The following is a 56,647-nucleotide window of genomic DNA, read 5'->3' as shown; positions in this document are numbered from 1 at the left end:
GTGATCGGTGGCCAGCTGCTGGCTGCCGGCGCCAACGCCAAGCTGGGCGGTGGCCAGTGGCTGGTGGCCGAGGCCGACGAAAGCGATGGCAGCTTCCTGCGCCTGAACCCGCTGATGTCGATCATCACCAACATCGATGCCGATCATCTGGAGAACTACGGCAACGACTTCGCCCGCGTGCAGGCGGCGTTCGCCGAGTTCCTGCAGCGCCTGCCGTTCTACGGCCTGGCGGTGCTGTGCATCGACGACCCGGAAGTGGCTGCACTGGCCGCCAAGACCCCGCGCCACGTGATGAGCTACGGCATGAGCCCGCAGGCCGACGTGCGCGCCGAGAACGTGGTGCAGGAAGGCTCGCGCATGCGCTTCACCCTGCGCCTGCCGCAGGGCACCAGCCAGGAAGTGGTGCTGGCGCTGCCCGGCAAGCACAACGTACTGAACGCGCTGGCCGCCGCTGCAGTGGGCTGGCAGCTGGGCGTGGCCCCGGATGCCATCGCACGCGCGCTGGAAGCCTTTGCCGGTGTCGGCCGTCGCTTCAACGACCTGGGCGAGGTGATCACCGCCAGCGGTGCCAAGGTCCGCATCATCGACGACTACGGTCATCACCCGAGCGAGCTGGAAGCCGTGTTCGCCGCCGCCCGCGGTGGCTGGGCCGACAAGCGCCTGGTGGTGGCCTTCCAGCCGCACCGCTACAGCCGTACCCGCGACCAGTTCGACAAGTTCGCCGCGGTGCTGTCCAGCGTCGACGCGCTGGTGCTGAGCGAGGTCTACCCGGCCGGTGAAGAGCCGATTGCCGGTGCCGATTCGCACGCGCTGGCCCGTGCCATCCGTGCGCGCGGCCGCAGCGAGCCGGTGGTGGTGGGCAAGGCCGCCGAACTGGCCAGCGTGCTGCCGGACGTGCTGCAGGACGGTGACCTGCTGCTGATGATGGGGGCGGGCGACATCGGCGCCGTGGCCACCCACATCGCGGTGGAAGGCTTCAAGGGGGAGGGCGAGGCGTGAGCACGCTGACCTTCCCGCCGCTGCACGTGACCGACCCGGCTCGCTTCGGCCGCGTCGCCGTGCTGCTCGGTGGCACCTCCAGCGAACGCGAGGTATCGCTGGATTCCGGCCGCAACGTGCTCGAAGCCCTGCAGTCACGCGGCGTCGATGCGTTTGCCGTGGACGGCATCCCTGCGCTGGCCAAGGCGCTGGCCGCCGGTGGCATCGATCGCGTGTTCAACATCCTGCATGGCCACAACGGTGGTGGTGAGGACGGCATCGTGCAGGGCTTGATGGACGCCTTCGGCGTGCCGTACACCGGCTCGGACGTGTTGGGTTCGGCGCTGAGCATGGACAAGATCCGCACCAAGCAGGTGTGGCTGTCGCTGGGCCTGCCGACCCCGCAGTACAGGAAGGTCGACGCGTCGAACGTACATGCGCTGGCGGCCGAACTGGGCCTGCCGGTGGTGGTGAAGCCGGCCAACGAAGGTTCCAGCGTGGGCATCAGCCGGGTGACCGATGATGCGGGCCTGGATGAGGCCGTGGCGCTGGCCGCGCGCTACGACGGCCAGCTGCTGATGGAGCAGATGGTGGTGGGCGACGAACTGACCGTGGCCATCCTGGGGGATGTCGCGCTGCCGTCGATCCGCATCGTGCCCAAGGGCCAGTGGTACGACTACAACGCCAAGTACATCGCCGAAGACACCCAGTATCTGTGCCCGGGCCTGGACGGTGACGACGAAGAAGAAATCCGGCGCATCGCGCTGGCCGCATTCCGTGCCGCCGGTTGCCGTGGCTGGGGCCGCGTGGATGTCATGCGTGATCGCAGCAGCGGCCGCTTCTTCCTGCTGGAAGTGAACACCGCGCCGGGCATGACCAGCCATTCGCTGGTGCCCAAGGCCGCAGGCCAGGCCGGCATCAGCTTCGAAGAGCTGGTGTGGCGCGTGCTGGAACAGACCCTGGAGGCCTCGCACGCATGAACGCGGTGCTGCGCATCTTCGTCTGGCTGTTGGCGCTGTCGGTGGTTGCACTGCCGGTGGTGGCCGTGGTCAATGGCTGGGTCGGCGCCGAGCGCTGGCCGCTGGCGAAGCTGCGCGTGCATGGTGAGTTCAAGCGGGTGCCGGCCGAACAGCTGCAGCAGGTGCTGCTGCCGTACGCGCGCGCCGGCTTCTTCGCGGTCAAGCTGCAGGACGCGCAGGACGCGCTGGAACAGCTGCCGTGGGTGGAAAGCGCGCAGGTGCGCAAGCAGTGGCCGGACGTGCTGGAAGTGACCCTGGTCGAGCACAAGCCGTTCGCGCGCTGGGGCAGCGACCGCCTGGTTTCCGAGCAGGGCAAGTTGTTCCCCACGCCGAAGAAGCTGGCCGACCTGGCGCTGCCCGAACTGGATGGCCCCGACAGCCAGACAGAAGAAGTGATGAAGCTGTACAGCGACTCGCGTGCATTGTTCGCACCGGCCGGCGTCGACGTGCGCCGGGTGACGATGGATGCACGCGGCAGTTGGTCGCTGGTGCTGAGCAACGGCACCGAAGTGGTGGTGGGCCGCGACGACGCGCGCTCGCGCATGCAGCGCTTCGTCAAGGTGCTGCCGCAGCTGAACCGTCAGGACGCGCCGATCGAGCGCGCCGACCTCCGTTACACCAATGGTTTCACGCTGAGCTGGGGTACCCCGGCCACGCCGGCGAAAACGCCGGCGACCCCAGCCAGCAGGACGCAGGAAAGGACATGAATCGCAAGGGTGACAAATCGCTGATCGTTGGCCTGGACATCGGCACCTCCAAGGTGGTGGCGCTGGTGGGCGAGTATTCGCCGGGCAACCCGATCGAAGTGATCGGCATTGGCTCGCACGAGTCGCGCGGTTTGAAGCGCGGCGTGGTGGTGGACATCGAATCGACCGTGCAGTCGATCCAGCGCGCGGTGGAAGAAGCCGAGCTGATGGCCGGCTGCGAGATCCGCTCGGTGTACGCCTCGATCTCCGGCAACCACGTGCAGTGCAAGAATTCGCCGGGCATCGTGCCGATCCGTGACGGGGAAGTGACCTGGGGCGACCTGGATCGCGTGCTCGACGCGGCCAAGGCGGTGGCGATTCCGGCCGACCAGAAGATCCTGCACGCGATCCCGCGCGAGTACGTGCTGGACGACTCGCAGGAAGGCATCCGCAACCCGGTCGGCATGACCGGCGTGCGCCTGGAGGTGCACGCGCACCTGGTGGTGTGCGCGCAGTCGGCCGCGGCCAACATCAGCAAGTGCGTGCAGCGCTGCGGCCTGCAGGTGGATGACCTGGTGCTGTCCTCGCTGGCCTCCAGCGTGGCGGTGCTGACTGCTGACGAGCGCGAGCTGGGCGTGGTGCTGGTCGACATGGGCGCCGGCACCACCGACATCGCGGTGTTCGTGCAGGGCGCGATCTGCCACACCGCCTCGCTGCCGATCGCTGGCGACCACGTCACCAACGACATCGCGCACATGCTGCGCACGCCGACCCCGGAAGCCGAGCAGATCAAGGTGCGCTACGCCTGCGCCCTGGCCCAGCTGGCCACCGCCGAGGAAAGCATCCAGGTGCCATCGGTGGGTGATCGTCCGCCCCGTCGCATGCCGCGCCATTCGCTGGCGCAGGCGGTGCAGGGTCGCTACGAGGAAATCTTCGAGATGGTGCAGGCCGAACTGCGCCGCTCCGGCTTCGAGGAACTGGTACGCGCCGGCATGGTGCTGACCGGTGGTGCGTCGAAGATGGAAGGCGTGGTCGAGCTGGCCGAGGAAATGCTGCAGATGCCGGTGCGCGTGGGCATCCCGCAGCACGTCACCGGGCTGGGCGAAGTGGTGGGCAACCCGGTGCACGCCACCGGCGTGGGCCTGCTGCTGATGGGCAGCCAGATCGAGCATCCGCGCCGGCCTTCGCTGCCGACCGGGCGCGCTGGAAGCATGTTCAAGAAACTCAAGACCTGGTTCCGCGGCGAGTTCTGACGCGGAATCCGCAAACCTGGGCATCGCCCAGGCGCAACACCCGCAGTACCCGCATCACAAGGCAACACCGGCAACACACAACCCACACAGCCGCAACGTCGGCATGCAGCAGGACGGCAGGACGCCCGAATGCCCATGCCAGCCAAAGCGGATACAACGAGGACACGGACATGGCGCATTTTGAACTGATCGAAAAGATGGCACCCAATGCGGTGATCAAGGTGGTTGGCGTGGGCGGCGGCGGCGGCAATGCCGTGGCGCACATGGTCAACTCGGCGGTGGATGGCGTGGAATTCATCACCGCCAACACCGACTCGCAGGCCATCAAGAATTGTGGTGCCAAGCTGCAGCTGCAGCTGGGTACCAACGTGACCAAGGGCCTGGGCGCAGGCGCGAATCCGGAAGTCGGCCGCCAGGCCGCGCTGGAAGACCGTGAGCGCATCATGGACGCGCTGCAGGGTGCGGACATGGTCTTCATCACCGCCGGCATGGGCGGTGGCACCGGCACCGGCGCGGCACCGGTGGTGGCGCAGCTGGCCAAGGAAATGGGCATCCTGACCGTGGCCGTGGTCACCAAGCCGTTCCCGTTCGAAGGCCGTCGCCGCATGCAGGTGGCACTGAAGGGCATCGAGGAACTGAGCCAGCACTGCGACTCGCTGATCACCATCCCGAACGAGAAGCTGATCACCGTGCTGGGCCGCAACGCGACCATGATCCAGGCCTTCCGTGCCGCCAACGACGTGCTGCAGGGCGCCGTGCAGGGCATCGCCGACCTGATCGTGCGTCCGGGCCTGATCAACGTCGACTTCGCCGACGTGCGCACCGTCATGTCCGAAATGGGCCTGGCGATGATGGGTACCGGCACCGCCCGTGGTGATGACCGCGCTCAGGCCGCTGCCGAAGCCGCGATCCAGAACCCGCTGCTGGACGATGTGAACCTGGCCGGTGCCAACGGCATCCTGGTCAACATCACCGCCGGTGCGGACTTCACCATGGCCGAGTTCGACGAGATCGGCCGCACCATCGATGGCTTCGCTTCCGAAGACGCCACCGTGGTGGTCGGTACCGTGCTGGATCCGGACATGCAGGACGAAGTGCGCGTGACCGTGGTCGCTACCGGCCTGAACCGCGTGTCGGCCAGCAAGACCCAGCGTCCGGGCGAGCGTGCGCCGATCAAGCTGGTCCGCAATGCCACCACCGGCCAGCCGGAATTCGGTGACTTCGACAACGGCGGCGACGCTGTGTCCAAGGCCGTCGGTGGCATGGGCCTGGGCCTGCGTCGTGCCAGCAGCGATACCGCAGCGGCTTCGGCCCCGTCGGCCCCGGCGGCTTCGGCACCGGCTGCGGCGGAACTGCCGAACGACTACCTGGACATCCCGGCGTTCCTGCGCCGCCAGGCGGACTAAGCGGGGCGGCCCGGGGTTGTCCTCCCCGGGTTGCGCCACCATGTCCTGAAAATGCGGGCGCCGGGCCAGGATGGGCCCGGCCGCCCTGCTTCATGTGCGTCCCATTGGCGCGCCGGTGCGTCCTGCCTGCTTTCAGCCGGGGTAGGGGACCTTGCGTGTTAATCTAATGTGTCACTTCCGGTCCATCCCCCATGATCCAGCAACGCACCCTCAAGAACACGATCCGCGCCACCGGCGTTGGCCTGCACAGCGGTGACAAGGTCTACATGACCCTGCGCCCGGCACCGGTCAACCATGGCATCGTGTTCCGCCGCGTGGACCTGGACCCGGTGGTGGAAGTGCCGGCCAAGGCCGAGCTGGTCACCGAAGTGACCCTGTGCACCGGCCTGACCTGCAACGACGCCAAGATCCAGACCGTCGAACACCTGATGTCGGCGCTGGCCGGCCTGGGTGTGGACAACATCATCGTCGAACTGTCCTCGGCCGAGCTGCCGATCATGGACGGTTCGGCCGGCCCCTTCGTGTTCCTGCTGCAGTCGGCGGGCATCGTGGAACAGGATGCGCCCAAGCGCTTCATCCGCGTGCTGAAGACCGTGGAAGTGACCGAGGGCGACAAGGTGGCCCGCTTCAGCCCGTACGAGGGCTACAAGCTGGGCTTCACCATCCAGTTCGACCACCCGATGATCCCGGCCAAGCAGTCGCGCCAGGAAATCGAGTTCTCGACGCTGGCCTACACCAAGGAAATCTCCCGCGCGCGCACCTTCGGCTTCATGCGCGACCTGGAATACATGCGCGAGCGCAACCTGGGCCTGGGCGGTTCGATGGACAACGCCATCGTGCTGGACGAGTTCCGCGTGCTCAACGAAGACGGCCTGCGCTACGCCGACGAATTCGTGCGCCACAAGATCCTCGACGCGATCGGCGACCTTTATCTGGCCGGTGGCCAGGTGCTGGGTGCCTACGAGGGCTTCAAGTCGGGTCACGCGCTCAACAACAAGCTGGTGCGCGCGCTGATGGCCGATGCCACCGCCTGGGAATGGGTCAGCTTCGACTCGCCGGCCACGCCGGATCCGGTCGAATATGCCACTCCGGCCTACGCCTGATTTCTGCAGGTTGTTGAATTGAAAGACAAAAACGCCGCCTTCCAGGGCGGCGTTGTCGTTTCAGGTATCTTCGTCGCATTCAGCATGCTTGACGCGCATCAAGGCCGGTTCGAGGTCACGGTTTTGTGAACCTGTTGGATCGGAAGCCTGAATTTAACGTAGTTTTAACAACAATCTAACGACAGGCCCCCGGATGGCAGCTAGGATGCGACCCGGCCCCCGAAATGTTTCACGCCGTGGTGACACGTGCGACGGGGAGCGGAGCCGGATGCTCCGTTGTCGTCAGGACCGCTTCTTCGGCTTCGAAGGAACGTCCTGCAGGCAAGCCAAGGCGTCGCGTAGCCCTTTGTGCGTGGCGGCTGAAACTGCGTGGGGTCCATTCCGGTTGTCGAGCGCTGGGGAGCGCGTGGGAGTGGGAGACGCAGTCTTGATGGTCACCTTGGTGGCCTTCAGCCCGATGGAACGGGCCGCGTCGAGCAACTGGGCTTCGGCAAGCCGCAACTTGGCATGCCAGACCGGGGACTCGACGAGAAAAACGAGGTGTTCCCCGTCCACATTGGCCAGCCGGCAACGGCTGCGCAGAGGTGGCGGCAACTGGGGGCGCAACTGACGGTCCAGCGCGTCGAGCCACAAGGCACGCCGCAGCGGGTTCCCGCTTTTGTCCGCCATCACCGCATCCAGCGCCGGCTTCGGCACTGACGCGGGGCGAACGCTGGATTTCGGCTCAGACATGAAAACTCACTGATGGCATTCAAAAAGATCGTAATCAAAACGCGTGAAGGACAGGCCAAATCGTCGCCCATCGCGCGTTTGCGGTTCTATTTCGAGGACCGCCCCCGCGCCCTGCTGGGCAGCGTGCTCGGGGTAGGCTGCATTATCGGCCTTGCCGGTGGCATTGGCGCCAGCGCGCTGAATGACTCCCGCCTGCAGGCCAAGGTCGAGCGCCAGGATGCGGAGCTGGCCAAGGTCAAGCGCGATGCGCAGACCCAGGTCAACGCGCTGGCGGCCCGCCTCGGCGAGCTGCAGGCCCAGGCCACACGCCTCAACGCCCTCGGCGAACGGCTGACCCAGATGGGCAAGCTGGAAGACGGCGAGTTCGACTTCAACGAGACCCCCGGCCTCGGTGACGGTGACGCCGGCGGCCCGACCAGCGACATCCCGGTCAAGGACGTCAACGCCGACTTACAGGTGCTGGAGCAGCGCTTCGCTGCTTCAGGCCGCCAGTTGTCGGTGATGGAATCGCTGATGTTCGACCACCAGCTGCAGCAGAACGCCGTGCCCTCGCGCATGCCGATCCGCAACAGCTATGTGACCTCCGGTTTCGGCACCCGTGCCGACCCGTTCGGCCGCGGTGCCGCCACCCACAAGGGCATGGACTTCCACGCCAAGGTCGGTGACCCGGTGATGGCCGTGGCCGAAGGCGTGGTCAGCTTCGCCGGCGTCAAGGGCGGCTACGGCAACGTGGTCGACGTCGACCACGGTAACGGCTACGTCACCCGCTACGCGCACAATTCGCGCCTGGTGGTGAAGGTCGGCGACCTGGTCCGTGCCGGGCAGGAAGTGGCCAAGGCCGGTTCCACCGGTCGTTCGACCGGCGCCCACGTGCACTTCGAGGTGTGGGAGAACGGCAACGTGGTCAACCCGCGCAAGTTCCTTGGCGACGGCGGCAATACGCCGGTTGGCCGCATCAGCCGCGGTTGAACCCAACGCCGGGCATGGCCCGGCGCTACCGGCACGCCGTCGGATCCCGGCGGTAGCGCGGGGCCATGCCCCGCGAGCGCGAAGCGCGGCCGCCAGGACCCTGGTCCCGGCCGCCTGGACGACCGCAAAGGGTTGAAACCCCTCACGGCCGTCCCAAGCTACAATGGGTGTTGCCATCGACAGGGCGCCAGGCGCCCTGTTTCGTTTGCGGCGGACGGATCCCAAGGGGGAGGCCGGGCGTCGTGTCCATCCAACCCGGTTCCTTCAATGATCAACAGCCTGCTTACCCGCGTATTTGGCAGTCGTAACGAACGACAGCTGCGCCAGCTCAACCGCATCGTCGCCAAGATCAATGCGCTGGAACCGGAGATCGAGAAGCTTTCCGACGAGCAGCTTCAGGCCAAGACGCCGGAGTTCAAGCAGCGCATTGCCAATGGTGAAGCCCTGGACAAGGTGCTGCCGGAAGCGTTCGCGGTCTGCCGCGAGGCCGGTCGCCGCGTGCTGGGCATGCGCCACTACGACGTGCAGCTGATCGGCGGCATGGTGCTTCACCTGGGCAAGATCGCAGAAATGCGCACCGGTGAAGGCAAGACCCTGGTGGCGACCCTGCCGGTGTACCTCAACGCGCTGGAAGGCAAGGGCGTGCACGTGGTCACCGTGAACGACTACCTGGCGCGCCGTGACGCCGCGCAGATGGGCAAGCTGTACAACTGGCTGGGCCTGAGCGTGGGCGTGGTCTACCCGGGCATGCCGCACAGCGACAAGCGCGAAGCCTACGCCTCGGACATCACCTACGGCACCAACAACGAATTCGGTTTCGACTACCTGCGCGACAACATGGCGCTGTCCAAGGCCGACCGCTACCAGCGCGGCCTGCACTACGCCATCGTCGACGAAGTCGACTCCATCCTGATCGACGAAGCGCGTACCCCGCTGATCATCTCCGGCCCGGCCGATGATTCCCCGGAGCTGTACATCCGCGTCAACCGCGTCGTGCCGAACCTGGTCAAGCAGGAAGTGGAAGACGGCGAAGGCGACTTCTGGGTCGACGAGAAGGGCAAGCAGGTGCACCTGTCAGAAGCGGGCATGGAGCACGCCGAGCAGCTGCTGGTCGAGGCCGGCATCCTCGACGGCGAGACCGAAGGCCTGTACGCGCCGCAGAACCTGACCGTGGTCCACCACCTCAACGCCGCACTGCGCGCGCACGCGATCTACCAGCGTGACGTGGACTACATCGTGCGCGATGGCGAAGTGGTCATCGTCGATGAGTTCACCGGCCGCACCCTGTCCGGCCGTCGCTGGTCCGATGGCCTGCACCAGGCGGTGGAAGCGAAGGAAGGCGTGCCGGTCCAGCGCGAGAACCAGACGCTGGCGAGCATCACCTTCCAGAACCTGTTCCGCATGTACAAGAAGCTGTCCGGCATGACCGGTACGGCCGATACCGAAGCCTTCGAGTTCCAGAGCATTTACGGCCTGGAAGTGGTGGTGATTCCGACCAACCGCCCGACCATCCGCAAGGACAGCCCGGACCAGGTGTTCCTCAACCGCAAGGGCAAGTTCAATGCGGTGCTGGCCGACATCGAAGAGTGCGCCAAGCGCGGCCAGCCGGTGCTGGTGGGTACCACCTCGATCGAAACCTCGGAAATGCTGTCCGAGCACCTGCGCAAGGCGGGCGTGAAGCACGAAGTGCTAAACGCCAAGCAGCATGACCGCGAAGCGACCATCGTCGCCAATGCCGGCCGTCCGGCGGCCGTGACCATTGCCACCAACATGGCCGGCCGTGGTACCGACATCGTGCTGGGCGGTTCGCTGGAAGCGGAAATCCACGAGCTGGGCGAAGGTGCCACCGACGAGCAGAAGGCCGCGGTCAAGGCCGAATGGCAGAAGCGCCACGAGGCCGTCAAGGCTGCCGGCGGCCTGCACATCGTCGGTACCGAACGCCATGAATCGCGCCGTATCGACAACCAGCTGCGTGGCCGTTCGGGCCGCCAGGGTGACCCGGGTTCGTCCCGCTTCTACCTGTCGCTGGAAGACAACCTGATGCGCATCTTCGCCTCCGACTGGGTGCAGAAGGCCATGCGCATGATGGGCATGAAGGAAGATGACGTCATCGAGGACCGCCTGGTCAGCCGCCAGATCGAGAAGGCGCAGCGCAAGGTCGAGGCCCACAACTTCGACATCCGCAAGAACCTGCTGGACTTCGACGACGTCAACAACGACCAGCGCAAGGTGATCTACGCCCAGCGCGACGAGCTGCTGGACGCCGAGTCGGTGAAGGACAACGTCGACGGCATCCGCGACGACGTGATCTTCGACGTGGTGGCCCGCTTCGTGCCGCCGAACTCGATCGACGAGCAGTGGGACCTGCGTGGCCTGGAAGCGACCCTGGAGTCGGACTTCGGCCTGCAGATGTCGCTGACCGACCTGGTCAAGTCGCACGAAGAGCTGGACGCCGAAGCCATCGCCGCCAAGGTGCAGGAGCGCGTCAACCAGCACTTCGCCGAGAAGGAAGCTGGCGTGGGCGAAGAGACCATGCGCGCGCTGGAGAAGCACGTGATGCTGACCGTGCTGGACCAGAGCTGGAAGGAGCACCTGGCCCGCATGGATTACCTGCGCCAGGGCATCTACCTGCGTGGTTACGCGCAGAAGCAGCCGAAGCAGGAGTACAAGAAGGAAGCCTTCGAACTGTTCTCGGACATGCTGGAGAACGTCAAGCGCGAAGTGGTGACCCTGCTGTCGCGCGTGCGCATCCGCAGCGACGAGGAAGTGCAGGCGCTGGAAGCGGCCGAACGCCAGCAGGCCGAAGCCCGCCTGAGCCAGTCGCAGTTCCAGCACCAGGACGTGGGCGGCTACAGCGCCGACGAGGAAGCCGCGCAGGTGCAGGCTGCCCAGCAGGGCAACGCACAGGTGCAGCGCGACGAGCCGAAGATCGGCCGCAACGATCCTTGCCCGTGCGGCAGTGGCAAGAAGTACAAGCACTGCCACGGCCAGCTGAGCTGACCCCGAAGAGCCCCGCGAAAGCGGGGTTCTTCTTTTATGGCGGCTGTTTCGCAGGGCTGATCCGGCCGGATCCGAGATTGCACGGGCCGCCCTGTTCTGGGCATGCTTCCTCCATGCCTTCCCCCACCCGATCGATCCACGTTGTGGCCGCCGTCATCACCGACGCCCGTGGCCGCGTGCTGCTCAACCGCCGTACCGAGAACCGCGACATGGCTGGCCTGTGGGAATTCCCCGGCGGCAAGCGCGAATCCGGCGAGACCTCCGAGCAGGCCCTGGTGCGCGAGCTGCGCGAGGAACTGGGCATCGAGGCCGATGTCGGCGAGTGGCTGATGGACGTGCCGCAGCGCTATCCGGACAAGCACCTGACCCTGGAAGTGCGCCACGTGCGCAGCTGGAAGGGAACCCCCCGCGGCCGTGAAGGGCAGGCGATCACCTGGGTGGCGCCGGACAAGCTGGGCCGCTATTCAATGCCGCCGGCCGACCTGCCGGTGGTGGCCGCCCTGCGCCAGCCCGACAGCTACCTGATCACCCCGGCGCCGGCCGATGATGAGGGCGGCATGCAGCATTGGCACGAACAGCTGCAGCGCGCGGTGGCCGCGGGCCAGCAGCGCATCCAGCTGCGCTTGCCGACGGCGCATCCGCAGCGCCAGGCGATGGTCGAGCAGGCCCTGCGCGCGCATCGTCGCAGCGGCGTGCAGTGGCTGCTCAACCGCGATATCGAGCTGGCACGCGCACTGGGCGTGGGCGTGCATCTGGGCAGCGAACAGCTGCTGGAGCTGTCGCAGCGTCCGCTGCCCGAAGGCCAGCTGGTGGCCGCGTCCTGCCATGACCTGCAGCAGCTGCAGGCCGCACAGCAGTTGGGCTGCGACTTCGCCGTGCTGGGTCCGGTGCAGGCCACGGCCAGCCATCCCGATGCCGTGCCGCTGGGCTGGGATGCCTTCGCCGAGCTGCGTGCGCAGGTGTCACTGCCGATCTACGCGCTGGGTGGCATGGGCAGTGGCCACATCAGTGAGGCGCGTCGCCATGGTGGGCAGGGCATCGCCGCCATTCGCGCGCTGTGGCCGGCGTGATGTCAGGGTCGGATCATCGCAACGCGGGGCTCTGACCCTCCCGATCACAACGTAATCCAGAAACACCCGTACTGCCGTCGCAACCCCAGCACCGTCGAAGCGCGCGACACGCTGCCGGGCAAGGTCTGTTCCAGGCGCAGGCCGATCGGATGCCGCGCCACAGAGGCCACAGAGTCGGATCCCTGCGCAGCCGGGCTCTGGCCCTCATCCTGCGATTGCGGCAGCGCCTGCGAGGGATACACCGGCACCACGTCCACCAATGGCCGCCGCGCCAACGATTCCAGTTGGCCGAGGATGCGCTGCGCACCCGCATCAGAGACCGCGCCCCACAGGTACAGCGAGGACAGCCGGTTCACATCGTTGCTGAGGATGCCAGTACGCAGCGCATCCACCAGTTCGCTCAGTCGCCGCGGGCAGCGTGCCCCCAGGGTGTCGCGCTGCAGGGTGTTGCCGGCGGGCGCAGGCGGCGGCAGCCGCGACTGCGCACCCAGGCTGTCGCAGGGACGGTCGGTATACACGCTCTGGCCCTGGGCATCGGTACAGCGGTTCAGGCGCGTGGACTGCGCCTGGGCGACGCTCGACAGCACGCACAGCGGCAGCAGCAACAGCAGGAAGGAAAGCCGGATCATTCCTGCAGGGTAGCGCCGATCACGCTTGCGCGTCGTGCTCTCAGCCCTGCAGCAGCTTCAGCACCGAGGTGGTCGGCTTGGCCAGGTTCAGGGTGTAGAAGTGCAGGCCGGGTGCGCCGCCCTCGATCAGGCGCTGGCACAGCCGGGCCACCACTTCAGTGCCGAATGCACGCACTGACTCCGCGTCATCGCCATAGGCCTGCATCTTGCGGCTGATCCAACGCGGAATCTCCGCACCACATTGTTCGGAGAAGCGACGCAGCTGGCTGAAGTTGGCAATCGGCATGATGCCGGGGGTGATCGGTATCTGCACGCCCAGCCGCCGTACTTCGTCGACGAAATGGAAGTACGCGTCCGGGTTGAAGAAGTACTGGGTGATCGCCGCATCGGCACCGGCATCGATCTTGGCCTTGAAGTGCTTCAGGTCGGCCAGTGCGTCGGAGGCCTGCGGATGCGTTTCTGGGTACGCGCCTACTTCGATATGGAACGCATTGCCGTGCTCGGCGCGGATGAAGTCGATCAGTTCGGCGGCATAGCGCATGTCGCCGGGAAAGCCCATGCCCGACGGCAGGTCGCCGCGCAGCGCGACCAGGCGGCGGCAGCCGATGGCGCGGTACAGCTTGAGCAGCTCGCGGATTTCCTGGCGGGTGCCGCCCACGCACGACAGGTGCGGCGCGGCATCGAAACCGTGGTGCTGGTTGAGATGGCGCACGGTTTCGGAGGTATAGCTCAGGGTCGAGCCACCGGCGCCGAAGGTACACGACACGTACTCGGGACCGTAGTCCTTCAGCTTGGCCGCGGCGCGGTCCAGCTGGCTGCGCTGTTCGTCGGTCTTGGGCGGATAGAACTCGAAGCTGATGGCAGTCATGACACGGGCGGTGGCGGCGGGTGCGGGTCAGTATATCGCTTCATCAAGATAGATGTTTGACGGCTGCGTGAGGGCAGGCCATCCGTGGCACGTGACCGTTCGCCCAGGTGTCCGGCCGTTGCTCCGAAATCGTAACCGGGGGCACTGGCCCGGCGGCACGCTGTTCCCATCCGGCACCACCCACCCGACGAAGGAGCAGACGATGAAGATCTTCCTGGCACTGTGGTACGCAATGAAGGCCTTGGCCCGGCTGGCGATGATCGGCATGGCGATGGCCGTGCTTGGCTCCGGTCCGGCCCATGCGGCGGCCGCCACAGGCACCGGCAAGGTGCAGGTCGAGGTGGTCGGCAAGGGCCGTCCGCTGCTGATGATCCCCGGTCTCAACAGCAGCGCCGAGGTCTGGCGCGAGACCTGCCTGGCGCTGAAGGACGTGCAGTGCCATCTGGTGCAGCTGCCCGGCTTTGCCGGCGCCGCAGCCGCTGATCCGCGCCCGGCCGACTTCCTGCCGGCCATGCGCGGGCAGCTGCTGGCCTACCTGCATGACCGGCACCTGGGCCCGGTGGTGGTGATCGGACACAGCCTGGGTGGCCTGCTGGGCCTGCAGATGGCGCAGGCCGAGCAGGCGGCGGTCAGCGCCCTGGTGGTGGTCGATGCACTGCCGTTCCTGCCAGCCGCGCGTGACCCGAAGGCCACCGCAGACAGCGTGCGGCCGATGGCCGACCAGCTGCGCAAGGGCATGCTCGCTGCCGACGCCGCGCAATGGCAGGCGCAGTTGAAGGCGGGCCTTCCGGGCATGACCCGTGATCCGCAGCGCCAGGCCGAGCTGGGCCGCTGGGGCGAAGGCAGTGACCGCCAGACCACCGCCGATGCCATGCATGCGGTGATGACCACCGACCTGCGCGACAGCATCGCCTCGATCAGCGCACCGACGCTGGTGCTGGGCAGCTGGGCCGGTTACCAGCCGATGGGCGGCACCGAGGCCAGCACGCGCGCGGTGTTCCAGGCCCAGTACGCGAAGCTTCAGGGCGTGCAGATCGCGATGAGCGCGCAGGGGTTCCACTTCCTGATGTGGGATGATCCGCGCTGGCTGCAGGAGCAGGTGCAGCGTTTCCTCGCCGCGCACCCCTGACCCTTGTCCTCGCCGAGAGCCCGCATGGACGCCACTACCTCATCCCGCCGCTTCTGGACGCTCAATGCACTGGCATGGGCGGGTTATGCGATGTACGGGCTATGGGCGGGGATGCGGATCGGCGGCGGCGTGGTGTTCAGTGGCATCGTGTTGATCACCGTCAGCGTGGCCGCCTGCCTGTGGCTGTGCAGTGGCATGCTGCGCGCGGTGGCGCTGCGCCAGCGCTGGTGGGAGGGGAGCCTGGGCAGCCTGGTGTTGAAACTGGCCGCCGGTGTGGTGGCCGGTGCCAGCGTCGCACAGGCGATGACGGCGGCGCTGCTGCTGCCGGCGCTGGCACTGGGCTGGGTGCAGCTGCCCGGTGGCCACGCGGATTACCGATGGTCTTCGCTGCTGGTGTACTGGATGAACACCGCGCTGTTCCTGCTGATGTGGACCGGCCTGTGGGCCGGCCTGCACGGTCTGCGCCGGGCGCGCCACAGTGAACTGGCCCGGCTGCGAGCCGAAGCCGAACGCAGCGCACTGGAGCGCGATGCACTGCGCGCACGGCTCAACCCGCACTTCATGTTCAATGCGCTGAACAACCTGCGCGCGCTGATCCTGGAAGATCCCGAGCGTGCGCGTGACATGGTCACCCGCCTGTCGCGCACACTGCGCCAGGCGCTGGCGCACAACCGCAGTGAGCAGGTCACGCTGGCCGAAGAACTGGCGGTGGTGGACGACTATCTGGCGATCGAGGCCATCCACTTCGAGCAGCGCCTGCAGGTAGCTCGGCGCATCGATGCTGACGCCCTGCAGGCGCAGTTGCCGGCGATGGCGCTGCAGCTGCTGGTGGAGAATGCGATCAAGCACGGTATTGCCAGCCGCCCCGGTGGTGGCGAGGTACAGATCCAGGCCACGCTGGACGGCGATGTATTGCGACTGCAGGTGGACAACCCGCTGGGCAGCGCCAGCGAGTCTGCCGACGGGCATGGCGTCGGCCTGGCCTACCTGCGTGCGCAGCTCGGTTCGCGCGGCCGTTTCACCCTGCAACCGGTCGGCGACCGCATGCAGGCCCTGCTGGAGATTCCACAATGAGTGCCACGCTGCGTGTGTTGATCGTTGATGATGCGCGGCTGGCGCGGCAGGAGCTGCGCACGCTGTTGTCGGCGCTGCCCTGGGTGCAGTGCGTGGGTGAGGCCGACGATGTGCCTGCCGCGCGCGAGGCGATCGCCACGCTGGCGCCGGACCTGGTGCTGCTAGACGTGCAGATGCCTTCCGGCAGTGGGTTCGATGTGCTGGACGGCCTGGAGACGGTGCCGGCGGTGGTCTTCGTTACTGCCTACGACACCTACGCGGTGCGCGCATTCCAGGCCAACGCGCTGGACTATCTGATGAAGCCGGTGGAAGCGCCCCGGTTGCTGGAGGCGCTGGAGCGGGCACGCCAGCGCGAAGTGGCTTCAGCCGAAGCGCCAGAGATGCGTGGCACGCTGGGCGCGCAGGACCAGGTGTTCGTGCGCGAGGGCGAACGCTGCTGGTTCGTGGCGGTCTCCGAGATCCGCCGGCTGGTGGTGGATGGCAACTACACCCGGTTGTGGTTCCGCGACCAGAACGCCTTGCTGACCCGCAGCCTGAGCGCACTGGAAACACGCCTGCCGCCGGATCTGTTCTTCCGTGCCAACCGCAATACCCTGGTCAACCTGCGCCGCATCCGCGGCGTGACGCCCAGCATCGGCGATGGTTACGACCTGACGCTGGATGACGGCAGCGAGGTGGAGGTGTCGCGCCGGCAGGCGCGTGAACTGCGTGAACGGATGGCGTTGTAGGGGCGGCTACAGATCGGCACTGACCGGGCTGGTGATGAAGCCCCACAGCAGGCGTGCCATTACGGCGGGTGAGCGTGCCTGCCCGCGCGCATAGGCCAGCAGCGCATCCAGCCGCGGGCGGTCATAGAGGTGGCCGGCCAGCAGTACCGCATGCACGCGACGGGTATTGGCGGTGTCGTGCAGCGGGTTGCCATCAAGCAGCACCAGGTCTGCGGCTTTGCCGACTTCGACGCTGCCATGCGATGCCTGCAACTGCAGATGACGCGCGGCCTGCAGCGTGGCTGCACGCAGCACGTCGGCCTGGCTCAGGCCGGCGTGCCGCAGCCACTGCAGTTCATCGTGGTAGCGGAAGCCGCCCAATCCGGTATCGGTGCCGACCAGCACGGTGACGCCGGCACGATGCGCCGCACCGGTCAGTGCCAACCCATGCTCGAAGTAGGTCTTCAGTGCGTCTTCGCCGCGTCGGCCGGGATAGCGCGCCACGGTGGCCTGCAGGTCATCACGCCACGCCCAGCGTGAGAGCGGGTCCAGATAGGCCAAGCGCGGATCGTTGACGAAGGCGGGGTCGCGTGCACGTGCATCTTCTTCGCGGGTGACATGCGTTGGCACGAATGCTGCAGCACTGGCCTGCATCAAACCGAACGCTTTGCTGCAGAGCGCGGGCTGATAGCTGGCCACCATGCGTTCGGCCAGTCCGGTCGGGTCTTCGCCGTCAAGCGCGCCACCGCGCCATGCCACCGCGTTGTCGAAGCAGTGGCGCACGAACAGATGGGCGTGTTCGAAGCTTCGCTGGCCTGCCTGCACCGCGTCTTCCAGAGGCACAGCCCTGGGCAGGTGGCCGACCAGTGGACGGTGCAGCTGCCGTGCCTCGGTGGCCAGCCGCTGGTAGGTATCCGCACGCAGCTTGTTGTAGACCTTCAACGCGTCGACGCCACGGGCGCTGTACGCGTGCGCCCGCAATGCGGCTGCCTCTGGCGAGAGTGATGGATCCTCGAAATAGAAGCTGGCGATCTGCACGAAGCGGGGTGTGACCTGTTGCCCTGTGATGGCCTGTGCAGTCCAGCGGCGCTTGTCAGCCACGCAGGCGATCAGCGGGTCGGTAGCCTGTGGGCAGTCCATCATGTCGCGGGTGCCGGTGATGCCGTTGGCCAGCATCAACGGGAACTGCAGCTGCGGTGACAGCTGCAGTGCATGGGTGTGCATGTCCCAGAAACCGGGCAGCAGCCACCGGCCATCGGCATCCAGCACAGGAAGCCGCGTGTCCTGCGGATCTTCACCAATGGCGGTGATGGTGCCGTTGCGCACCGTTACCGTGGTGGGTTCGCTGACCTGGCCGCGCGCCACGTCCACCACCCGCGCATTGACGATCACGCGGCTGTTGCCCGGCTCGGGCAACGGCGGTGCCGACAGTGGCCAGAGCAGAGCGGCGGCGAACAGCAATGGCGGCGCCAGCAGGAGGGTGGCCAGGACGATCGGCCATCGCCGACGGCGGGCGGAACGGGGCAACGCGCGTGCTGCATCCATGAGCCGGCAATCCTTGTAATAGGGCGCCCGCAGGGTGCTGCAATCCGGACACGGGCGCCAGTGACCATCGGCATCCGGCCCGGCCTGCCTCCGGGGCGGTTACCCTGTGCGGTGTAACCCCTGATCACGCCCTGCCATGTCCATCGTCCTCACCGATTTCGCCCGTCCCCGTCTGTTTCCGCGCGTGCCGCGCGGCAACACCATCCAGGACTGCACTGCCGAGCAGTTCGAGGCACACCTCAACGCGCATGCGCCGCTGAAGGTGCTCGACGGCTACGCCCCGTTCTGCAAGTTGTTCGTCTATGAGAACTGGACCAGCACGCGCTGCCTGACGGTGCCGGTCACCGAGGCCAACCGCCATCTGCTGCGCAGCGGCTACGAAGCGCGCAACCGTGAGGAACTGCCGGTACTGGTGCGCTGGTTCGAGGGTGTGGAGTCCCCGCGCGCGAACTACCTGGTGGTGATCCTGTACAGCGCCGGGCAGCTGGCGAAGGAAGGTTCACCGATCGAGGCCGACTGGGGCATCGTCGGCTGCATCTACACCGCCGAACCGGAAGAGGTGCCGATGGCGCCGATCACGATGATGCGCAATGCGCTGGGCGTGGAGGAGGGCGGTTCCGGTGTACCGCTGGACCGGGAGGCCTACCGGCGCTCGGTGGAGTTCTGGGAGAACAACGCCAACTGGCGGCCCTGAGCCCACGCTGTGGCCGGACAGCCGGCATGTGAACAGGGTGACGGCAGTGGAGCGCTACCATGGCGGTGAATCAACGCAGGGAGCACAGGGATGAATGTTCGCAGCTGGATGCCGTTTGCATGGGTCGCCGCAGGCCTGCTGGCCGCAAGTGAAAGCCCGGCAGCAAAGTACGATGCAGGCGCTGCCTGTGGGGCCCTGTCCGACGTGACGCTGATCCGCGACGCGGGCGTGGGGTCACTGCACGCGCAGGCAACCTCGGGGCGTTGCACGTTCCATGTGGAAGCGGATGACGCAGCAGCGCTTTCGCGTCAGCAGTCGTTGCTCCAGAGCGTGTCGGCGATTGCCTGTGGTGGGCCAGCCACCACCCGGCCTTCGCAAGGGGCTGCGGGCTTCGACCTGCAGATGCCTGCCCGTTGCCCGCTCTCTTCCAGCACGCCGTTGATTGCCCGGGAAGGAGGCTGGCACCAGCGGCGGCTCTCGTCGGTCCCGGCGTATCCCGCGGCCGCCATGCGCGAAGCCCAGCAGGGCGGTGTCGAGCTGATGCTGCTGCTGGATGCACAAGGCAAGACCCAGGCGATCATCCTGTCCCGGTCCAGTGGGTACCCACTGCTCGATGCGGCGGCGCTCAAGCACGCGCGCGACTGGCGTTATGAGCGTGAAGCGGCGGGCAAGGCGCCAGACATGAGCCTGATACGCGGAACGGTCACGTTCAAGCTCAACTAGGGCATCTGCAGGGCGGGCTCGGCCTTCCACTCCCACCAGCGGTAGTGGTACTCGCGCTCGGTCGCGCTCCATTGCCGCGCGCAGCAGGTGCACGTCAGCCGGTAGCATTCGCCCCAGCCATCCTCCGCTTCGCCCCGTGCACGCAGCTGCACGTGACCTTGTTCCAGCAGCGGCTCGGGGCTGAAGAACACATAGGAAGGGTAGAGCGCACACAGGCAGCCTTCGCGCGCCTGCCAGTAGCGCAGCCGTTGCAGGGCCGCCTTGAGGTGAGCCTGGTTGCTGATCAGCATGCCGCCAAGGGCGACGCCCTGGCAGCTGCGTTCAATCGTATCCACATGCGCGCTCAACGCCTCCAGGGATGCGGGAGTGAACAATCGGGCGACGGTGCGTGCGGCATCGGTGATGCGCGTTGCGTCGCGCGACAACAGGCCCTGCAGCAGCACATCGGCCTGTGCATCGTCGAGCCGGGGAATCGGCGCTGCAGACCACGGCCAGCGCATCAGCGTGACTTGCCGATGGCAGCGTAGTGGCCGGCGGTGAGGCGCAGCAGGTCAGCCGGCGCCAGTTCCACTTCCAGGCCGCGGCGACCGGCGCTGACATGCAGCGCGGGCAATGCCTGCGCGCTGGCGTCCAGGAAGGTGCGCAGGCGCTTCTTCTGCCCGAGCGGGCTGATGCCACCGACCAGGTAACCCGTCGCGCGCTGTGCGGCGTCGGCGGCGGCCATCTCGCACTTCTTGCAGCCGGCCGCTTCGGCCAATGCCTTCAAGTCCAGCTGGCCGGCCACCGGCACGATCGCCACCAGCAGTTCGTGTGCCTCGGTGCTGGCCAGCAGGGTCTTGAACACCTGGGCCGGATCGAGGCCGAGCTTGTCGACGGCTTCGCCGCCATACGATTCGGCGTGGGCGTCGTGCACGTAGCTGCGCACGGTGTGGGCGATCTTCTCGCGCTTGAGCAGGTTGATGGCCGGGGTCATGGGGGCATCGTAGCGCGCGCTGAGAGTGCTGCCTTGACCGAGGCTATTGGCCCCCACTCTGGTGGACGCGTGATGTTCGGCCGTGCGCAAACGCTGAACGGGCGCCCGAAGGCGCCCGTCCGTGTCGCATGCACCGGAAGTGCGGGCCGTTGGCCGGCACCCCACAGTCATCAGTAGCGGTAGTGGTCCGGCTTGAACGGGCCTTCCACCGGCACGCCGATGTAGTCAGCCTGTTCCTGGCTCAGGGTGGTCAGCTTCACGCCGATCTTTTCCAGGTGCAAGCGTGCCACTTCTTCGTCCAGCTTCTTCGGCAGCAGGTAGACCTTCTTCTCGTAGCTGTCCTTGTTCGCCCACAGGTCGATCTGTGCCAGGGTCTGGTTGGCGAAGCTGTTGGACATCACGAAGCTCGGGTGGCCGGTGGCGCAGCCCAGGTTCACCAGGCGGCCTTCGGCCAGCAGGAAGATCGCGTTGCCGTTCGGGAAGATGTACTTGTCCACCTGCGGCTTGATGTTGACGTGCTTGATGCCGGCGAACGACACCAGCGCATCGACCTGGATCTCGTTGTCGAAGTGGCCGATGTTGCAGACGATAGCCTGGTCCTTCATCGCGCTCAGGTGCTCGATGCGGATGATGTCCTTGTTGCCGGTGGTGGTGACGTACAGGTCGGCACGGCCCAGGGTCGATTCGATGGTGTTGACCTCATAGCCTTCCATCGCCGCCTGCAGGGCGCAGATCGGGTCAATCTCGGTGACGATCACGCGCGCGCCATAGGCACGCAGCGAGGCGGCGCAGCCCTTGCCCACGTCACCGTAGCCGCAGACCACGGCCACCTTGCCGGCCAGCATCACGTCCATCGCGCGCTTCAGGCCATCGGCCAGCGACTCGCGGCAGCCGTACAGGTTGTCGAACTTGCTCTTGGTGACCGAGTCGTTGACGTTGATCGCCGGAATCAGCAGGGTGCCGGCCTGGGCCAGCTGGTACAGGCGGTGCACGCCGGTAGTGGTCTCCTCGGAGACGCCCTTCCAGTCCTTGACCACGCGGCCCCAGTAACCCGGGCGCTCCTTGGCGACGCGCTTGAGCAGGTTCTTGATGACCTGTTCTTCGTGCGAGGACGAGGCGGTGTTGACCCAGTCACTGCCGTTTTCCAGCTCGTAGCCCTTGTGGATCAGCAGGGTCACGTCACCGCCGTCGTCCACCACCAGCTCCGGGCCGGTCAGGGTGCCGTCGGCCAGGGTGAAGGTCAGCGCGTCCAGAGTGCAGTCCCAGTACTCTTCCAGGGTCTCGCCCTTCCACGCGAACACCGGGGTGCCGGTGGCGGCGATGGCCGCGGCAGCGTGGTCCTGGGTCGAGAAGATGTTGCACGAGGCCCAGCGCACGTCGGCGCCGATGTCCTTCAGGGTCTCGATCAGCACCGCGGTCTGGATGGTCATGTGCAGCGAACCGGTCACGCGCACGCCCTTCAGCGGCAGGCTGGCGGCATGCTTGCGACGGATCGACATCAGGCCCGGCATTTCGTGCTCGGCGATGTCCAGTTCCTTGCGGCCCCAGTCGGCCAGCGTGATATCGCGGATCTTGTAATCACCTTCGGTGGAGAAGGTCTTGGCAACAGCGTTCATTCGTGTGCTCCGGTTGTGGACGAGCGGGTGCTCGCATCTAGCCGGGCGCCGTTGTTACAAAGCCACCTTACCGAGCCTGGCCGGGCCTCATGGGATCCGGTCGCAGCGCCCCTCGGCAGGGGAGAACGCCCAGTATATCGCGGCCCCGGCATGACATCGGAACGACCCAACCATCGGCAGATGGGATCGCGTGCACAGACTGTTAAGGTCGGTGTTTTCACGCATCACACAGGTGGAACGATGAGCATGCACGCGCGCCGCACACGGCGCTGGACCGGCCTGGTCCTGTCGATGGGACTGCTGGCGGTGGCCCCGCTGGCCTGGGCGGCAGCGCCGCAGCCTGTGGCCGCACAGGCCCAGGGCGTCAACGGCTACGAACTGCCGTCGGCCGCGCTGCAGGCGGTGGTGGACGCGCCCCGTGCGCCCTCGTTGTACCTGTCGCCACGCCGCGACGTGGCCGCGATGATGCAGATGCCGTCGCTGCCGTCGATCCAGGTGGTGGCGCAGCCGGAACTGAAGCTGGCCGGCCTGCGTATCAACCCGCGCACGTTCTCCGACAGCCGCTTCAGCTTCGGCGAGAAGCTGTGGCTGATGAACGTTGCCGACGGCAAGGAACGGCAGATCAGCGGCCTGCCGGCCAAGCTGTCGATCGCCAGTGTGATGTGGTCGCCGGACCAGAAGTGGCTGGCCTTCAACCAGGTCGATGCCGCCAGTGGCGCCAATGAACTATGGCTGGTGGACGTGGCCGGTGGCAGTGCCCGCCGTCTGGTTGCCGGCCTGAACACGGTGATCGGCAGCGGCTACCAGTGGCTGCCGGACAGCCGCGGCCTGGTGGTGTTCACCCGCCCTGCCAGCCTCGGTGCGGCCCCGGCCGCCGACGGCATTCCGACCGGCCCGGCCGTGCAGCAGACCCGCCAGGGCGGCGGCGTGGTGTCGATCCGTACCTACCAGGACCTGCTGAAGAACGAGGCCGACGCCCGCCAGTTCGATTACTACGCCACCACCCAGCCGATGGAAGTCAGCCTGGATGGCAGCACCCGCGCGATCGGCGCGGCCGGCATCTTCATGGGCTTTGCAGTGTCGCCGGATGGCCGCTTCGTGCTGCGCCAGCCGGTGCAGCGGCCGTACTCCTACGTGGTGCCGGTGAGCAGTTTCCCGCGCCGCATCGAAGTGATCGACCGTGCCAGCGGCAAGCTGGTGCACACCGTGGCCGTGCGTCCGCTGGTGGAAGGCCTGCCGACCGGCAACGACGCCGAAGTGACCGGCGTGCGCGACATCAGCTGGCGGGGTGATGCCGATGCCACCCTGGTCTGGGCCGAGGCACAGGACGGTGGTGATCCGAACCGGGAGGCCAAGGTGCGCGATGCGGTGCTGATGCAGGCCGCGCCGTTCGACAAGCCGCCGGTGACCCTGGCCCAGCTCGGCAGCCGTCTGGTGGGTATCAACTGGGGCCGTGGCGACCTGGCCCTGCTGACCGAGTCGTGGTGGAAGACGCGCAAGACCAGGACCTGGCTGATTGCCCCGGACAATGCAGGTGCCGAGCCGCGCCTGCTGTGGGATCGTGACGCGCAGGACCGCTATTCCGATCCGGGCCGTCCGCTGTTGTCCAGCGACGACCGCGGGCGCTCGCTGCTGCAGACCACCGCCGATGGCAGCAGCCTGTACCTGGCCGGTGCCGGTGCATCGCCGGAGGGCGACCGCCCGTTCGTGGACCGCTTCGACATCTCCACGGGCAAGGCCACCCGCCTGTTCCACTCGCAGGCGCCCAGCTACGCCGCGCCAGTGGCGCTGCTGGACGACCAGGGCAGCTCGCTGCTGCTGAGCCGTGAAAGCCCGGATGAGCCGGCCAACTTCTACGTGCAGTCGCTGGCCGATGCCGGTGCCGCACCGCGCGCGCTGACCCATTTCGCCCATCCGCTGCCGCAGCTGAAGGGCGTGCAGAAGGAGCAGATCCGCTACAAGCGCAAGGATGGCGTCGACCTGACCGCGACCCTGCTGCTGCCGCCGGGCTACGACCCGAAGCGCGACGGCCCGCGGCCGCTGCTGATGTGGGCCTACCCGGGCGAGTTCAAGAGCGCGGCGGCGGCCAGCCAGGTGACCGATTCGCCGTACCGCTTCAATGCGGTCAGCTACTGGGGCCCGCAGGCGTTCCTGGCCAAGGGCTATGTGGTGCTGGCCAGCCCGTCGATGCCGATCATCGGTGAGGGCGACAAGGAGCCGAACGACACCTACATCGAGCAGCTGGTGGCCAACGCGCAGGCCGCGGTGGATGAAGTGGTGCGTCGTGGCGTGACCGATCGCGAGCACATCGCCATCGGTGGCCATTCCTACGGTGCGTTCATGACCGCCAACCTGCTGGCGCACACCCGCCTGTTCAAGGCCGGCATCGCGCGCAGCGGTGCCTACAACCGCACGCTCACCCCGTTCGGTTTCCAGGCCGAGGAACGCAACTACTGGCAGGCGCAGGACGTCTACCAGAAGATGGCGCCGTTCAATTATGCCGACAAGATCAAGGACCCGATCCTGTTCATCCACGGCGTGGACGACAACAACTCTGGCACCTTCCCGATCCAGAGCGAGCGCATGTTCGCCGCGGTGAAGGGCCTGGGTGGCACCGCGCGGCTGGTGATGCTGCCCAACGAATCGCACGCCTACCGCGCACGCGAATCGATCATGACCATGCTGGCCGAAAGCGAGCGCTGGCTGGAACAGACCATCGGCCCGGCCGAGCAGGGCAAGGCGAAGAAGAAGCGCTGACTAGTGTGACGGCGGCCCCCGCAACGGGGCCGCCTGTGCGGCTGCGCCGCCGCCCGAGCATGGGCTCGGGCGCTACACGGTGTCACGCGCCACGACGCTTGTAGAGCCGAGCCCATGCTCGGCTGCGTCCGTCATGGATGCGTGCAGATGAAACCATTTTTGCATCGCAGCACGACGCCCGTTCTGGTTTAGGCTTGGGGCCTGGATCCGTTGACCGAGGCCTGTGCGTCGCCGATGAACGAGTACCGCAGCAGCATCGAGTTTGCTTCTCCCGATCTTCCGCTTCGCGATGACGTGCGCCGGCTCGGCGCGCTGGTCGGTGACCTGCTGGTTGAACAGGTGTCCGCCGCGTTTCTCGACGACGTCGAAGACGTGCGCACCCGCGCCATCGCCCGCCGCGAGAATCAAGCTCCATTGTCGGAGCTGGCCGATGGCCTGGCCGGGCGTACGCCGCAGCAGGCCGAAACCATGGTGCGTGCGTTCAGCACGTACTTCCAGGTGGTCAACATCGCCGAGCGCGTGCACCGCATCCGCCGCCGCCGTGATTACCAGCGCGCCGGTACCGCAGGTGCGCAGCCCGATGGCCTGCAGGACGCGTTGCAGCACCTGAAGGCGCAGGGCGTGGGCCTGGACGAACTGGCGCAGTGGCTCCCGCGCATCGACATCGAACCGGTGTTCACCGCGCACCCGACCGAGGCGGTGCGCCGCGCGCTGCTGGAAAAAGAGCAGCTGATGGTGGCCAGCCTGGTCGACAACCTCGACGGCCAACGCACGCCGGGGGAAGCTGCGGCCGATGCGGCGCGCTTCCGCATGGCGCTGACCGCTTCGTGGCAGACCACCGATTCTTCGCCGGTGCGGCCCACCGTGGATGACGAGCGCGAGCACGTCGGCTTCTATCTGGTGCAGGTGTTGTACCGGGTGATTCCGGTGCTGTACGAATCGCTGCAGCAGGCGCTGCGCGATACCTACGGTGAAGAACTGCCGTTGCCGCGCCTGCTGCGTTTCGGCACGTGGGTAGGCGGCGACATGGATGGCAACCCGAACGTGGATGCGACCACCATCCGCAACACGCTGGATGCGCAGCGGCAGGCGGTGCTCGGGCGCTACCAGAAGGAACTGCTGCAGCTGGCCAGCCTGCTCAGCCAGTCCACCGAGCGGGTGGGCGTGAGTGATGCGCTGCAGGCGCGCGTGGCGCATTACCAGCAGCTGCTGCCGCAGGTGCAGTCGCGCCCACGCCATGCCGACATGCCGTACCGCCTGCTCAACGACCGCATGCGCGCGCGCCTGCAGGCCACGCTGGATGATGGCGAAGGCAACTATGCTGGCCCCGCCGAACTGATCGACGACCTGCAGCTGATCCTCGACAGCCTGCGCGCCAATCGCGGCGAACATGCAGGCGGCTTCGCCGTGCAGCGCCTGCTGTGGCGGGTGAAGACCTTCGGCTTCCATCTGGCGCGGTTGGATGTGCGCCAGGAATCGAGCGTGCATGCGCGCGCACTGGCTGCGGTGCTGGGCGGCGAAGAAAGCTGGCAGGCGCTGGATGCGCTGGGCCGTGCGCGGCTGCTGGGCCCGCATGCCAGCGGCGAAGCACCGCTTCCCAAGGGTGATGACGAGGGCAATCAGCGTCTGGATGCCGTGTTCGCGTCGCTGGCCGATGCGCGCGCGCGGCATGGCAACGATGCACTGGGCAGCTACATCATCTCGATGGCACACGACCGCAGCGATGTGCTGGCGGTGCTGGCGCTGGCGCGCCGTGGCGGCCTGGTGGAAGAGAGTGGGGCGGTGCCGTTGGACATCGCCCCATTGTTCGAGACCGTGGATGACCTCAAGCGTGGCACGGCCACCCTGTGCGACCTGCTGGCCGACCCGGTGTATCGCGCCCATCTGCGTGCGCGCGGCGACGTGCAGATGGTGATGCTCGGCTATTCGGACAGCAGCAAGGATGGTGGCATTGCCGCTTCGCGCTGGGGCCTGCAGCGCGCGCAGGTGGAACTGCTGGAGGTGGCGGCCGAGGCCGGCATCCGCCTGACTTTCTTCCATGGCCGTGGCGGTTCGATCAGCCGTGGCGGTGGCAAGACCACGCACGCGGTCGATGCGTCGCCGCGCGGCAGCATCGATGGCCGCCTGCGGGTGACCGAGCAGGGCGAGGTGATCCATCGCAAATACGGCATCCGCGCGCTGGCCCTTCGCTCGCTGGAACAGGCCACCGGTGCAGTGCTGCGCGCCAGCCTGCGCCCGCGTGCCGCCGAGCCGCGCGAGGATGAGTGGCGGCCGGTGATGGACGCGGTGGCCTCGGCCAGCAGCGAGGTGTATCGCGTGTTCGTTGGCCAGGCCGGCTTCATGGACTACTTCCGTACCGCCACACCCATCGACGTGATCGAGCGGATGACGCTGGGGTCGCGTCCTTCGCGTCGGCTCGGCCAGGACGCGGCACTGGGCAACCTGCGCGCGATTCCCTGGGTGTTCGCCTGGAGCCAGGCACGCGCGGTCATCCCCGGCTGGTACGGCGTGGGCAGTGGCCTGCAGGCGGCGGTCGATGCCGGCCACGAACAGACCCTGCGCGATATGGCGCGTGACTGGCCGTTCTTCCGCACCTTCCTGGACGACATCGCGATGGTGCTGTCCAAGGGCGATATCACCATCGCCGAGCAGTTCTCGCTGTTGTCGGGCGACCTGCATGGGCGTTTCTTCCCGCAGGTGCAGCGTGAACTGGAACTCACCCGGCACTGGCTGCTGGCGTTGATGGACCAGCAGACGCTGCTGGACCACGATGCGCGGCTGGCGCTGTCGATCCGCCTGCGCAATCCCTACGTCGATCCGATCAGCGTGCTGCAGGTGGATCTGCTGCAGCGTTGGCGGGCCAGCGGACGCGAGGATGACGAACTGCTGCGCGCGCTCGTGGCGTGCGTGAACGGTGTTTCGCAGGGCGTGCAGAACACCGGGTGATGCGTATCCGCCGGGCATGGCCCGGCGCTACCTGCCTCGGTGGGTGCGGGGCGTGCCCCGCACGCCCTCACTCCTCCGGCGACGGTGGATTCGACGCCAGCAGTTCCAGGTGCCGCTGTTCCATTTCCTGGCGCAGCTGGCGGCGGATCTGTGCGGCGGCCTGGCGGCGCTTCTCGTCGGAGGTGGCCGGTTGCAGTGGCGGTACCGGCGTCGGCCGGCCTTCCTCGTCCACCGCCACCATCGTGAAGAAGCAGCTGTTGGCGTGGCGCACGCTGCGCTTGAGGATGTCCTCGGCCACGACCTTGATGCCGATTTCCATCGACGAGGTACCGGTATGGTTCACCGAGGCCAGGAAGGTGACCAGCTCGCCCACCGCGATCGGCTGGCGGAACATCACCTGGTCGACCGACAGGGTGACCACGTAGCTGCCGGCGTAGCGGCTGGCACAGGCATAGGCGACCTGGTCGAGCAGCCGCAGGATCGCGCCACCGTGGACCTTGCCGGAGAAATTGGCCATCTCCGGCGACATCAGCACGGTCATGGACAGCTGGTGGGTTTTCAGTTCGGTCGACATGGGGCGATTGTATCGGCGTGGCGTAGCTCTTGTAGAGCCGAGCCCATGCTCGGCTGCTCTTGTCGCAGGAAAAAGAAAGCCGAGCATGGGCTCGGCTCTACAGAAAGCAGAAGGGCCGCGTGAGCGGCCCTTCGTGTTTCTTACTTCAGCTTCGCATCGGCGCGCAGGGCGGCGGCGCGATCGGTCTTCTCCCAGGAGAAGGCCGTGGCGTTGACGGTCTCGCCTTCGCCGTTGAGGTAGCTGAACTCCTTCGGCTTGCGGCCGAAGTGGCCATAGGCCGCGGTCTGCTGGTACATCGGGTGCACCAGGTCCAGCATCTTGATGATGCCGTACGGGCGCAGGTCGAAGTGCTTGCGGATCAGCTTCTCGATCTTGTCGTCGCTGATCTTGCCGGTGCCGAAGGTGGTGACCGAGATCGAGGTCGGCTCAGCCACGCCGATGGCGTAGGAGACCTGCACTTCGCAACGGTCGGCCAGGCCGGCGGCAACCACGTTCTTGGCGACGTAGCGGGCCGCATAGGCTGCCGAACGGTCGACCTTGGACGGGTCCTTGCCGGAGAAGGCGCCACCACCGTGACGGGCCCAGCCGCCGTAGGTGTCGACGATGATCTTGCGGCCGGTCAGGCCGCAGTCGCCCACCGGGCCACCGATCTCGAACTTGCCGGTCGGGTTGATGTGGAACTTGGTGCCCTTGTGCAGCCACTTGGCCGGCAGCACCGGCTTGATGATTTCTTCGCGGACGGCCTCGATGAGGTCCTTCTGCTTGATGCCCGGGGCGTGCTGGGTCGACAGGACCACGGCGTCGATGGCCGAGACCACGCCGTTTTCATAGCGCAGGGTGACCTGGCTCTTGGCGTCCGGGCGCAGCCACGACAGCGGCGAGTTCTTCTTCTTGCGGATCTTGGCCTGCTGCTCGACCAGGCGGTGCGACAGGTGGATCGCGGCCGGCATGTAGCTGTCGGTCTCGTTGGTGGCATAGCCGAACATCAGGCCCTGGTCGCCAGCGCCCATTTCTTCCGGCTTCTTGCGATCCACGCCCTGGGCGATGTGCGGCGACTGCTTGCCGATCAGGTTCAGCACGCCGCAGGTGGCGCCGTCGAAGCCGACGTCGGAGCTGTCGTAGCCGATGTCCGTGATGACCTTGCGGGTCAGCGCTTCCAGGTCGATCCAGGCGCTGGTGGTGATTTCACCGGCCACGATGGCAACACCGGTCTTGACCATGGTCTCGCAGGCCACGCGGGCGCGCTGGTCCTGGGTCAGGATCGCGTCCAGCACCGCATCGGAGATCTGGTCGGCAACCTTGTCCGGATGGCCTTCGGAGACCGACTCGGAGGTGAAGAGATAGCTGGACATCAGGCGTAATATCCCTTGATTCGGATGGAAAGATGGGCGCGAATGATACACGGGGTGCGCCGCCTGTGCATTGTGAACCGGTACCGGTTGCCGGTGGTTAAGCCCGTGTAGGCCCGGCAGAGGCCGTCCGGCCGGGATTGGGCCCCAGCCTCGAGGCCCAGTGTTCCACCTGCGTGACAACGGAGCAGGCGGCTACCGGCCTGGCCGGACGCTGCCAGCCGTCATCGTTCTGCCCAAAAACCGCCATCTGGCTGCCGCCTGCCGGGCGCAGGCTGTCGGCCAATCCGGCCGCCGGGCATGAGTGGATCCGCCATGCAGGAACTTGAACAGCGTCTCCAGCAACGCTTCCCCGATTGGTTCCACGGCCGCCGGGGCCAACTGGCACGGCCGTTGCTGCGCAGCGTCGGCCGCTGGTCGCGCCTGGATCAGATCGAAGCGTTCCTGCAGCGCAGTGCAGGATTGCGCGGATTCGGCTTCGTCGCCGCCGGCCTGGAATTCATCGATGGCCAGTACCAGGTGGATCCGGCCGCGCTGGCGAAGATTCCCGCCACCGGCCGCTTGCTGATCGTCGCCAACCACCCCTCGGGGGCGCTGGACGCCCTCGCGCTGCTGGACGCGGTCGGCCGCATCCGTCGTGACGTGCGGATCGTGGCCAACGATCTGTTGGGAGCCATCGCGCCACTGCAGGACCTGCTGTTGCCGGTGCGCATCCTTGGCGGCAAGGCGCAGCGCGGCAGTCTGCACGCGGTGGAGGAGGCGCTGGCCGCCGAGCAGTGCGTGATCGTGTTCCCGGCGGGTGAGGTCTCGCGCCTGTCGCTGCGCGGCATCCGCGATGGCCGCTGGCAGCGCGGGTTCGTCCGCTTTGCCCGTGCCGCCGGTGCGCCGGTGCTGCCGGTGCGCGTGGAAGCACGCAATTCGGCACTGTTCTACGGCGCCTCGACCCTGTTCAAGCCGGCTGGCACCGCGCTGCTGGCGCGCGAGATGTTCACCCGCCGTGGCCGCCCGCTGCGCCTGAGCATCGGCGAGCCGATGCAGCTGGGCAAAGGCGGCGACCCGGGCGCACAGCTGCTGGCGGTACGCCGCGCACTCTATGCGCTGGGCCGCAATGGCGCAGCCGGTAATGCCGCTGCCTGCGCAGGCCCCGAGCCACTGGCGTCCCCCGTGCCGCCTTCGCAGGTCGCCGCCGGCATCGCCGCGGCGACCCAGCTGGGCCAGACCGCCGATGGCAAGCAGATCCTGCTGGCGACCTGTAGCGCCGATTCACCGCTGCTGCTTGAACTGGGCCGCCTGCGCGAACTGACGTTCCGCCAGGTGGGCGAGGGCACCGGGCGCAGCCGCGACGTGGACGACTATGACCCGCGGTACGAGCACATCGTGATCTGGGACGCGGCCGCGCAGCGCATCGCCGGCGCGTACCGGATCATGCGCGGCGCCCATGCGCTGGCCCGGCACGGACTGTCCGGGCTCTACAGCGCGTCGCTGTTCCGCTATTCCGACGATGCCATCACCCACATCGCCGAGGGCCTGGAACTGGGCCGCAGCTTCGTGGTGCCCGACTACTGGGGCAGCCGCAGCCTGGACTACCTGTGGCAGGGCATCGGTGCCTACCTGCAGTGCCGGCCGGGTATCCGCTACCTGTTCGGCGCGGTGTCGATCAGCGCGGCGCTGCCACGCGATGCGCGCGAGCAGCTGGTGGCCTACTACCAGCGCTACTACAGCGGTACCGCCGGGCTGGCCGAATCGAACCGGCCGTTCCAGTACTTCGCTGCACCGCCGAGTTTCGGCGAGCTGGATGCCGGTGCCGCGTTCGAGGTGCTCAAGGCCAACCTGGCCGCACTCGGCACGGGGGTGCCGACGCTGTACCGCCAGTACACCGATCTGTGCGAACCCGGTGGTGCCCGCTTCCTCGCCTTCGGTGTCGACCCGGACTTCAGTGATTCGATCGACGGCCTGATCGAAGTGGACCTGTGTGCGATCCGGCCGAACAAGCGCAAACGCTACCTGCGCGACGCGGGGACGCCGGCATGAGCGCGCTGGCGAACCTGTCGCCGCACCGGCGCGCAGTGTTCGTCTCCGATGTGCATCTGGGTTCACGTCATTGCCATGCCACCGAGCTGGCACGGTTCCTCTCGCAGCTGCGTTGCGAACGGTTGTACCTGGTCGGCGACATCATCGACCTGTGGTGGATGGCGCATCGCCGCGCCAACTGGCGGCAGTCGCACAGCGAAGTCATCCAGGCCCTGCACGCGTTGCGCCGTGCCGGGACCGAGATCGTCTACATCCCCGGCAACCACGATGCTTCGCTGCGCCAGGTCTGCGGTTTGATGCTGCCGGCGATGCAGGTGCGCCGGCGCGCCATCCACGTGACCGCCGATGGCCGCCGGCTGCTGGTCGCGCATGGGGACGAGTACGACGGCGTGACCCACTTCGGCGGCCTGCAGGAAAAGTTCGGTGACTGGCTGTACTACCGCATCCTGACCGGCAACCAGGCGTTGAACGCGGTGCGGCGGCTGTTGGGAATGCGCTACTGGTCGTTGTCTGAATTCCTGAAGAAGCGCAGCGGTGCGGCCGAACGCTACATCGAGCGCTTCGTCCAGGCCGGCCTGGACGACGTGCGCCGTCGCGGACTGGATGGCATCGTCTGTGGCCACATCCACCGCGCTGCGTTGATTGAACGCGACGGCCTGGTCTATGCCAACGACGGCGACTGGGTGGAAAGCCTGACAGCACTGGCCGAAGACCACGATGGCGCGCTGCGCCTGCTGGACCACAACGGCCAGACGCTGGTGGAGCTGCCGGGCGCGCGCCTGTCGCAGGCGGCGTAACCCGCGATTGTCCCCTTGTAGAGCCGAGCCCATGCTCGGCTGCTCTTCATTGCGTGTAACGGCAGCCGAGCATGGGCTCGGCTCTACATGCACCGCCCGCAAGCCGCTAGCATCGGTCCATGGATTCCCTGACCCAGATCGTGCTCGGCGGCGCCGTCGCCGCTGCCATCGCTCCGCCCGGCCAGCGCCGCGCGGCCCTGTTGGCCGGTGCCGCGCTCGGCACCCTGCCGGACCTCGATGCCCTGTGGCTCGGCTTCACCGCCGCCGACCCGGTGGCGAACATGATCGAGCACCGCAGCTTCAGCCATTCGCTGCTGGTGCTGCCCTGGGTGGCAGCGCTGATCTGGTGGCTGTTCAAGCGCTTCGGCAACGGCCGCGTTGCGCAGTCACCGGTGCGCTGGTTCTGGGCGATCCAGTTGGCGCTGGTCACCCATCCGCTGTTGGATGCATTCACCGTTTACGGCACCCAGTTGTGGTGGCCGTTGCGGCCACACCCGACCATGGGCTCCAGCGTCTTCATCATCGATCCCGGCTACACGGTGTGGCTGCTGCTGGGCTGCGTGCTGGCCTGGTTTGGCCGCGCCCGCCCCTGGGCTGGCAAGGTGCTGGGTGTGGCGTTGCTGGCCAGCAGTGCCTACCTGGGCTGGGGCCTGATCGCCAAGGCCCAGGTCGACCGTGCTGCCCAGCAGAGCCTGGCGGCGATGGGCCTGGGCGATGCCCCGCGCTTCTCGGTGCCGATGCCGTTCAACACCCTGCTGTGGCGGGTGGTGGCGATGACGCCGAACGGCTACGTGGTGGGCGACCGCTCGCTGGTGGCCGACCATGGGCCGATGCAGTTCGAAGGCCACGCGTCCAACGTGCAGGCACTGCGTGAAGCAGGGGGCATCCCGGCGGTGCAGCAGCTGACCTGGTTCAACCGTGGCTTCATGCGTGCGCAGGTGATGGACGGCCGGCTGGTGCTGAGCGACCTGCGCATGGGCCTGGAGCCGGACTACACCTTCAACTTCGTGGTGGCCGAGCAGGCGGACGGGCAGTGGCGGGCGATCGTGCCCGAGCAGCTGCGGGCGGACTACAGTAGCCCGGCCGCGCGAGCCGATGCCGGGCGCCGGCTGGCGGCGATGTGGCAGCGGATCTGGCATGCGCCCGTAGTCGGCGCTGTCGAGTAGATCCACGCCATGCGTGGATGAAGGGACATCGACGGTGGCAGCCACGCATGGCGTGGCTCTACTGATTCAGTCAGCAGTGCCGCGTCGGCTCAATACACCGTGGCGCGGCCCTGCACGAACGAATAGAAGAACACCGCATTCGGGTCGTTCTGCACCAGGCGGAACTCGCGACGCATGCCTTCCACGGTTTCCTCGTCAACCGACCCGGCCTGCAGCAGTTGGTCGGCGGCCGACAGCAGCAGCTGTTCCCAGAACGCGATCATCGTCTTGCGGCGTGCCGGTTCGCGGTTGTCCAGGTGGATGGTCTTGATCTCGGTGTGCACGTCGCGGAAGCCGCCGGCCAGCAGCAGGTTGCCCAGCTTGGCGCCAACGAACGGGTCGCCCCCGTGGTCGTACTGGAAATCGTTGAACGCCATCCAGTAACGCCAGATGTGCGGCGAATACGGGTCGAGCAGGAACGAGGCATTCATCACCTCGGTGATGTAGACCGGCGAACCCGGTGCCAGCACCCGGCGCACCTCGCTCAGCACGCGCGCCGGTGACGGCACGTGCTCCAGTACCCAGCACAGGAACGCCGAGTCGAAGCTGCGTGCCTCGAACGGGAGCTCGCCGGCGTCGGCCTGCTGCAGGGTGTAGCGGTCGCTGCACCACGGCGTGCGCGCCAGGTTCTCGCGCGCGGTGGCCAGCTGGGTCTCGCTCAGATCCACACCGGTCACGTGCAGCTCGGGGAAGCGGCGCAGCAGGATCTCGGTCTGTGCGCCGACGCCGCTGCCGACTTCCAGCAGGCGCCGCGCGCCGCTGTAGTCGATCTGGCCGAAGATGCTCGATTCCAGCAGGCGCGCCTGGGTCATCAGGCGCTGCTGCTCGGTGCCGGAAAACCCGTGCAGGTAGGTCGGGGAAGAAATCGGCGGGGTCATGGGGCGGGCTCTCGGTGTTCAAGACGGTCGAGCAGGCTCGACTCTGCGACGCAGCGATGCGGTCAGGCGGCCGAAGACAACGCCGGTTCCCCGGCGATCAGGCGGTCGAAGTACTCGGTGGTCAGCGCGACCTGGCTCTGCGGGTCTTCGGCGCGGTTGACCACGGCGCGGAAGGCCGCATTCTCCGGCCGGTCCTTGGCATACCAGCCCAGGTGCTTGCGCGCGATGCGCACGCCCTGCGGCTCGCCATAGAACGCATGCAGTGCGTGCAGGTGGCCGAGCAGGATGTCGCGCACTTCCGCCAACGACGGTGGTGGCAGTTCCTCGCCGGTGGCCAGAAAGTGCGCCACTTCGCGGAAGATCCACGGCCGGCCCTGTGCCGAGCGGCCGATCATCACCGCGTCCACGCCGGTCTGCTGCAGCACGTATGCCGCCTTCTGCGGCGAATCGATATCGCCGTTGGCGATCACCGGAATGCGCAGCGCGGCCTTGATCTCGCCGATCGTGGCGTACTCGGCCTGGCCGGTGTAATGCTGGTCGCGGGTGCGGCCATGCACCGCCAGCGCGGCGATGCCGCTGTCCTCGGCGATGCGGGCGATCACCGGGCCATTGCGATGGTCGCAGTCCCACCCGGTGCGGATCTTCAGGGTGACCGGAACGTCCACCGCGTTGACCACGGCCTCGAGGATGCGCGCCACCAGCTGCTCGTCACGCATCAGCGCCGAGCCGGCCCAGGCGTTGCACACCTTCTTGGCCGGGCAGCCCATGTTGATGTCGATGATCTGCGCGCCGTGGTCGACGTTGTAGCGTGCGGCCTCGGCCAGCTGCTGCGGCTCGGTGCCGGCGATCTGCACGCTGATCGGGGCCGGCTCGCCATCATGATCCATGCGGTGGATCGACTTGCGCGTGTTCCAGAAACGCGGGTCACTGATGGTCATTTCCGAGGCGGCCAGCCCCGCGCCCAACCGTTTGCACAGCAGGCGGAAGGGCTTGTCGGTGACGCCGGCCATGGGCGCCAGCACGACGTTGGGGGCAATGGTGTACGGGCCGATCTGCATGCGCCCATTGTAGGGCGCGGGCGGCGGTACGGCCGTGTCGGACGCGGTCCGGTTCAGGCCGATCGGCACCGACCTCATGCCGTACCGGCATCAGCAGATGCTTGACGGTTGCTTCCGCCGCCCCCAAGGGCGGGCGATGGTAGGCGGCTACCCCAGGCTCTGCCAGGCCTGGCGGGTACCCAGCGCGAAGGCCAGCCCCAGGCTGAGGCACACCAGTGAACTGACCACCCAGAAGCGCCGGCCGTTGTCGCCGGGCTGGAGCAGGGCCAGCCCGAAGCCCATCGCCGCGCGCAGCAGCAACAGCAGGGCGATGCCCGACAGGACCAGACGGCTGGCCGGCAGCGGCGAATGCCAGCCCGCGGCTGCGAGTGCGTACAGGGTCCAGGCCACCAGCACGGCCGTAATGCCGGCGGTCATCAGCGGCGGCCACCAATGCCCGGCCTGTGCCAGCCGGACCATGCGCGGGCCAGCACCGAAGTACCTGTACCACGCGGCGCCGAAGGCAATACAGCCGATATGCAGCAGGGCCGCAATGGCACTACCGGCGGCGGCAACCAGCAACCAAGGGAATCCGTCCATGTCCTGCCCACGCTGAAACGCTGCGCGGATGGTGGGTGAGGGGCGGGATGCGGGCAATGCGACCGGCAGTCGCAGCCGTCCGATGCGACCACAGGTGATAGCGCTGCGCTCAGCGCGGCGGATCGATCTGCAACCCGGCGCCGAGACGGTCCAGGGCCACGTCCACGCGTGGCAGCCGCTGCCGGCCTTGCGGCCACAACAGGCGCAGCGGCAGGCCGCGGCAGTCCAGCGACGGCAGGATCGAGACCAGGCTGCCGCGCGCCAGCGCGTCATCGACAAGCCAGGTGGCCAGCTGCGCGATGCCGAAGCCGGCCTCGACCGCCGCCACCTGGGCCTCGGCGCTGCCAACCACCAGGCGCGCGCGGGCCTGCAGCGGTGTACTGCGCTGCCCGCCATCGGCCACCTGCCACGGCCCGATGCTGCCGTCCGCGCGTCCGAACAGCACACCGTCATGCCCGGCCAGCTCGGCGGCCGAGCGGGGCTGGCCATGCCGGAGCAGGTAGGCCGGGGAGGCGCAGAAGCGCAGGCATTCGTAACCGAGCTGGCGGCTGCCCAGCGTGGCGGGCAGCGGCTCGGGACCGCCGATGCGTACGGCGAGGTCGACGCCGTCCTCGGCGAGGTCGCTGAAGCGGTCGCTGAAGGTCACCTGCGGATGCAGCTGTGGAAACTCGGCGGCCAGCTGCAGCAGCAACGGCCAGACTTTGAGGCGCCCGAAAGTGGCCGGCGCATCCACCCGCAGGCGGCCCACGGGAGCGTCTGCGTGCGAGACCAGCACTGACTCGGCATCGGCCAGTTCGCCCAGCACCCGCACGCAGGTGCGGTAGAAGCCCTCACCGGCCTCGGTCAGGCGAAGGCGGCGCGTGCTGCGTTCGAACAACCGCGCTCCCAGCCGCGCCTCCAGCCGCGCGATGGTCTTGCCCACCGCCGAACTGGTCAGGTGCAGGCGTTCGGCGGCGGCAGTGAAACTGCCGGCATCGGCGGTGGCGACGAAGGCCTCTATGCCGCGCAGGCGCTCGGTGGGAAGCATGGGGAGAAATTCTGTCCGGAATCGATGGAAAACATAGCAGCAATCGGAACTCACGGAGGAAATAGGCTGGCGACCCCTGTTCTGATGCCCGCCCATGTCCTCCCTTGATTCCGCCGTGACCGCTGTCCACGCAAACGCTCGCGCACGTCTTTCAGTCGTCCTGCTGGCGGTGTCCGCCTTCGTCATCGTCACCACCGAGTTCCTGATCGTCGGCCTGTTGCCCGCGCTGGCGCGCGACCTTGGCCTGGGCATCGCCCGAGCGGGGCAGCTGGTCACCTTGTTCGCGTTCACCGTGATGCTGGCCGGGCCACCCTTGACCGCGCTGCTGTCACACGTCGGCCGGCGCCGCCTGTTCGTGGTCATCCTGCTGTTGTTCGCGGCTTCCAACGCGCTGGCCGCGATGGCCACGCAGCCGTGGCTGCTGGCGCTGGCGCGGGTGCTGCCGGCACTGGCCCTGCCGGTGTTCTGGGGCACCGCCAGCGAGACTGCTGTGCAGCTGGCTCCTGCAGGGCAGGGAGGCCGTGCGGTCGCGCGGGTCTACCTGGGTATCACCGCCGCAATGCTGTTCGGTATTCCACTGGGGACGTTGGCCGCCGACGCCCTCGGTTGGCGCGGCAGCTTCTGGCTGTTGGCGGCCCTGTCGCTGTTGATGGCGGGCGCGCTGGCGTTGTGGATGCCGGACACCGTGGCCGGGCCGCGGCGCGCGCTGGGCGAGCAGGCACGTGTACTGCGCCAGCCGCAGTTGCTGGGCCATGTGCTGCTGTCGGTGCTGGTGTTCACCGCGATGTTTGCTGCCTACACCTACCTGGCCGATGTACTGGAGCGGCTGATGCGGGTACCGGCGGCACAGGTGGGTTGGTGGTTGATGGGCTTCGGCGCCGTGGGACTGCTCGGCAATGCACTGGGTGGGCGCTGGGTCGATCGTGCGCCCCTGGGCGCGACCCTGGTGTTCTGCGCGGTGCTGGCGCTGGGCATGCTGGCCAGTGTCGGGCTGGCCGGCCACGGCGCATTCGTGCTCATCGCATTGGTCCTGTGGGGTGTGGCGCATACCGCATTGTTCCCGCTGTGCCAGGTGCGGGTGATGCGTGCAGCGCCCCAGGCACAGGCGCTGGCCGGAACCTTGAATGTGTCTGCGGCCAACGCCGGCATCGGCCTGGGTGCGCTGCTGGGAGGTGGGGCCATCGAACGCTTCGGCCTGGCATCGCTGGGCGCGGTGGGCGCGGCCGTCGCGTTGCTGGCGATTGCCGCTGGCCTGTTGCTGGGATGGCTTGCGCGGTCTCGTTCATCCACGCATGGTGTGGATCTGCCTCATTGAAAAGCAAACAGAAAAGCCCGGGTGTCTGCACACCCGGGCTTCTTCATCCACGCATGGCGTGGAATTACTTTGCTTCGGCGTCGGCCGGGGTGAAACGCGGCATTGCCGCAGCGGCACCTTCCTTCTCGGTCGAACGACCGGCGAACTGGTTGGCGAAGCGCACGTGACGGGCGAACGGGGCGTCGGCCACCTGTGCCAGCGATGCGGCCAGCGCACCGTTGAAGGCGTCGCCGGCGCCGGTGGTGTCGATCGCCTGCACCTGTTCGGCACCTACGCGGTAGTACGGCTGGGTATCGCCGCGCAGGTTCTCGTCGGCATGCGACACGAACACGCCCACCGAACCCAGGGTCACCACCACCGTGCCGTTGCCGACCAGCTTGCGGCACAGCGCGTGCAGGCTGGCGCCATCCAGCGCGGCGACGTCGTTGGCATCCACGCGCTCACCGACATGACGGCCGAGCAGGGCGGCGAACTCGGTCTCGTTCGGGGTGATCACATCGGCCAGCTTGAGCAGGCCGATGGTGGAGGGGGCATCGGCCGGTGCGGTGTTGAGCACGGTGGTGACGCCGGCCTCGCGGGCCGTGGCCAGTGCCGCTTCGATGGTCTGCACCGGCGATTCCAGCTGCACCAGCACCACCTTGGCGCCGGTCAGCAGCGCCTGCTGCTGTTGCAGGAAGTCGGTGCTCAGCGCGGCGTTGGCACCCGGGCCGATCACGATGGTGTTGCGGCCGCGCGCGTCCACATAGATGCCGGCGGTGCCGGTCGGTTCGCTGCTGGCTTCGGCGATCAGACCGAAGCCGTCCTGCGCGGCCAGCTCACGGGCGGTGGCGCCACCGGCGTCGTCGCCCAGCGCGCACACGAAGTGGGTGTCGGCACCGGCGCGGCAGGCCGCCACGGCCTGGTTGAAGCCCTTGCCACCGGGGCCGGTGCTGTAACGGCCGGCAATGGTCGCACCCGGTGCCGGCAGCGACTCGCATCGCCACACGTGATCGACATTGAAGGAACCGACGACAACGACACTGCTGCTCATAGGGAATCTTTTCTCAACCAAGGGTTCAACTGAAGTGCGTCAGCACGCCGGCGATGGTCGCCGTCATGAAGGTGGCAATGGTACCGCCCAGCACGGCGCGCAGGCCGAACTTGGCCAGGTCGTGGCGACGTTCCGGGGCCAGCCCGCCGATGCCGCCGATCTGGATCGCGATCGAGCTGAAGTTGGCGAAGCCGCACAGCGCGTAGGTAGCGATCAGGCGACCTTCCTCGGACAGGCTCACGCCGGCGATCTGGCCGTTCACGATCTGCGACAGCTCGGTGTAGGCCACGAACTCGTTGATCACGACCTTCTGGCCGATCAGCGAACCGACGGTGGTGGCATCGGCCCACGGGGTGCCGATCACCCAGGCGATCGGGGCCAGTACGTAACCGAAGATGGTCGACAGGTTGGTCGGCTTGCCGATGGCAGCGGCCAGGCCGGTCACATCGCCAATCCAGGTAAGCGGTGCGTTCAACAGCGCGATCAGAGCGATGAAGGCCAGCAGCATCGCACCGATGTTCAGCGCCAGCTTCAGGCCGTCACCGGCGCCGGCAGCGGCCGCGTCGATGATGTTGCTGGAGGTCTTTTCGACTTCCATCTTCACCGTGCCGCGGGTCAGCGGGGTGCCGGTTTCCGGGATCAGCAGCTTGGCCACGACCAGGGTGGCCGGGGCCGCCATGATGCTGGCCGCCAGCAGGTGCTTGGCATAGAAGGCCTGCTGCGCCGGATCACCGCCGCCGAGCATGCCCACGTAGGCCGCCAGCACGCCACCGGCGATGTGTGCCATGCCGCCGATCATCATGGTCAGCAGCTCGGACTGGGTCATCCTGGCGATGTACGGGCGCACGGTCAGCGGCGCCTCGGTCTGGCCGATGAAGACGCTGGCGCAGACGCTGGTGGTTTCCGCACCCGACACGCGCATCACCTTGGTGATCGACCAGGCCATCACGCGCACGATGCCCTGCATGATGTTGAGGTGGTACATCACCCCCATCAGTGCAGAGAAGAAGATGATGGTCGGCAACACCTGGAAGGCAAAGATGAAGCCGTAATTCTTGGTGTCCATCAACGAGCCGAAGATGAAGCCCGAGCCCTCGTTGACGTAGCTGAGGATCTTGACGAAGCCCTTGCCCAGCGCGTCGAACACGTCGCGCCCGCCCGGCACCAGGATCACCAGCGCCGCAAAGGCGATCTGCAGGGTGATACCGGTGGCAACCAGCTTCCAGTCAACCGCGCGCTTGTTATTGGAAAACAACCAGGTGATGCCGATCAGCACCGCCAACCCGAACAGGCCGAAGCCGATCCTGCCCAAACCTTCGACCATGTGAGTGACTCCCCTGGGGCGTCGCGAAAAACGGGAAGCCTAGTGCAGGGCAGGGGCCGGGGCAAGAAAAAGCAGCGTGTGCGCGGCCATCGGTGCCGATCAGGCCAGCAACGGCAAGGGCTTGCGGCTGGCGGCGGCAGGTAGAATGGGGTTTGATCCCGGCCCGGATGCGGGCCCGCAGCAGGAGATTCGCATGCAATACCGTCGCCTGGGCTCCACCGGCCTGCCGATTTCCGCCTTGTCCTTCGGCGCCTGGGTGACCTTCGGCGATCAGGTTCCGCGCGATGAGGCCCGCAACCTGGTGGCCGCCGCCTGGGATCATGGCGTCAATTTCTTCGACAACGCCGAGGGCTATGCCAACGGCCGTGCCGAACAGGTCATGGGGGACGTGATCACCGACCTGCGCCTGCCGCGCGACGGCTTCTGCGTGTCCAGCAAGGTGTTCTTCGGCAGCGCCAAGGACCCGCGACCGACCCAGCGCGGACTGTCGCGCAAGCACGTGACCGACGCCTGCCACGCTGCACTCAAGCGCCTGCGGGTGGACTACCTGGACCTTTATTACTGCCACCGCCCGGATCCGGACGCGCCGATCGCCGAGACCGTGCACGCCATGGATACCCTGGTACGGCAGGGCAAGATCCTTTACTGGGGCACCTCGGAGTGGCCGGCGGCGCAGATCCAGCAGGCGCTGGACATCGCCGAGGCGCGCAACCTGCAGGGCCCGTCGATGGAGCAGCCGCAGTACAACCTGCTGCACCGCGAGCGGGTCGAGGTCGAGTACGCGCCGCTGTATGCCGGTACCGGCCTGGGCACCACCATCTTCTCGCCGCTGGCCTCAGGCCTGCTCACCGGCAAGTACGACCAGGGCATCCCGGCCGATGCACGGCTGGGGCGCGAAGGCATGGAGTGGTTGCAGGACCTGGTGCTGGGGGCCGACGCCGGGGCCCGCCTGGGTCAGGTGCGCCGTTTCAGCGAAGTCGCGCGCGCGCTGGGCCAGGCCCCGGCCACGCTGGCGATTGCCTGGTGCCTGCGCAACCCGAATGTCTCCAGCGTGATCCTCGGCGCCAGCCGGGTCAGCCAGCTGCTGCAGAACCTGCAGGCACTGGACGTGCTGGAGCAGGTCGACGCCGCCGGCTGGGCCCAGGTCGAAGCCGTCTTCGCCTGAACCCCGGGGGCCGACCGGGCCTGGGGCCTCGGCCAGGTCGGCTCGGCCGAGGGATCGGGAACGGGATCGGTAGAGTCGACTGTTAGTCGACTGCTTCGAATAAACGACTGCTTCGAGCAACAGCAGTCGACTAACAGTCGACTCTACACATCTACGCCGCTATTTGATTGACAAAAGCTATCGAATTTCCGGATTCGATCATTAATCTGATCAATGAAATTGAGAATGGTTGTTGATTGTCAACTGAGAATCATTATCATTTAACTCGTCCCTCGCACGAGTCCAGATGCTCATGAATGCTCAACCTGTACTGCTGCGCCCCGAAACGCTGACCCTCCGCGATCGACCGGTCCGCGTCGTTCCGCCGGAAGAGGTCATCGACAGCGAAGCCCTGCTCAAGGGCCGTCGTGAAATCCTGATCCAGCACGGCGACCGCTTCTATCGCCTGCGGCACACCAGCAACGACAAGCTGATCCTGACCAAGTAATCGCGGCCTGGTCGCCCGCCTCCCTCCCTCCTGCCGGCAGCGCCGACAGGGTGGGCGACCCGTCCGCTCCTGCTCTCTCCCCCTCGGTCTACCGCGTGCACCTTCCGGGTGTGCCGGTAACCGGGGGTTCCCCTGCCTGACCAAACGAACCCGATGACCCGCCATTCCGCCCTTTGCCTTGCTGTCTGGATGGCGCTGCCGCTGTCCGCCCACGCTGCTGCCACTGCCGCACCCGATGCGCGCGAATTCGATCGGGTGCAGGTCACCGCCACCCGCACCGAGCGGGCCGTGAGCGACGTGGCGGCCACCGTGGACGTCATCGACCGTGAGCAGATGGACCGGCACCTGGTGCAGGACATCAAGGATCTGGTGCGCTACGAACCGGGCCTGTCGGTCACCCGCAGCGCGACCCGCTTCGGCCTGGATGGTTTCCGCATCCGTGGCCTGGACGGCAACCGCGTGCGCATCCAGACCGACGGCATCGTCATGCCGACCCGGTTCGACATCGGTTCGTTCGCCAGTTCCAACCGCAACTTCACCGACCTCGATACGCTCAAGCGCGTCGAGATCGTGCGTGGCCCGGCCAGCTCGCTGTACGGCTCCGATGCACTGGGCGGCGTGGTCGCGTTCGTGACCAAGGACCCGGCCGACTACCTCAAGGACGGCAAGAACAGCTACTTCGGCCTGAAGTTCGGCTACGACGGTGAGTGGAAGGGCCTGCTTGGCGGTGCCACGGCGGCCTTTGGTGGTGACCACTGGAGCGGCCTGGTCAACGTCAACCACCACCAGGGCCAGGAAACCGACAACAAGGGCACGGTGCGCAGCGACAACGACACCCGCACCGCGTCCAATCCGCAGGATCGCGACGGCCGCAGCCTGCTCAGCAAGCTGGTCTATGCACCGAGCGAGGACCAGCGCTTCCGCCTGACCGTGGAAGGCAACGAAGACACCACCGATACCAATGTGCTGTCGGCGATTGCCAGTGTTGCGCCGCGTCCCGGCGCGACGGCTGCGGCCACTGGCATGAAGTCCCACGACACCCAGAAGCGCAATCGAGTGTCCTTCGCCCACGAAATGGATGCGCTGGACCAGCCGTTCGCCGACAGCCTGCACTGGCAGGTGTACGCGCAGAACAGCGAAACCCGGCAGCAGACCGACGAAACGCGCACCGACGGCACCCGCCGCCACCGCGTGTTCTCCTTCGACCAGCATGCCTATGGCCTGCAGGCGCAGTTCAACAAGGCGTTCACCACCGGCAGCGTCGAGCACGCAGTGACCTACGGTTTCGAAGGCACCCGTACCGAGATCCGCCAGAAGCGCGACGGCTACCAGGTCAGCAAGGCGGGCGTGGTCAGCAACACGGTGCTGCCGGACACCTTCCCGGTGCGTGACTTCCCGATCAGCAAGACCACCGAGCTGGGCCTGTATGCACAGGATGAGATGCGCCTGGCCGACGGCAAGCTGTCGCTGGTGCCGGGCGTGCGCGTGGACCGCTACGAGCTGAAGCCGGAAGTGGACAGCATCTTCGCCGAAGACAACCCGACCACGGCCGTGGCGCAGCTGAAGAAGACCAGCGTGTCGCCGAAGCTGGGCATGGTCTGGCGCTTCACCGACCAGTGGTCGCTGTTCGCCGGTTATGCGCGTGGCTTCCGTTCGCCGCCGTACAACGACGTCAACATCGGCCTGACCAATGTCGCCTTCCGCTATACCGCCATCGCCAATCCGGACCTGAAGCCGGAAACCAGCGACGGCTACGAACTGGGCCTGCGCTTCATCGCGCCGGCGGCGTACGTCAGCGTCAGCGGCTACTACAACGACTACAAGGATTTCATCCAGTCCAACGTCGATACCGGCCGCAACGCGCAGGGTTTGACCGTGTTCCAGTCGCAGAACATCGCCGAAGCACGCATCTATGGCGCGGAAATGAAGGCCGGCATCGAGTTCGGCGAGCTCAGCCCGGCGCTGAAGGGCTGGGCGCTGCGCAGTGCATTGGCATGGTCGCGTGGTGACAACCGGACCGATGACGAACCGCTGGCCTCGGTCGATCCGCTGCGTGGCACGCTGGGCCTGATGTACGACACCGATACCTGGGGCGTCGAACTGGCCGGCACCTTCGTGCAGCGCAAGAAGCGCCTGCCGCCGCCTGCTGCGCAGACCAATCCGAACGCACCGGCACCCTTCGTCTACCAGCCGGCCGGCTATGGCGTGCTCGACCTGATGGCGCACTGGAACTTCGCACCGGGTGCAACCTTCAATGTCGGCGTGTTCAACCTGGCCGACAAGCGCTACATCGAATGGTCGTCGATCACCCCGAGCCTGATCACCAATCGCGCACTGAGCGATCGTTTCAGCAGCCCGGGCCGCACCTTCTCCGCCAGCCTTGCCGTTTCCTGGTGACCTCATGAGCCGAGCACTGTCCGCACGCAGGAATGACTCCATCGCCGCGCCGCACAGCGCGGCCTGGCCGACCCCGGCACAGCTGGCCACGCTCGGCACCGTGTTGTGCCTGTACCACGCCGACGGCAACGAGCTGGGTGGCTGGCGCCAGGCCGTACGCGTGCACGCCTGCCAGGGCGTGGACAGTGAAGGCCTGCGCGAGAGCCTGTGTTTCCTCGATGGCCGCGGCCGCTGCGTGTGGCGTTTGTACCTGCTGCCCGACAGCGACTTCCTGGCCTGGGACCGCCTGGTCGCGGCGCTGCCGCCGGGACCGGAACACGACAGCGATGGCAGCGTCGGCGAACGACTGTGGCGGCGCCTGGCCGGCCATCTCGGTGGCCAGCGCTGGCGCCTGTGCGCGCTGCGCCTGCATGCCGCCGACGACGGGCGCACCCTGGCGGCCAGCCTGTCGACCCTGTCCTCGCTGGGCGCGGCCACCGCCCGCCGCATCGCACGCCTGGAAAACGCTGAAGGCGAACTGGCAATCGACGACTGTTGTTGTGCCGACGCCGCCCGGCGCCAGGCGCCACGGATTCCCGGCGACCTGCCGCTGATCCGCCTGTGACCCTCTCCTGATGGAACGCCCGTTGGCCACGGATGGCCCCTCAATGAATCTGCACCCCCGAAGGAAGACCCCGATGAAGCTCCAGACAGCCAGCGCCATGCTGCTGCTCGCCGCCAGCGGCGTGGCCAGCGCGCAGCCCTCCGATATCGCCCGCGACCACGACAGCATCCTTGCCATGCAGGGTGAGTACACCGTGGACTTCGCGTTCGACGAGACCGTGCTGCTGAAGACGGGCTACGAGCGTGCACCGGCGATGCGCAGCGGTGGCAGCGAAGTGGTCATCGTGGTCGAGGACACGCCGAAGCGCATCGTGCTGCAGCACCTGCTGCTGGACGAGAAGAGCGGCCACATCACCAAGCACTGGCGCCAGGACTGGGTGTATGAAGCACCGAACCGTTTCGAGTTCAGTGCAGACCAGACCTGGAAGGTGCGCAGCATTCCGGCGGCGGTGAACCAGGGTGCGTGGACCCAGTGCGTGTACGAAGTGAGCGACGCACCGCGCTACTGCGGCACGGGCACCTGGAGCTACACCAACAACGTGCCGAGCTGGACCAGCGACCTGAGCTGGCGCCCGCTGCCGCGCCGTGAGTACACCAAGCGCAGCGACTACAACGCGCTGGCCGTGATCAACCGCCACACGCTGACCCCGAACGGCTGGACCCACGAACAGTTCAACACCAAGGTGCAGCGCAACGCCGACGGCAGCCAGGTGGAGATCGCACGCGAGTTCGGCTTCAACGACTACGTGAAGACCACCGAGATCGACTTCACCCCGGCGCGCGACTACTGGAAGGCGACTGCCGGTTACTGGGCCAAGGTGCGCCAGCGCTGGGACGGTTTCCTGGCCCAGGCCCCGGGCGTGCACCTGAAGACCAGGATCGACGGCATGGCGATGATCATTCCGCTGTTCACCCAGGCCGAAGAAATCCAGTCCGGCAAGAAGGTGAAGGACACGCAGATCGACGACGTGTTCGCCAAGTACGTGGAAAAAGCCCAGTAGATCCACGCCATGCGTGGATGTGCTTGTTCCTTGAACACTGGCAACGCCGTCATGTGCTCTTGGTAGGTGCCGAGCTTGCTCGGCACGCGCCCCGGTCCAGCGCCGCCTCAGGCCTCGCGCAGGGCCAGTGCCGGTGGCGTATGCAGGATCGCCCGCGTACCCCACCAGCCCGCCAGCAGGCTCAACCCGATACCGACCACGCCGCCGATCAGCAGGCCCGGCCACGGCGGCAGCAACGGCAGCTCGAACACCTTCTGCGAGACCGCCACACCGATGGCGGCCGCCGCCCCCACCGCCAGCAACGCGGCCAGGGTGCCCAGCGCGCCGAATTCCACCAGCACCGCGCCGCGCAGCTGCCGCCGGGTCGCGCCCAGCGTGCGCAGCACCGCGCTGTCGTAGCGACGCTCGCCCGCCGTGGCCTGCAGCGCGGCCAGCAGCACCAGTACGCCGGCCAGCAGGCTGAACACCATCACCAGCTGCACCGCCTGTGCCACCCGTTCCATCACATCGCGCACCTGCGAGATCACCGCATCCACGTCCAGCAGCGACAGGTTCGGCTGCGCGCGGACCAGCTCGCCCAGTCCGGCTGCCTTGCCGGCCGGCAGATGGAACGCCGACAGCAGGTTGTGCGGCGTGTCGCCCACCGCATTCGGGTTCAGCAGCACGAAGAAGTTCGGGCGGAAGGTGTTCCAGTCCGCCTTTCGCACGCTGGTGACAGTGAACTCGCGTTCCTGCTCGCCCACCGCAATGGTGATGCGGTCACCGGGGTACACGCCGTAGCGCTTGGCCCAGCCGATCTCCACGGATGCCTCGGCAGCGGTGCTGTCCGGCTTCCAGAACGTGCCATTGACCAGCGTATTGGCCGGCGGGAAGGTGCTGCGCCAGCTGAAGTTCAACGGCCGGTTCTCGTCATCGTCATCGCGCTGGCCGCCCTGCGCCGGTTGCCCGTCCTGTCCGGGCTCGCGATCCACGCGCAGCGGCGGCTTGCCGTTGATGGCGATCAGGCGCCCGGTGGCCATTGGTTCGATGCTGGCGTCATTGGCACCCAGCCCACGCAGTGTTGCCAGCACGCTGTCGCGCTGTTCGGGCTGGATGTTGATCAGGAAGTAGTTGGGTGTGTCTGCCGGTAGCCGCTCGCGCCACTGCTGCAGCAGGCCGGGGCCGGTCACGGCCAGCAGCAACAGCGCGCACAGCGACAGCGACAGCCCGACCAGCTGCATCACCGCCAGCAGCCGGCGCCGGGTGAGTGCGGCCAGGCCCAGTCGCCAGTTGCCATGCAGGCGATGCTGCAGGCTGCGCATCAACTGCAGCAGCACAAATCCGACCACACCGGCCGCCACCGCCAGCGCGGCCAGGCCACCCAGTACCCACAGCGCCAGCTTGAGGTCACCCGTGACCTGCACCGCCAGCACCAGGCTGGCCCCCAGCGCGGCCACATAGGCCAGCAGCGAGGCCGGTGGCAGCGTGGCGAAGGAACGGTTGAGTACGCGCATTGGCGGCACCCCGCGCAGGCGCAGCAGCGGTGGCAGGCCGAAGCCGAACAGCAGCAACAGGCCGATGCCGGCACCGGTCAGCGCCGGCATTGCCTCCGGCAGTGGCAGGCGCTGCGGCACCAGGCTGCCCAGCACCTGTACCAGCCCTTCCTGGGCGGCCATGCCCAGGCCGATGCCAAGCGCACAGGCCGGTACTGCCAGCATCAGCAGCTGCAGTGCCAGGCCGAGCAGGATGTCGCGCTGGCGCGCACCGAGGCAGCGCAGGATCGCCACCTGGTCGATGCGGCGCAGGGCGAAGCGGTTGGCCGCCAATGCGGTGGCCACGCCCGCCAGCAGCACCGCCAGCAGCGCGCTCAGGCCGAGGAAGCGGCCGGCCAGGTCGAAGGCCTGGCGCACGCCGCGCTGGGTGTCATCCACGCTCAGCAGGCGCAGGCCCTTCACCTGTGGCAGCAGCCACTCGCGCAGGGACGCGATCTGCCCCGCCGGTCCCGCAAACATCAGCCGGTAGTTGATGCGGCTGCCGGGGCCGAGCAGGCCGGTGCCCTCCACGTCAGCACGGTTGACCAGCAGGGTGGGGGATAGGGTCAACAGGTCGCCACCGGCATCCGGCTCGGCCTCGATGATGCCGGCGATACGCAGCGTGCCGGCGCCGAATTCGAGGTCATCGCCGGCCTTCAGCCCCAGCCCCTGCAGCAGGCGCGGGTCGGCATAGGCCTGGCCCTTGGGGGGCATGCCGGCCTCGGCGATCAGCGCGCCACCGGGCGTGCTGCGCACCCGCAGCGTGCCGCGCAGTGGATAGCCCGCCTGCACCGCTTTGATGCTGGCCATCTGGCTGGCATCACCGTTGAACAGCACGCTGCCGAAGCTGGCGATACGGGTGAAGGCCAGTCCACGCCGCTGCGCCTCGTCGGCGAACGCCTGCGGCGGGTCATCGCGCCCGGCAATGCCGAGGTCACCGCCGAGCATTTCCGCTGCGCTGCCGGTCAGTGCCAGGTTGACCCGGTTCACCAGCGTGCCGACTGCGGTCATCACTGCCACGCCCAGCACCAGTGCGGCGAACACGGTCAGCAGGTCGCCGGCCAGCGCCTCGCGGCGCAGCGCGCGCCACGCGTGCCGCAGCAGGTTCATGCCTGCGCCCCACGCTCGACCGGCAGCAGGCGGCCGTTGTCGATGCGGTGGATGTACTGGCAACGCTGGGCCAGGCGCAGGTCGTGGGTGACCAGCACCAGCGTGGTGCCGCTGCTCGCGTTGAGTTCGAACAGCAGGTCGCTGATGTGCTGGCCGGTGGCGTGGTCCAGCGAGCCGGTCGGTTCGTCGGCGAACAGGATGCGTGGGCGGGTGACGAAGGCGCGCGCCAGTGCCACGCGCTGCTGCTCGCCGCCGGACAGCTGGCGCGGGTAGTGGCGGGCGCGATGGGCCAGGCCGACCTGGGCCAGCACTTCATCGACCCGTACGCGGTCCTCGCGCCCGGCCAGCTCCAGTGGCAGCGCCACGTTCTCGGCGGCGGTCAGCGCCGGCAGCAGGTGGAAGCTCTGGAACACGAAACCGACCTCACGTGCGCGCAGCTGGGCACGTGCTTCCTCATCCAGTGCCGCCAGATCCTGCCCGGCCAGGCCTATGCGGCCGCGGCTGGGCAGGTCCAGCCCGGCCAGCAGGCCGAGCAGGGTGGTCTTGCCGGAACCGGAGGCGCCGACGATGGCCGCGCTGGTGCCTTCATGGACGGTCAGGGTGATGTTGTCCAGTATGTGGACTTCACCCTCCGGGCCCTGCACGGATTTGCCGACCTGGTCGACGGCGATGGCAACGGACGCGCTGCGGGGGGACAGGCTGTCGATGAGGAGACTCCAATGCGCAAGACGGGATGGAGCCGGCGAGCCGGCGTGATGATGGTGCTGCTGCTAGGGTTCCTGCTGCTGCCCGGGCTGGCCTGTGCCAAAGGTCCGGCCGGCACCGTGCTGGTCCTGGGCGACAGCCTCAGTGCAGCCCACAATATCCCCGTCGACGCCGGCTGGGTCAGCCTGCTGCAGCAGCGGGTCAGGCAGCAGTCGAAAACCCCGGCACGCATCGTCAACGCCAGCATGAGCGGGGAAACCACCGCCGGCGCGCTGACCCGCCTGCCGGGCCTGCTGGCGAAGGAAAAACCGACCGTGGTGGTGATTGCCCTCGGCGGCAATGACGCGCTGCGCGGACTGACCCCGGCGCAGGTGCAGGGCAACCTGGAAAAGATGGTGCAGGCCAGCCAGAAGGCCGGGGCCAAGGTGCTGCTGCTGGGCATCGACGTGCCGCCCAACTACGGCCCGGCCTACCGCCAGCGCCTGGCCGCGGCCTACAAGGCGCTGGCCACGCAGTACAAGGTGCCGCTGCTGCCGTTCCTGCTGGAGGGCGTGGCCCTGCAGCCGGGCATGATGCAGGCCGATGGCCTGCACCCGACCGCACAGGCGCAGCCGAAGGTGCTGGACAACGTCTGGCCGCTGCTGCGCCCTCTGCTCTGAACGATTTACTTCCCTCTTGACGGAACTTCACATCGCGTCCACCGTCGATCCGGCATGTTTCACAAAGCTGAAGTTAGAGGGAATCACATGCGTCAGACGAAGGAGACCTCCGGCTTGGTGCTGGTGGTCGAAGACAACCGCAACATCTCCGAGATGATCGGGGAATACCTGGAAGGTCGCGGCTTTGAAGTCGACTATGCACAGGACGGCCTGGATGGCTACCGCCTTGCGGCGGAAAACAGCTATGACGTCGTGGTGCTCGACTTGATGTTGCCGCGCCTGGATGGCATCGAAGTGTGCCGTCGCCTGCGCAACGATGCGCGCAAGTCCACCCCGGTGCTGATGCTCACGGCACGCGACACGCTGGACGACAAGCTCACCGGCCTCGGTTTCGGCGCCGATGACTACCTGACCAAGCCGTTCGCGATCCAGGAGCTGGAAGCCCGCCTGCGCGCGCTGATCCGCCGCGAACGTCGCCAGGTGGGGTCGGAAGTGCTCAAGGTCGCCGACCTGGTGCTCGATCCGGTCAGCATGCGTGCCACCCGTGCCGGTACCGAGCTGCAGCTGTCGCCGATCGGCCTGCGCCTGCTGACCATCCTGATGCGCGAATCGCCGCGCGTGGTCACCCGCCAGGAGATCGAACGCGAGATCTGGGGCAACGGCCTGCCGGATTCGGACACCCTGCGCAGCCATCTGTACAACCTGCGCAAGATCATCGACAAGCCGTTCGACCGTCCGCTGCTGCATACCGTGCAGAGTGCCGGCTACCGCATTGCCGACATCGCCCAGCCGATGGCCTGAGCAGGCCCGCGCCGGTGCAGCCGCAGGCCGGGCCGGGCTGCGGCCCGGCACAAGGGCAGGGGATGATCGTCCGGCAGTGCCGCCGGTCATCGCCCGTGCATCCCAACGGCGCGGTGCGCTGCCTATAATCGCAGCGCTCTGACCGGGACTCCGCAATGCCGCACGGCCTGCCGCGCAAGATCCGTATCGCTTTCATCCTGCAGGCAGTGCTGGCCAGCCTGGGCATCCTGCTCGGTGCGTGGCTGGTTTCGCTGGTGATCAAGCACAGCCTGGTCGGCGCCGCCCTGCGCGAGGAGGCGGCGTACTTCTGGACGCTGCACGAGGCCTCGCCGGTACAGCCTCCACCCAACACCCAGAACATCCGTGGCTACCTGCTGGAAAGCGGGCAGTCGGCCCTGTCGCTGCCGGCCAACCTGCGCAATCTGGAACCCGGCTTCCACGAACTGCCCAAGGACGACCAGCTGGTGCTGGTCGATGTGCGCCCGGCCGGCCGCCTGTACCTGGTGTTCCTGCGTTCGCGCGCGGAGATGCTGGCGTTCTGGTTCGGCATCGTGCCGGTGCTGCTGACCCTGCTGGCGGTGTATGGCGCCAGCTGGGTGACCTATCGGGCCTCCAAGCGCCTGGTGTCGCCGGTGAACTGGCTGGCGCGGCGCGTCTCACGCTGGGATCCGGGCCACCCGGAGGCAGCCGACCTGGAACCGAACAAGCTGCCGGCGGACATGCAGGGCGAGACCCGGCAGCTGGCGGCCGCACTGCATTCGCTGGCCAACCGGGTCAGCGCGCATGTGGCGCGCGAGCGCAATTTCACCCGCGACGCCAGCCATGAACTGCGCACACCGCTGACCGTCATCCGCGTCGCCAGCGACATGGCACTGGGCGATGACAGCCTGGAGCCGCGCCTGCGCCGCAGCCTGCAGCGCATCCAGCGTGCAGGCCGTGACATGGAGGCGGTGATCGATGCCTTCCTGATCCTGGCACGCGAGGCCGACGTCGAGCCCCAGGTCGAGCTGTTCGACGTCAACGACATCGTCCGCTATGAAGTGGACAACGCCAACGAACTGCTGGGTACGCGCCCGGTGTCGGTGCACCTGCACAGCGATGGCCCGGTGCAGCTGCATGCGCCGCCGCGGGTGCTGCAGGTGGTGGTCAGCAACCTGGTGCGCAACGCCTGCAGCTACACCGACGAAGGGCGCATCGACGTGCAGGTGCACAACGACCGGGTGGTGGTGCGCGATACCGGTATCGGCATGTCGGCCGACGCGCTGTCGCGGGCCTTCGAGCCGTTCTACCGTGCCGAGCCGAGCCGTCCGCAGGGCACCGGCCTGGGCCTGTCGATCGTGCGCCGGCTGTGCGACCGCTTCGGCTGGAAGGTCAGCCTGGCCAGCGAGCCAGGCCAGGGCACCGAGGCCACGGTGGTGTTCCGCTGACGCGGCACCTGCTGCCTCGGTAGATGCCGACCTTGGTCGGCGCTTTCAACAGGATTCACGCCGGTGCCCTATGCCAACCAAGGTTGGCATCTACCGGAGCGCGAGCGCGTGGCGCCCTCCGGCGCCCGTCCGCCTCAGTTGCAGTTGACCTTCGGCGCCAGTGCCTTGGTCCAGATGTCATAGCCGGCCGGGGTCATGTGCAGCATGTCCTCGCGGAACAGCGACGCATCCGGCCGGCCATCGGTGCCGAGCATGGGTGTGTAGACGTCGGTGAAACCGGTGTTGGGCAGCTTGGCCAGGGCGGCCTTGATCAGCGCGTTGGCCTCGTTGATCGCCGGCAGCAGATGCGCACGCGATGGGCTCGGCTTGATCGACAGGTACTCGACCCTGGTCTTCGGCAGGTCGCGGTGCACGCGCTGCACGAAGGCAACCACATCGTCGCGCACCTGCACGGCGCTGCGGCCGCTGTTGAGGTCGTTGTCACCGGCGTAGAAGAACACCTTGCACGGCGCATACGGCACCACGATGCGGTCGGCATACCAGGTGCTGTCGCGCACTTCCGAACCGCCGAAGCCACGGTTGAACACCGGCTGGCCGGGGAAGTCGGTGGCCAGGCTCTCCCAGAAGCGGATGGAGGAGCTGCCGATGAACTCGATGCCACCGCGCGGCGGCGGGCTGGCCTGGTCGGCGCTGGCGAAGCGGGCCATGTCGCCGGCCCAGGCCACGTTGGAGACCTGCTCGGGCACGCGCGGCGGCTTGGCCGGGCTCAGCGCCTGGGCCAGGGGGGCGGCGGTCAGCAGGCCCAGCATCAGCAGGCAGGTACGGCGACGGGACATCAGGCGCTCCAGCAGGGAAGGGGACAGCCATCATAGAAGCTGGGGCGGGCCGGGGCTTGCCCCTGGCAGTCCATTCACCGGGCCGGTGCCGGGATGCGGCTGGCGGCCTTGTGGCAAAATGGCGGCCATCTGCCTATCCCTGTGCACCCATGATTCCCTGCCGTGCGTCTGAGCGGTCGCTGCGCCGCGCCCCTGTTGCTGGATGTTCCACCCGTGGCTGATCAGTTCGGCCATCTGCCCCGCGGCCCGCGCCGCATCGTCCAGGCCGCCCGCTGGTCCTGGCAGGGCCTGCGCGCCGCCTGGCTGCACGAGTCCTCGTTCCGGCTGGAGGTCTACCTGCTGATTCTGCTGACCCCGGTCGCGATCTGGCTGGGCCAGACCCCGGTCGAGCGCGCGCTGCTGATCGGCTCGATGCTGCTGGTGCTGGCGATGGAACTGGCCAACTCGGCCATCGAAGCGGTGATCGAACGTTACGGCAGCGAGATCCATGAACTGGCCGGCCGCGCCAAGGACATGGGCTCGGCGGCGGTCTTCGTGCTGATGATGAACGTGCTTCTGTGCTGGGCGCTGGTCGTGGTCCCGCATGCAATGGCCGGCAATTACGGCTGATCCCCATTCCCCCACTGCCCTGAAGAGTTTCCATGTCCTTTGAGTTCCTCGCCGACCCCAATGCCTGGGTGACCCTGTTCACCCTGAGCGCACTGGAAATCGTGCTCGGCATCGACAACCTGGTGTTCATTTCCATCGCCGTCAGCAAGCTGCCCGAAGAGCGCCGCCCGTTCGCGCGCAAGCTCGGCATCGCGGTGGCCTGCATCACCCGTATCGCCCTGCTGGTGTCGCTGGCGTATCTGGCACACATGGCGGCCAACCTGTTCACGGTGGCCGGCATGGGCATCTCCATCCGTGACCTGGTGTTGATCGTCGGCGGCCTGTTCCTGATCATCAAGGGCTTCATGGAGATCAAGGAACTGATCAGCGGCGGCGAGGATGAAGATCCCAGCACCACCAAGGCGTCGGCCGTGTTCGGCTACGTGATTGCGCAGATCGCGGTCATCGACATCGTGTTCTCGCTGGACTCGGTGATCACCGCCGTCGGCATCGCCGACCACATCCCGGTGATGGTCGCCGCGATCCTGCTGTCGGTGGCGGTGATGCTGCTGGCCGCCAACCCGCTGGGCCGCTTCATCGATGCCAACCCGACGGTGAAGATGCTGGCGCTGGCCTTCATCCTGCTGATCGGCGCGGTGCTGATCCTGGATGGCCTGGATGTGCACATTCCCAAGCCCTACATCTACGCTGCCATGGGCTTCTCGGTGCTGGTGGAGTGGCTGAACCTGCTGATGCGCCGCCGCGCCCGCGAACACAATGTGCCGGGCGCCGGTAACTGGTAAGCGCGCTGCTGGCGTGTGCGTCCCTCAGAACCCCCGGCCTGGCCGGGGGTTCTGCGTTGTGGGGCCCGGTTCTACACCGGCGCTGCGGTTTTTGCATCTGCAGCGGGGTTGCTGCCGCCACTTGTGAACCAGGATCAACAGTGTTTTCCCGGGGCGAGGCTTAATCCGGAACAGCAGAGCGCGCAGGCTACGCACTCCCGATTCCCGCCCCCAGGAAAACCTCCCATGAATTCCAGAGCCGCCTTGCTGGCGCTTGCCGTCGGCGCCTTCGCCATCGGAACCACCGAGTTTGCGCCGATGGGCCTGTTGCCAGTCATCGCCGACGGCGTGGGCGTGGGCATTCCCACCGCCGGCATGCTGATCACCGCCTACGCCGTGGGCGTGATGCTGGGGGCCCCGGTAATGACGCTGCTGATGGGACGGTTCGGCAAGCGCACCGCGCTGATGCTGCTGATGTCGATCTTCGTGGTCGGCAACCTGCTCTCGGCACTGGCCCCGAACTACGGCCTGCTGCTGCTGTCGCGTCTGGTCACCAGTCTCAATCACGGTGCCTTCTTCGGCATCGGTGCGGTGGTCGCCGCCAGCCTTGTGCCGAAGGACAAGCAGGCTGCTGCCGTGGCCACCATGTTCATGGGCCTGACCATCGCCAACATCGGTGGCGTGCCGCTGGCCACCTGGGTGGGCCAGCAGCTGGGCTGGCGCCTGTCCTTCGCCGGGACTGCGGTGCTGGGCCTGGTCGCGATCACCGCGCTCGGCTTCGCGCTGCCGGCGTCTGCGCCGGGTCCGCGCCCGGACGTGCGCCGCGAACTGAAGGCGATCCTGCAGCCGCAGGTGTTGCTGGCGATGGGCACCACGGTGCTCGGCGCGGGCGCGATGTTCACCCTCTACACCTACGTGGCGCCGGTGCTGACCGAGTTGACCGGTGCCTCCAATACCTTCATCGCGATGTCGCTGGCGCTGATCGGTATCGGCTTCACCTTCGGCAACGGCATCGGCGGGCGCATGGCTGACTGGTCGCTGGATGGCGCCACGCGCATCCTGCTGGCGGTCCTGGCCGTACTCATGTTCGTGCTGCCACTGGCCTTCATGCACCACGCTACTGCGGCGCTGGGCGTGCTGCTGTTCGGCGCGGCAACCTTTGCGATCGTGCCGCCGCTGCAGATCCGGGTGATGCAGGCGGCCAGCGAGGCGCCGGGCCTGGCGTCGTCGATCAACGTGGGTGCGTTCAACCTGGGCAATGCCGTGGGTGCCGCGCTGGGCGGTGCGGTGATCAGTTCGGGCCTGGGCTACGCGGCAATTCCGGTGGCCGGTGGCCTGCTGGCGGCATCGGGCCTGCTGCTGGCATGGCTGGGGCCTCCGCGCACTGCGGTGGCTGAGGCTTGCTGAGGAGTGTTGGATTCCGGCAGGGCTGCGCCCTGCACCCGCAGAGGCAACGTCAAAAGCTGGGCTACTGAGGGATGGCGGGGCGGGTCCGGTGGCGGGGGACGCCGTAAACCCGTCCCAGGGGGCT

The 56,647-nt window shown here is 67.4% G+C and carries 48 protein-coding genes, 1 pseudogene and 1 riboswitch (1 of these 50 cut by a window edge); of the genes and pseudogenes, 31 read left to right on the top strand and 18 right to left on the bottom strand.

Annotated elements, in window-relative coordinates; genetic code table 11:
* The 6 genes and pseudogenes from murC to lpxC form a co-directional block, all read left to right on the top strand.
* A protein-coding gene (gene murC / locus G5A07_RS05415) for a UDP-N-acetylmuramate--L-alanine ligase (RefSeq protein ID WP_191862977.1) crosses the window boundary here: on the top strand, positions 1–999 show its 3' portion. It extends 438 nt beyond the left edge of the window; the window shows 999 of its 1,437 coding nt (coding positions 439–1,437); its start codon lies beyond the left edge, outside the window; the stop codon is at positions 997–999.
* A complete protein-coding gene (locus G5A07_RS05410; RefSeq protein WP_010481924.1) occupies positions 996–1,958 on the top strand; it encodes a D-alanine--D-alanine ligase in 963 nt (320 codons plus the stop codon). The genes murC and G5A07_RS05410 overlap by 4 nt, the downstream gene beginning before the upstream one ends.
* Positions 1,955–2,629, top strand: a pseudogene (locus G5A07_RS05405) (cell division protein FtsQ/DivIB); the annotation flags it as partial. The gene G5A07_RS05410 and the pseudogene G5A07_RS05405, both read left to right, overlap by 4 nt.
* Before the next feature lie 71 nt (positions 2,630–2,700).
* Positions 2,701–3,936: a cell division protein FtsA gene (gene ftsA, locus G5A07_RS05400; protein ID WP_005408083.1), complete on the top strand. Its 1,236-nt coding sequence runs from the start codon at positions 2,701–2,703 to the stop codon at positions 3,934–3,936.
* 170 nt (positions 3,937–4,106) lie between these two features.
* Positions 4,107–5,342, top strand: a complete 1,236-nt coding sequence (gene ftsZ / locus G5A07_RS05395) for a cell division protein FtsZ (RefSeq protein ID WP_043397963.1) — start codon at positions 4,107–4,109, stop codon at positions 5,340–5,342.
* Positions 5,343–5,533: 191 nt separating this feature from the next.
* Entirely contained in the window at positions 5,534–6,445 is a 912-nt protein-coding gene (gene lpxC, locus G5A07_RS05390) for a UDP-3-O-acyl-N-acetylglucosamine deacetylase (protein WP_005408085.1), read from the top strand.
* A 282-nt stretch (positions 6,446–6,727) separates the two neighbouring features.
* On the opposite strand, the gene G5A07_RS05385 is transcribed toward lpxC, so the two are convergent.
* Positions 6,728–7,177: a DUF721 domain-containing protein gene (locus G5A07_RS05385; protein WP_029379786.1), complete on the bottom strand. Its 450-nt coding sequence runs from the start codon at positions 7,175–7,177 to the stop codon at positions 6,728–6,730.
* A gap of 12 nt (positions 7,178–7,189) precedes the next feature.
* Here G5A07_RS05385 and G5A07_RS05380 point away from each other — a divergent pair, with 12 nt between their 5' ends.
* The 3 genes from G5A07_RS05380 (at position 7,190) to G5A07_RS05370 (ending at position 12,216) form a co-directional block, all read left to right on the top strand.
* The gene (locus G5A07_RS05380; protein ID WP_010481918.1) at positions 7,190–8,146 is read left to right on the top strand and encodes a M23 family metallopeptidase; all 957 of its coding nucleotides are present in this window, start codon (positions 7,190–7,192) and stop codon (positions 8,144–8,146) included.
* Between the two features lie 267 nt (positions 8,147–8,413).
* Positions 8,414–11,146: a preprotein translocase subunit SecA gene (gene secA, locus G5A07_RS05375; protein WP_049411268.1), complete on the top strand. Its 2,733-nt coding sequence runs from the start codon at positions 8,414–8,416 to the stop codon at positions 11,144–11,146.
* A 113-nt stretch (positions 11,147–11,259) separates the two neighbouring features.
* Positions 11,260–12,216 (top strand): Nudix family hydrolase, encoded by a 957-nt coding sequence (locus G5A07_RS05370; protein WP_010481915.1) that lies wholly within the window; start codon positions 11,260–11,262, stop codon positions 12,214–12,216.
* Between the two features lie 44 nt (positions 12,217–12,260).
* Here G5A07_RS05370 and G5A07_RS05365 read toward each other — a convergent pair whose 3' ends face one another.
* Together G5A07_RS05365 and metF are read right to left on the bottom strand one after the other, a co-directional pair.
* On the bottom strand, positions 12,261–12,845 hold the full coding sequence (locus G5A07_RS05365) for a DUF4124 domain-containing protein (protein WP_019338075.1): 585 nt from the start codon (positions 12,843–12,845) through the stop codon (positions 12,261–12,263).
* A gap of 40 nt (positions 12,846–12,885) precedes the next feature.
* Positions 12,886–13,713: a methylenetetrahydrofolate reductase [NAD(P)H] gene (gene metF / locus G5A07_RS05360; protein WP_191862976.1), complete on the bottom strand. Its 828-nt coding sequence runs from the start codon at positions 13,711–13,713 to the stop codon at positions 12,886–12,888.
* 202 nt (positions 13,714–13,915) lie between these two features.
* Between metF and G5A07_RS05355 the strand changes: the two genes are divergently transcribed.
* The 3 genes from G5A07_RS05355 to G5A07_RS05345 are packed head-to-tail and all read left to right on the top strand — an operon-like array spanning position 13,916 to position 16,644.
* Positions 13,916–14,842 carry an alpha/beta hydrolase gene (locus G5A07_RS05355; RefSeq protein WP_049482059.1) on the top strand — a complete coding sequence of 309 codons (927 nt, stop codon included), beginning with the start codon at positions 13,916–13,918 and terminating at the stop codon, positions 14,840–14,842.
* A gap of 24 nt (positions 14,843–14,866) precedes the next feature.
* A complete protein-coding gene (locus tag G5A07_RS05350; RefSeq protein WP_191862975.1) occupies positions 14,867–15,916 on the top strand; it encodes a histidine kinase in 1,050 nt (349 codons plus the stop codon).
* Positions 15,913–16,644 carry a LytTR family DNA-binding domain-containing protein gene (locus tag G5A07_RS05345; protein WP_191862974.1) on the top strand — a complete coding sequence of 244 codons (732 nt, stop codon included), beginning with the start codon at positions 15,913–15,915 and terminating at the stop codon, positions 16,642–16,644. Before G5A07_RS05350 ends, G5A07_RS05345 begins: the two co-directional genes overlap by 4 nt.
* A 6-nt stretch (positions 16,645–16,650) precedes the next feature.
* Here the strand turns inward: G5A07_RS05345 and G5A07_RS05340 are convergent, their stop codons facing one another.
* Positions 16,651–18,168, bottom strand: a complete 1,518-nt coding sequence (locus G5A07_RS05340; protein ID WP_191862973.1) for an amidohydrolase family protein — start codon at positions 18,166–18,168, stop codon at positions 16,651–16,653.
* A gap of 136 nt (positions 18,169–18,304) precedes the next feature.
* Between G5A07_RS05340 and G5A07_RS05335 the strand changes: the two genes are divergently transcribed.
* Together G5A07_RS05335 and G5A07_RS05330 are read left to right on the top strand one after the other, a co-directional pair.
* Positions 18,305–18,862, top strand: a complete 558-nt coding sequence (locus tag G5A07_RS05335) for a DUF3228 family protein (RefSeq protein WP_054171043.1) — start codon at positions 18,305–18,307, stop codon at positions 18,860–18,862.
* A 90-nt stretch (positions 18,863–18,952) separates the two neighbouring features.
* Positions 18,953–19,585: an energy transducer TonB gene (locus G5A07_RS05330; protein ID WP_191862972.1), complete on the top strand. Its 633-nt coding sequence runs from the start codon at positions 18,953–18,955 to the stop codon at positions 19,583–19,585.
* Here the strand turns inward: G5A07_RS05330 and G5A07_RS05325 are convergent.
* The 3 genes from G5A07_RS05325 to ahcY form a co-directional block, all read right to left on the bottom strand.
* Positions 19,582–20,085 carry a hypothetical protein gene (locus G5A07_RS05325; protein WP_049482050.1) on the bottom strand — a complete coding sequence of 168 codons (504 nt, stop codon included), beginning with the start codon at positions 20,083–20,085 and terminating at the stop codon, positions 19,582–19,584. The two genes, G5A07_RS05330 and G5A07_RS05325, sit on opposite strands and share 4 nt — an antisense overlap.
* The gene (gene ybaK, locus G5A07_RS05320) at positions 20,085–20,558 is read right to left on the bottom strand and encodes a Cys-tRNA(Pro) deacylase (protein WP_019338083.1); all 474 of its coding nucleotides are present in this window, start codon (positions 20,556–20,558) and stop codon (positions 20,085–20,087) included. The genes G5A07_RS05325 and ybaK overlap by 1 nt, the downstream gene beginning before the upstream one ends.
* Before the next feature lie 170 nt (positions 20,559–20,728).
* Positions 20,729–22,174, bottom strand: a complete 1,446-nt coding sequence (gene ahcY / locus G5A07_RS05315; protein WP_049451423.1) for an adenosylhomocysteinase — start codon at positions 22,172–22,174, stop codon at positions 20,729–20,731.
* Positions 22,175–22,210: 36 nt separating this feature from the next.
* A riboswitch (S-adenosyl-L-homocysteine riboswitch) is annotated at positions 22,211–22,294 on the bottom strand.
* Between the two features lie 120 nt (positions 22,295–22,414).
* Here ahcY and G5A07_RS05310 point away from each other — a divergent pair.
* Both G5A07_RS05310 and ppc read left to right on the top strand, forming a co-directional pair.
* A complete protein-coding gene (locus tag G5A07_RS05310; RefSeq protein WP_191862971.1) occupies positions 22,415–24,931 on the top strand; it encodes a prolyl oligopeptidase family serine peptidase in 2,517 nt (838 codons plus the stop codon).
* A 234-nt stretch (positions 24,932–25,165) separates the two neighbouring features.
* Positions 25,166–27,877, top strand: coding sequence for a phosphoenolpyruvate carboxylase (gene ppc, locus G5A07_RS05305; protein ID WP_191863000.1), 2,712 nt, complete (start codon positions 25,166–25,168; stop codon positions 27,875–27,877).
* Between the two features lie 67 nt (positions 27,878–27,944).
* Here ppc and G5A07_RS05300 read toward each other — a convergent pair whose 3' ends face one another.
* Together G5A07_RS05300 and metK are read right to left on the bottom strand one after the other, a co-directional pair.
* On the bottom strand, positions 27,945–28,451 hold the full coding sequence (locus G5A07_RS05300) for an acyl-CoA thioesterase (protein WP_010481883.1): 507 nt from the start codon (positions 28,449–28,451) through the stop codon (positions 27,945–27,947).
* Positions 28,452–28,591: 140 nt separating this feature from the next.
* Positions 28,592–29,803 (bottom strand): methionine adenosyltransferase, encoded by a 1,212-nt coding sequence (metK, locus tag G5A07_RS05295; protein ID WP_010481882.1) that lies wholly within the window; start codon positions 29,801–29,803, stop codon positions 28,592–28,594.
* Between the two features lie 312 nt (positions 29,804–30,115).
* On the opposite strand from metK, the gene G5A07_RS05290 reads away from it, so the two are divergent.
* From G5A07_RS05290 to G5A07_RS05280, 3 genes are all read left to right on the top strand, one after another.
* Positions 30,116–31,831, top strand: coding sequence for a lysophospholipid acyltransferase family protein (locus G5A07_RS05290; protein ID WP_191862970.1), 1,716 nt, complete (start codon positions 30,116–30,118; stop codon positions 31,829–31,831).
* The gene (locus G5A07_RS05285; RefSeq protein ID WP_010481879.1) at positions 31,828–32,628 is read left to right on the top strand and encodes a UDP-2,3-diacylglucosamine diphosphatase; all 801 of its coding nucleotides are present in this window, start codon (positions 31,828–31,830) and stop codon (positions 32,626–32,628) included. Before G5A07_RS05290 ends, G5A07_RS05285 begins: the two co-directional genes overlap by 4 nt.
* Positions 32,629–32,747: 119 nt before the next feature.
* Positions 32,748–33,794, top strand: coding sequence for a metal-dependent hydrolase (locus G5A07_RS05280; protein ID WP_191862969.1), 1,047 nt, complete (start codon positions 32,748–32,750; stop codon positions 33,792–33,794).
* An 89-nt stretch (positions 33,795–33,883) separates the two neighbouring features.
* Here the strand turns inward: G5A07_RS05280 and G5A07_RS05275 are convergent, their stop codons facing one another.
* The 4 genes from G5A07_RS05275 to G5A07_RS05260 all read right to left on the bottom strand — a co-directional run bounded on the left by G5A07_RS05275 (position 33,884) and on the right by G5A07_RS05260 (position 37,375).
* Positions 33,884–34,711 (bottom strand): class I SAM-dependent methyltransferase, encoded by an 828-nt coding sequence (locus tag G5A07_RS05275; RefSeq protein WP_005415318.1) that lies wholly within the window; start codon positions 34,709–34,711, stop codon positions 33,884–33,886.
* Between the two features lie 62 nt (positions 34,712–34,773).
* Positions 34,774–35,769: a tRNA dihydrouridine synthase DusB gene (dusB, locus tag G5A07_RS05270; RefSeq protein WP_049453467.1), complete on the bottom strand. Its 996-nt coding sequence runs from the start codon at positions 35,767–35,769 to the stop codon at positions 34,774–34,776.
* Positions 35,770–35,916: 147 nt separating this feature from the next.
* Positions 35,917–36,348, bottom strand: coding sequence for a hypothetical protein (locus tag G5A07_RS05265; protein ID WP_049482040.1), 432 nt, complete (start codon positions 36,346–36,348; stop codon positions 35,917–35,919).
* Between the two features lie 109 nt (positions 36,349–36,457).
* Positions 36,458–37,375 carry a LysR family transcriptional regulator gene (locus tag G5A07_RS05260; RefSeq protein ID WP_010481875.1) on the bottom strand — a complete coding sequence of 306 codons (918 nt, stop codon included), beginning with the start codon at positions 37,373–37,375 and terminating at the stop codon, positions 36,458–36,460.
* A 94-nt stretch (positions 37,376–37,469) separates the two neighbouring features.
* Here G5A07_RS05260 and G5A07_RS05255 point away from each other — a divergent pair, with 94 nt between their 5' ends.
* Entirely contained in the window at positions 37,470–38,690 is a 1,221-nt protein-coding gene (locus G5A07_RS05255; protein WP_049482036.1) for an MFS transporter, read from the top strand.
* Positions 38,691–38,754: 64 nt separating this feature from the next.
* Here the strand turns inward: G5A07_RS05255 and G5A07_RS05250 are convergent, their stop codons facing one another.
* Together G5A07_RS05250 and G5A07_RS05245 are read right to left on the bottom strand one after the other, a co-directional pair.
* Positions 38,755–39,720 carry a ribokinase gene (locus G5A07_RS05250; RefSeq protein ID WP_010481872.1) on the bottom strand — a complete coding sequence of 322 codons (966 nt, stop codon included), beginning with the start codon at positions 39,718–39,720 and terminating at the stop codon, positions 38,755–38,757.
* 25 nt (positions 39,721–39,745) lie between these two features.
* Positions 39,746–41,044: a nucleoside transporter C-terminal domain-containing protein gene (locus G5A07_RS05245; RefSeq protein ID WP_010481870.1), complete on the bottom strand. Its 1,299-nt coding sequence runs from the start codon at positions 41,042–41,044 to the stop codon at positions 39,746–39,748.
* 193 nt (positions 41,045–41,237) lie between these two features.
* Here G5A07_RS05245 and G5A07_RS05240 point away from each other — a divergent pair, with 193 nt between their 5' ends.
* The 5 genes from G5A07_RS05240 (at position 41,238) to G5A07_RS05220 (ending at position 46,697) form a co-directional block, all read left to right on the top strand.
* Positions 41,238–42,209: an aldo/keto reductase gene (locus tag G5A07_RS05240; RefSeq protein WP_191862968.1), complete on the top strand. Its 972-nt coding sequence runs from the start codon at positions 41,238–41,240 to the stop codon at positions 42,207–42,209.
* 292 nt (positions 42,210–42,501) lie between these two features.
* A complete protein-coding gene (locus G5A07_RS05235) occupies positions 42,502–42,696 on the top strand; it encodes a hemin uptake protein HemP (protein WP_005412278.1) in 195 nt (64 codons plus the stop codon).
* Between the two features lie 189 nt (positions 42,697–42,885).
* On the top strand, positions 42,886–45,093 hold the full coding sequence (locus G5A07_RS05230) for a TonB-dependent hemoglobin/transferrin/lactoferrin family receptor (protein WP_191862999.1): 2,208 nt from the start codon (positions 42,886–42,888) through the stop codon (positions 45,091–45,093).
* A gap of 4 nt (positions 45,094–45,097) precedes the next feature.
* Positions 45,098–45,697, top strand: coding sequence for a hypothetical protein (locus G5A07_RS05225; protein WP_043398020.1), 600 nt, complete (start codon positions 45,098–45,100; stop codon positions 45,695–45,697).
* A gap of 73 nt (positions 45,698–45,770) precedes the next feature.
* Complete coding sequence (locus G5A07_RS05220; RefSeq protein ID WP_191862967.1) at positions 45,771–46,697, top strand: DUF6607 family protein; 927 nt, start codon at positions 45,771–45,773, stop codon at positions 46,695–46,697.
* A 107-nt stretch (positions 46,698–46,804) separates the two neighbouring features.
* On the opposite strand, the gene G5A07_RS05215 is transcribed toward G5A07_RS05220, so the two are convergent.
* Together G5A07_RS05215 and G5A07_RS05210 are read right to left on the bottom strand one after the other, a co-directional pair.
* A complete protein-coding gene (locus G5A07_RS05215) occupies positions 46,805–49,318 on the bottom strand; it encodes an FtsX-like permease family protein (protein ID WP_191862966.1) in 2,514 nt (837 codons plus the stop codon).
* A complete protein-coding gene (locus G5A07_RS05210) occupies positions 49,315–49,962 on the bottom strand; it encodes an ATP-binding cassette domain-containing protein (protein WP_010481858.1) in 648 nt (215 codons plus the stop codon). Before G5A07_RS05210 ends, G5A07_RS05215 begins: the two co-directional genes overlap by 4 nt.
* A gap of 75 nt (positions 49,963–50,037) precedes the next feature.
* On the opposite strand from G5A07_RS05210, the gene G5A07_RS05205 reads away from it, so the two are divergent.
* The 3 genes from G5A07_RS05205 to G5A07_RS05195 all read left to right on the top strand — a co-directional run bounded on the left by G5A07_RS05205 (position 50,038) and on the right by G5A07_RS05195 (position 52,910).
* Entirely contained in the window at positions 50,038–50,682 is a 645-nt protein-coding gene (locus tag G5A07_RS05205; protein WP_043398033.1) for an arylesterase, read from the top strand.
* An 87-nt stretch (positions 50,683–50,769) separates the two neighbouring features.
* Positions 50,770–51,483, top strand: coding sequence for a response regulator transcription factor (locus tag G5A07_RS05200; RefSeq protein WP_002811889.1), 714 nt, complete (start codon positions 50,770–50,772; stop codon positions 51,481–51,483).
* A 155-nt stretch (positions 51,484–51,638) separates the two neighbouring features.
* A complete protein-coding gene (locus G5A07_RS05195; protein WP_109815231.1) occupies positions 51,639–52,910 on the top strand; it encodes a HAMP domain-containing sensor histidine kinase in 1,272 nt (423 codons plus the stop codon).
* A 134-nt stretch (positions 52,911–53,044) separates the two neighbouring features.
* Here the strand turns inward: G5A07_RS05195 and G5A07_RS05190 are convergent, their stop codons facing one another.
* Positions 53,045–53,746 carry an SGNH/GDSL hydrolase family protein gene (locus tag G5A07_RS05190; RefSeq protein ID WP_125437488.1) on the bottom strand — a complete coding sequence of 234 codons (702 nt, stop codon included), beginning with the start codon at positions 53,744–53,746 and terminating at the stop codon, positions 53,045–53,047.
* A gap of 213 nt (positions 53,747–53,959) precedes the next feature.
* Here G5A07_RS05190 and G5A07_RS05185 point away from each other — a divergent pair, with 213 nt between their 5' ends.
* From G5A07_RS05185 to G5A07_RS05175, 3 genes are all read left to right on the top strand, one after another.
* Positions 53,960–54,355, top strand: coding sequence for a diacylglycerol kinase (locus G5A07_RS05185; protein ID WP_010481854.1), 396 nt, complete (start codon positions 53,960–53,962; stop codon positions 54,353–54,355).
* Between the two features lie 32 nt (positions 54,356–54,387).
* Positions 54,388–55,137, top strand: coding sequence for a TerC family protein (locus G5A07_RS05180; RefSeq protein WP_043398043.1), 750 nt, complete (start codon positions 54,388–54,390; stop codon positions 55,135–55,137).
* Between the two features lie 225 nt (positions 55,138–55,362).
* Complete coding sequence (locus G5A07_RS05175) at positions 55,363–56,523, top strand: MFS transporter (RefSeq protein ID WP_191862965.1); 1,161 nt, start codon at positions 55,363–55,365, stop codon at positions 56,521–56,523.
* Positions 56,524–56,647 lie beyond the last annotated feature (124 nt).

The sequence above is a fragment of the Stenotrophomonas sp. AS012628 genome (assembly GCF_010608305.1).
GTDB lineage: Bacteria > Pseudomonadota > Gammaproteobacteria > Xanthomonadales > Xanthomonadaceae > Stenotrophomonas > Stenotrophomonas geniculata.
Note: the sequence above shows the minus strand (reverse complement) of the source record. Positions and strands in the feature narration are given on the sequence as shown.

Excerpts from the sequence above, each read along its gene's own strand:
- ftsA (WP_005408083.1), top strand. The coding sequence starts at position 2,701 with ATGAATCGCAAGGGTGACAAATCGCTGATCGTTGGCCTGGACATCGGC.
- ftsZ (WP_043397963.1), top strand. The coding sequence starts at position 4,107 with ATGGCGCATTTTGAACTGATCGAAAAGATGGCACCCAATGCGGTGATC.
- lpxC (WP_005408085.1), top strand. The coding sequence starts at position 5,534 with ATGATCCAGCAACGCACCCTCAAGAACACGATCCGCGCCACCGGCGTT.
- G5A07_RS05385 (WP_029379786.1), bottom strand. The coding sequence starts at position 7,177 with ATGTCTGAGCCGAAATCCAGCGTTCGCCCCGCGTCAGTGCCGAAGCCG.
- G5A07_RS05380 (WP_010481918.1), top strand. The coding sequence starts at position 7,190 with ATGGCATTCAAAAAGATCGTAATCAAAACGCGTGAAGGACAGGCCAAA.
- secA (WP_049411268.1), top strand. The coding sequence starts at position 8,414 with ATGATCAACAGCCTGCTTACCCGCGTATTTGGCAGTCGTAACGAACGA.
- G5A07_RS05370 (WP_010481915.1), top strand. The coding sequence starts at position 11,260 with ATGCCTTCCCCCACCCGATCGATCCACGTTGTGGCCGCCGTCATCACC.
- G5A07_RS05365 (WP_019338075.1), bottom strand. The coding sequence starts at position 12,845 with ATGATCCGGCTTTCCTTCCTGCTGTTGCTGCTGCCGCTGTGCGTGCTG.
- metF (WP_191862976.1), bottom strand. The coding sequence starts at position 13,713 with ATGACTGCCATCAGCTTCGAGTTCTATCCGCCCAAGACCGACGAACAG.
- G5A07_RS05355 (WP_049482059.1), top strand. The coding sequence starts at position 13,916 with ATGAAGATCTTCCTGGCACTGTGGTACGCAATGAAGGCCTTGGCCCGG.
- G5A07_RS05350 (WP_191862975.1), top strand. The coding sequence starts at position 14,867 with ATGGACGCCACTACCTCATCCCGCCGCTTCTGGACGCTCAATGCACTG.
- G5A07_RS05345 (WP_191862974.1), top strand. The coding sequence starts at position 15,913 with ATGAGTGCCACGCTGCGTGTGTTGATCGTTGATGATGCGCGGCTGGCG.
- G5A07_RS05340 (WP_191862973.1), bottom strand. The coding sequence starts at position 18,168 with ATGGATGCAGCACGCGCGTTGCCCCGTTCCGCCCGCCGTCGGCGATGG.
- G5A07_RS05335 (WP_054171043.1), top strand. The coding sequence starts at position 18,305 with ATGTCCATCGTCCTCACCGATTTCGCCCGTCCCCGTCTGTTTCCGCGC.
- G5A07_RS05330 (WP_191862972.1), top strand. The coding sequence starts at position 18,953 with ATGAATGTTCGCAGCTGGATGCCGTTTGCATGGGTCGCCGCAGGCCTG.
- G5A07_RS05325 (WP_049482050.1), bottom strand. The coding sequence starts at position 20,085 with ATGCGCTGGCCGTGGTCTGCAGCGCCGATTCCCCGGCTCGACGATGCA.
- ybaK (WP_019338083.1), bottom strand. The coding sequence starts at position 20,558 with ATGACCCCGGCCATCAACCTGCTCAAGCGCGAGAAGATCGCCCACACC.
- ahcY (WP_049451423.1), bottom strand. The coding sequence starts at position 22,174 with ATGAACGCTGTTGCCAAGACCTTCTCCACCGAAGGTGATTACAAGATC.
- G5A07_RS05310 (WP_191862971.1), top strand. The coding sequence starts at position 22,415 with ATGAGCATGCACGCGCGCCGCACACGGCGCTGGACCGGCCTGGTCCTG.
- ppc (WP_191863000.1), top strand. The coding sequence starts at position 25,166 with ATGAACGAGTACCGCAGCAGCATCGAGTTTGCTTCTCCCGATCTTCCG.
- G5A07_RS05300 (WP_010481883.1), bottom strand. The coding sequence starts at position 28,451 with ATGTCGACCGAACTGAAAACCCACCAGCTGTCCATGACCGTGCTGATG.
- metK (WP_010481882.1), bottom strand. The coding sequence starts at position 29,803 with ATGTCCAGCTATCTCTTCACCTCCGAGTCGGTCTCCGAAGGCCATCCG.
- G5A07_RS05290 (WP_191862970.1), top strand. The coding sequence starts at position 30,116 with ATGCAGGAACTTGAACAGCGTCTCCAGCAACGCTTCCCCGATTGGTTC.
- G5A07_RS05285 (WP_010481879.1), top strand. The coding sequence starts at position 31,828 with ATGAGCGCGCTGGCGAACCTGTCGCCGCACCGGCGCGCAGTGTTCGTC.
- G5A07_RS05280 (WP_191862969.1), top strand. The coding sequence starts at position 32,748 with ATGGATTCCCTGACCCAGATCGTGCTCGGCGGCGCCGTCGCCGCTGCC.
- G5A07_RS05275 (WP_005415318.1), bottom strand. The coding sequence starts at position 34,711 with ATGACCCCGCCGATTTCTTCCCCGACCTACCTGCACGGGTTTTCCGGC.
- dusB (WP_049453467.1), bottom strand. The coding sequence starts at position 35,769 with ATGCAGATCGGCCCGTACACCATTGCCCCCAACGTCGTGCTGGCGCCC.
- G5A07_RS05265 (WP_049482040.1), bottom strand. The coding sequence starts at position 36,348 with ATGGACGGATTCCCTTGGTTGCTGGTTGCCGCCGCCGGTAGTGCCATT.
- G5A07_RS05260 (WP_010481875.1), bottom strand. The coding sequence starts at position 37,375 with ATGCTTCCCACCGAGCGCCTGCGCGGCATAGAGGCCTTCGTCGCCACC.
- G5A07_RS05255 (WP_049482036.1), top strand. The coding sequence starts at position 37,470 with ATGTCCTCCCTTGATTCCGCCGTGACCGCTGTCCACGCAAACGCTCGC.
- G5A07_RS05250 (WP_010481872.1), bottom strand. The coding sequence starts at position 39,720 with ATGAGCAGCAGTGTCGTTGTCGTCGGTTCCTTCAATGTCGATCACGTG.
- G5A07_RS05245 (WP_010481870.1), bottom strand. The coding sequence starts at position 41,044 with ATGGTCGAAGGTTTGGGCAGGATCGGCTTCGGCCTGTTCGGGTTGGCG.
- G5A07_RS05240 (WP_191862968.1), top strand. The coding sequence starts at position 41,238 with ATGCAATACCGTCGCCTGGGCTCCACCGGCCTGCCGATTTCCGCCTTG.
- G5A07_RS05235 (WP_005412278.1), top strand. The coding sequence starts at position 42,502 with ATGAATGCTCAACCTGTACTGCTGCGCCCCGAAACGCTGACCCTCCGC.
- G5A07_RS05230 (WP_191862999.1), top strand. The coding sequence starts at position 42,886 with ATGGCGCTGCCGCTGTCCGCCCACGCTGCTGCCACTGCCGCACCCGAT.
- G5A07_RS05225 (WP_043398020.1), top strand. The coding sequence starts at position 45,098 with ATGAGCCGAGCACTGTCCGCACGCAGGAATGACTCCATCGCCGCGCCG.
- G5A07_RS05220 (WP_191862967.1), top strand. The coding sequence starts at position 45,771 with ATGAAGCTCCAGACAGCCAGCGCCATGCTGCTGCTCGCCGCCAGCGGC.
- G5A07_RS05215 (WP_191862966.1), bottom strand. The coding sequence starts at position 49,318 with ATGAACCTGCTGCGGCACGCGTGGCGCGCGCTGCGCCGCGAGGCGCTG.
- G5A07_RS05205 (WP_043398033.1), top strand. The coding sequence starts at position 50,038 with ATGCGCAAGACGGGATGGAGCCGGCGAGCCGGCGTGATGATGGTGCTG.
- G5A07_RS05200 (WP_002811889.1), top strand. The coding sequence starts at position 50,770 with ATGCGTCAGACGAAGGAGACCTCCGGCTTGGTGCTGGTGGTCGAAGAC.
- G5A07_RS05195 (WP_109815231.1), top strand. The coding sequence starts at position 51,639 with ATGCCGCACGGCCTGCCGCGCAAGATCCGTATCGCTTTCATCCTGCAG.
- G5A07_RS05190 (WP_125437488.1), bottom strand. The coding sequence starts at position 53,746 with ATGTCCCGTCGCCGTACCTGCCTGCTGATGCTGGGCCTGCTGACCGCC.
- G5A07_RS05180 (WP_043398043.1), top strand. The coding sequence starts at position 54,388 with ATGTCCTTTGAGTTCCTCGCCGACCCCAATGCCTGGGTGACCCTGTTC.
- G5A07_RS05175 (WP_191862965.1), top strand. The coding sequence starts at position 55,363 with ATGAATTCCAGAGCCGCCTTGCTGGCGCTTGCCGTCGGCGCCTTCGCC.